Source organism: Actibacterium pelagium (assembly GCF_002285415.1).
Classification (GTDB): domain Bacteria; phylum Pseudomonadota; class Alphaproteobacteria; order Rhodobacterales; family Rhodobacteraceae; genus Actibacterium_B; species Actibacterium_B pelagium.
The window spans coordinates 340104-395123 of sequence record NZ_NSBU01000004.1 but is presented as its reverse complement, the minus strand read 5'-3'; the positions used below and the strand labels follow the sequence as shown (position 1 = coordinate 395123).

Below are 55020 nucleotides of genomic sequence, written 5' to 3'. Positions count from 1 at the left end.
TATTCCGCACCGACAATCGCCATTGCAAAGCTTTTGGGGTTGCGGTTGATGGTTGAACAGATCAGCAACCCGCCCGGTTTCATCAACTGTTGGCTACAGGTCATGAAGGCCTGCGGGTCGGCCACATGTTCGACCACTTCCATGTTCAGCACGACGTCGAACTGCTCACCGGCTTCGGCCAATGCTTCGGCGGTGGTGTGGCGATAGTCGATCTGCAGCCCCGATTGTTCAGCGTGCACCTGCGCGACCGGAATGTTGCGCTCGGCCGCATCCGCCCCGACAACTGTCGCACCAAGGCGGGCCATGGGTTCCGACAGCAACCCGCCACCGCAACCGATATCCAGCAAACGAAGGCCCTCAAAAGGATTCGGCTGCGTCAGATCCCGATCAAACTCGGCCGCGATTTGCTGAGTGATATAGTCCAACCGGCAAGGATTTAGCATGTGCAAAGGCTTGAACTTGCCATTCGGGTCCCACCACTCGGCAGCCATCGCCTGAAACTTTGCGACCTCGGCTTCATCAACGGTGTTCATGACTGGCATTTTCCGCGCCTTTCTGTTTTCCTAGTTAAACGCCTGAAATTGGGCGCCTACACGCTATATAGTGCGATAATGGATAAATCCTCTGGCCAAAAGCGCGCTGCGCAACTGCTTTACCCTTCTCTGGCACCCTTTGACCAGCGCATGCTGGATGTGGGTGACGGACACAAGGTCTATGTCGAGCAATGCGGCAATCCGAACGGTATCCCGGTCGTTGTTTTGCACGGGGGGCCCGGTGGTGGCTGTAGCCCGGCCATGCGCCGGTATTTCGACCCAAAAGCCTATCGCATTGTGCTGTTCGACCAACGCGGATGCGGGCGGTCTCGGCCTCATGCCTCTGTCACGAACAACACGACATGGGATCTGGTCAGCGATATCGAGCTGATCCGCGACACCCTGAAAATCGACCGCTGGGCCGTGTTCGGCGGCAGTTGGGGGGCCACCTTGGCCCTTTTATATGCGCAGGCGCATCCCGACCGCGCAGCTTATCTGATGCTGCGCGGGGTGTTCCTGATGACCCGGGCAGAGCTTAACTGGTTCTATGGCGGTGGTGCCGGACGGTTCTGGCCCGATCTGTGGGACAATTTCGTCGACCCAATCCCAGAGAAAGAGCGCGACGACCTGATCGCTGCCTACAACAGGCGTCTGTTTTCGGGGGACCTGATGACGGAAACCAGCTTTGCCCGATCCTGGGCCAAGTGGGAAAACGCGCTGGCCTCTGTCAGCAGCAATGGCAACGTGGGCGATGCCCCGGCGGATTACGCTCGTGCCTTTTCACGGCTTGAGAACCATTATTTCTTCAACGGTGGTTGGCTAGAGCGGGACAACCAGATCCTTGAGGACCTGCACAAGATCGCGCACATCCCGGCCAGCATCGTTCAGGGCCGCTATGATATGATCTGCCCGCCTTCGGCAGCCTATGCGCTGGCCAAGGACTGGCATCGGGCCGAGTTACGGATGGTGCCCATCGCAGGCCACGCCCTGTCAGAACCCGGCATCAGCGCAGAGCTGGTCCGGGTCACTGACACTGTCGCCCGCCGCGCCGGGGCGCTGGGATTGTAAGGATTAACCCCCTTCGCCCCGGGCTTTTTGCACAGCGTCCAAAGCAATTTTGTGCTGCACCGTATAGAACTTCAAAGAGTCTTTGGCCTCTCCATAAGAGGTCTGCATCGCTTTAATTGCCTTGGTACTGTCAGTCATTTCCTTCTTGTTCCAGCTTTCCGGCTTGAACTGTTTGAAGTTGGTAATGACGTCTTTTTGCAGCTTCACCATGGCGCCGCCAACGGATTTCCCATGAGCGGCGATATTCTGCTTTTTGGCGATCGACATAATTTGCTTTTGGGCCGTCGCCTCCAACACCATTTGATCCACGCCTTCTTTGCCGCTCTTTGATTTGAAATCTGCGGTGACGGCTTCCAGAAGTTTCACGCCGTTATCAACGTCTTTGACCACTTTCTTGCAGGCCTCTTCGATCTTCTTCGCACGAACGGCGACGGCGACAATCTCTTTGAGGAACAGCTTGCGGTTGCCCTCCTGATCCTCCTTCATCTTCGCCATTATCTTGTCCGACTTTTCGTTTTGCTGTCGGATCTTCTCATCCTGCGCCGCCCGGGCGGCTTTGATCTTTACGGCGTTCTGGGCAAGCTTTGTGGCATTCGCCTCAAGCTTTTTAATGACATCCCGGTATTCTTTGCAGAGCATCTCGCTGTGCTTTTGGGCCTTGCCGCATTTGCCTCCGGCTTTCAGCATAGCATTCGACAAAAAGCTAAAACCCTGAACGATATTTCCCATTTGGTCCAAGTCCGCCTTTGCAGGATCGCCAGACGGTGGCAAGCCCCAGGCCTCTAGCTGATCCAAATATTTGGCCACGCCGCTGCCCTTACATGCGCGAGAACGATGCTCGCGCCAGAACTTGGTGCGAAATCCTTTTTTTGGAATGTCTGCTAAAACAGATTTAATGTTTTTATCATTTAGAGTCGTAGCCAAAGCACTTTTCCTTCCCAAACTAGTGTCGAACTTTAATTTAAACCCAAATTCAGTCGAAGCTTGCGAAGAAACCTTGGCCAAATCAACTCTATTCGCGGTGGTAGGGTGCTCCGGACAATATAGACGCCGCCCGATACAGTTGTTCGGTCAGCATCACCCGGGCCAGCATGTGGGGCCAGACCATCTTGCCGAAGGACAAGCTATCATCGGCTTTGGCGCGCAGTTCCGGATCAATCCCGTCGGCGCCCCCGATCACAAAGGCCACGTCGCTGCGGCCGGTGTCGCGCCAGCGGGCCATAAGCTTGGCAAAGTCGGGCGAGCTCATTAATTTGCCGCGTTCATCCAGCGTGCAGATCAGCGCACCGTTCGGGATGGCGCGCTCTAACAGAGAGGCCTCGGCACCCATGCCGCCCCCCTTGCGATCTTCCACTTCGGTGATTTTCAGCGGACCCAGTCCCAACCCACGCCCGGTTCGGTCGAACCGGGTCTGGTAGTCGTCGATCAGCGTGCGTTCCGGGCCCGCCCGAAGGCGGCCCACCGCACAGATTGTTACGCGCATCAGGCCTCGGCCGGTTTGGCCCCTGCCGGAAGCCACATCTTTTCGAGCTGATAGAACTCTCGCACCTCGGGGCGGAAGACATGGACGATCACATCGCCCGTGTCGATCAGAACCCAGTCACCCTGATCCTTGCCTTCGACCTTGGAGTTCCGGTTGAAGCTTTCCTTGACCTTCTGGGTCAGCTTCTCGGACAACGCGGCCACCTGGCGCGACGAACGACCCGAACAGATCACCATGTAATCGGCCATGGCGGTCTTTCCGCGCAGGTCGATCGAGATGATATCCTCGGCTTTTTCGTCGGTAAGGGTAGAGGTAATCAGTTCCAACAGCGCTTCGGCTGTGGTGGCTTGGGAAAGCTCAGTCATCGGCAATCCCGCTGCGGGTGTAGCATGCACCGCATCTGCATGTTGAGACAGGACATGGTCCTCCTACGTGACGCGCCGACCAATCCCCGGCGCTGGGATGTGTTAAAGGTAACGCGTGACATACAACTTTTCAATGAAACCACAAGTAAACGCGTACAAGTGTTGCAACAGATCTATGTTTGCGATCCAGTTTCCAGCCTTGAACCGTCCAGAAGTTTGACTTCTCGCTGCGGGAACGGGATCGAAATGTTGTGTTCTTTGAACGTGTCCCAAAGCGCCAAATAGACCTGCCCGCGGATATTGGTCAGGCCCGAGGACGGGTCCTCAATCCAGAAGCGCAGGACAAAATCGACGGAACTGTCGCCAAAGCCGGTGACGTGGCACACCGGGGCGCGGTCGCCAAGCACCCGATCAACCGAAAGCGCAGCATCCACCGCCAGTTGGCGCACCAGATGCGGATCATCGCCATAGCTTGTCCCGAACGGGATATCGAGCCGGACAAACTCGTCTGAATGGGACCAGTTGACCACTTGGCCGGTGATCAGATCTTCGTTGGGGATCAGGTATTCCCGCCCGTCCCGCGTCACCACAGAGACATAGCGTGCGCCAAGGGAATTGATCCAGCCGAAGGTGTCGCCAAGGCTGATGACATCGCCGGGCTTGATCGACTTGTCCAGCAGGATGATGACGCCCGACACAAGGTTCGACACAACTTTTTGCAGGCCAAAACCAAGGCCGACACCAATCGCGCCCGATAGAACGGCAAGCCCGGTCAGGTCGATGCCGATGACCTTCAACCCGATAAAGAACGCGGCGCCATAGAAGATAATTTGGGCGAATTTGACGCCCAGAACCTGCATGGACGGCGAAATCTCGGGATTCTTCTTGATCCGAGTTGTGGTGGATGACGACAGGAACCGGGCGATAGCCAGCAGAACACCCAGAATGAAAATGGCCTGCAGGATCAGAAGCAGCGAGATGCGGGTCTCGCCAAGCGTCAGCGCAATCGCGTCCAGAAGCCCCTCTGTTTCTTCGGTGATGTCGAGAATGCGCAGGGTGATCCAGAACCAAGCACCGTATTTGATCAGGCTGCGCAGCAAGGTGTTGGCAACCAGACGCGACGCTAGTGCAACGATCAGCCATGCCAGCGCAAGGTTGCCGATGACCGACAAAAGATAGCTGCGGCTGGGCCATGTGACCTCTCTCATCACAAGGATCGCGACCCAGATCAGCACGATGAACATGATGGAGCGAACACGTTTGTGCAGGGTCAGGCCAAGCTTGATCCGCCATAGCGGCCAGCCTTCGCGGGTGCGCAGCCATTCGCGGAAACGGTTGCCGATGGGCTTGGCCAGAATGGTTGCGAGAATGAACAGCCCAAGCGCGATTGCCAGTTGATAGGCATTCCACGGGCGCAGCGCATTTTCCGCTGCCGTGGCAGCGATTTCGGCCAAGCGCTGACCAAAGGCCAGGGCCTCTTGCGCGTTGTCCGTCAGGGCCGCGCTGCTGTCTGGGGTTTCCTGCTCCATGCCGGTCCTTGTTTTTCTGGCAGTTTGCCGCCCCTGCGGACCTCAATCAACCCTCTAACTCTTGATAGAGAAAGGGTGAACGTGTATCTGCACGGCGATGACTCGGATTTTTGACATGGACGACCGCGCGCGCCTGCCTTGGCGGTTCTTCGGCGCAACGCTGACCATTTTGGCGTGCCTATAAGGCCGGCGCCCCATCCGACGTACCAAAATTTCTGACAATCCACGGGAGAGGACCAATGACCGCCCCGAAGACAATTTACGATAAAATCTGGGATGCTCACGTAGCCCACGAAGCCGAAGACGGCACCTGCCTGCTGTATATCGACCGTCACCTTGTGCACGAAGTGACCAGCCCGCAGGCGTTTGAAGGCCTGCGCATGGCCGGCCGCACCGTTCGTGCGCCGGAAAAGACCATTGCTGTGCCGGACCACAACGTTCCGACCACCGCAGGTCGCGAAAACCCCGAGGCGATGACCGAAGACAGCCGCATTCAGGTGGCTGCTCTGGACAGCAACGCCAAGGAATTCGGCATCCATTACTACCCGGTGACCGATATCCGTCAGGGCATCGTGCACATCGTTGGTCCCGAACAGGGTTGGACCCTGCCGGGCATGACCGTTGTTTGCGGCGACAGCCACACCGCGACCCACGGCGCCTTTGGCGCGCTGGCGCACGGCATCGGTACTTCGGAAGTTGAACACGTTCTGGCCACCCAGACGCTGGTTCAGAAGAAGTCCAAGAACATGAAGGTGGAAATCACCGGCAAGCTGAAGCCGGGCGTGACCGCCAAGGACATCACTCTGGCCGTGATCGGCGAGACCGGCACCGGCGGCGGTACTGGCTATGTCATCGAATACTGCGGTGAAGCGATCCGCGATCTGTCGATGGAAGGCCGTATGACCGTCTGTAACATGGCCATCGAAGGCGGAGCCCGCGCTGGCCTGATCGCCCCGGACGAGACCACCTTTGAATATGTCAAAGGCCGCCCGCACGCGCCCAAAGGCGCCGAGTGGGAAGCCGCGCTGGCCTATTGGAAGACCCTGTTCACCGACGAAGGTGCGCATTTCGACAAGGTCGTCACCCTGAAAGGTGAAGAGATCGAGCCCGTCGTCACTTGGGGTACCTCACCCGAGGACGTACTGCCGATCTCTGGCGTTGTTCCGGCACCGGAAGATTTCACCGGCGGTAAGATCGAAGCGGCCCGCCGCTCGATCGAGTACATGGGCCTGAAGCCCGGTCAGAAACTGTCCGAGATCGAGATCGACACCGTCTTCATCGGTTCGTGCACCAACGGTCGGATCGAAGACCTGCGTGCTGCGGCTGAGATCCTGAAAGGCAAGAAGATCAAAGACGGTCTGCGTGCCATGGTCGTGCCGGGCTCTGGTCTGGTTCGTGCCCAAGCCGAAGAAGAGGGTCTTGCCGACATCTTCAAGGAAGCCGGTTTTGAATGGCGTCTGGCGGGTTGTTCCATGTGCCTTGCCATGAACCCCGACCAGCTGGGTGAGGAAGAGCGCTGTGCCTCGACCTCGAACCGTAACTTCGAAGGTCGTCAGGGCTTCAAAGGCCGCACCCACCTGGTGTCGCCCGCCATGGCCGCCGCTGCAGCGATCACCGGTCACCTGACCGATGTTCGTGAGATGATGTAAGGAGCCGATCAGATGGAAAAGTTCAAAACAGTCACTGGCGTCGCGGCCCCCATGCCGCTGGTCAACATCGACACCGACATGATCATCCCCAAGCGGTTCCTGAAATCGATCAAGCGCACCGGCTTTGGTGTCAGCCTGTTCGACGAGATGCGCTATAACCGCGACGGCACCGAAATCGAAGATTTCGTGCTGAACAAGCCGGCTTATCGCAACGCGGAAATCCTGATCGCGGGCGATAACTTTGGCTGCGGCTCGTCGCGTGAGCACGCGCCTTGGGCGATTGCGGATTTCGGTATCAAGTCGATCGTCTCGACCAGCTTTGCCGACATCTTCTACAACAACTGCTTCAAGAACGGCATTCTGCCGATCATCCTGCCGCAAGAGCAGGTAGATGTGTTGATGAAAGACGCGGAAAAAGGCGAAAACGCCCGCCAAACCGTGGATCTGGAAGCCCAGACCATCACCACCTCTGACGGCGAGGTCTTCTCGTTCGAAGTTGACCCGTTCCGCAAGCACTGCCTGCTGGAAGGTCTGGACGATATCGGCCTGTCACTTGAGAAAGTGGATTCGATCGAAGCGTTCGAAACCAAAGCCAACGCCGAGCGTCCCTGGGTCTGATCTTGGACAAGTTGTAGGATAATATTTTCCCGGGCGCGTGGACAATACCTGCCCGGGAACGCAAAAAGGTGACGGTTTTAAGCCTTTTTGACCCTAGGTAACAATTTCCATTCTTTTTCATAAGTTCTAAGTTAACCTCTCCCCGAAGAGTAGATTCTTTTAGGGCGAGTTGTAAGGTGCGTATATCTCCCTGCGGCAAGTGTAAGCCGCGCAATATGAACCGACGACGGAACAAAGAATGAAGCGGATATTCGGGGCACTTCTTAGAGCAGCAGTTGTTGTTCTGATGGTGGCATTGCCGACATTACTGCTGCCGCAGACTTCTACCGAAGCCGCGCAGGTGATTGCCTTGGTTGCAATCTTTGCCGCCGCGCTGACCTTCACCGAATATAACGCCACCTACCCCGGTATCATCGAATTTCGCGACGCCCCGCCGTTTAATCGCATTCGTTTCCTCTCAATGATGGTGACCGTGACGTTGCTGTCGCTGATCTTTCGCAACCTGACCGACCCGACGCCGCTGACGCAGCTGGTTGCGATCGTTGGTGATGTCATTGGTCGCGTCATCGATATTCCTTATAGCCCTGTGCATCTGGTCGTGGGGCTTCTGCCCGAAGATTCCAGCGAAGGGGGCCGCATCCTGTTGCGCGCGGCTGCGGGCATTGCATATCTCATTTCGATCGTGTCGCTTGCGCTGTTCCTTCTGATCATGCGCTACCTGAACTGGCCGATCAAAAACGGGTCGTTCAATGTCTGGGTGAACCTACCCACGTTCGATCCGACAGCGGGTGGCGACGTTGCCGACCGGCTAAGCCGCGACGCGCGGTTCAATGTCGCCCTTGGGTTCCTGCTGCCCTTCCTGATCCCTATTGCCATGCGACTTACGGTCGATGTGTTTGACCCTGTTCGCATGCACAACCCGCAGACCCTGCTTTGGATCCTCACCGCCTGGACAGTTTTGCCCACCAGCCTGTTCATGCGTGGGATCGCCATTGGTCGCATTGCGCAGATGATCCGCGAGCAGCGCCGCAACACGCGGGCCATGGCGGAAAAAGACGGCACGCTTCTGGCGGTTTAGCCCCACACACCCCCTGTTCTGACAAACTGACCCCTGCCTGACTTGACCCTCTGGCCCGCAGGGAATAAGCCCATTGCGACTGTTAAAAACAAGGACGTGGCACCCATGACGAACCCTTCGCTTCTTATCCTTGCCGGCGACGGCATCGGCCCCGAAGTCATGACCGAGGTCCGCAAGATCATCGACTGGTTCGGTGCCAAGCGCGACATCACCTTTGACGTCAGCGAAGACCTTGTTGGCGGCGCGGCCTATGACGTGCACGGCACCCCGCTGCACGACGACACCATGGCCAAAGCGCAGGAAGTCGACGCAGTTCTTCTGGGCGCTGTTGGCGGCCCACAATACGACGATCTGGATTTCAGCGTAAAGCCCGAGCGTGGCCTGCTGCGCCTGCGCAAGGAAATGGACCTGTATTCCAACCTGCGCCCTGCTCAGTGCTTTGACGCGCTGGCCGACTTCTCGTCGCTGAAAACCGACATCGTGTCCGGTCTGGACATCATGATCGTGCGCGAGCTGACCTCGGGCGTCTACTTCGGCGAGCCGCGCGGCATTTTCGAAGAAGGCAACGAGCGCGTTGGCATCAACACGCAGCGCTACACCGAGTCCGAAATCGAACGTGGTGCACGCTCTGCCTTTGAACTGGCCATGCGTCGCAACAAGAAACTGTGCTCGATGGAAAAGGCCAACGTGATGGAGTCGGGCATCCTATGGCGCGAAGTCGTCACCGAGGTGTCCAAGGACTACCCCGAGGTGGAACTGTCGCACATGTATGCTGACAACGGCGCGATGCAGCTGGTCCGTGCGCCCAAGCAGTTCGACGTCATCTACACCGACAACCTGTTCGGTGACATCCTGTCCGACTGTGCCGCGATGCTGACCGGCTCGCTAGGCATGCTGCCGTCGGCCTCTCTGGGTGCACCGATGGCCAATGGCCGTCCGAAAGCCATGTACGAACCGGTTCACGGTTCTGCCCCGGACATCGCGGGTCAGGGCAAAGCCAACCCCACCGCCTGTATCCTTAGCTTCGCTATGGCGCTACGCTACAGCTTCGATCTGGGCGAAGAGGCCGACCGTCTCGAAGCCGCGATCGAGAAAGTGCTGGCCGATGGTGTCCGCACTGCCGACCTGCTGCAAGCCGATGGCGAAGTGCCGGTCTCGACCAGCGAAATGGGCGACGCAATCGTCGCCGCACTGGACGCCAGCCTGTAAGGACTACAACTGCTAGAATTAGAAACGCCCGGCCATCGCGCCGGGCGTTTTTTGTTTAAATCGCTGCGTCTAAAGTCTGCTAGGCCGGCCGAAACGGGCGTTCGGTAATTACAGGCCTCTTTCGACAACCAAACTCTGGTAAGTTGTCTTGTAGGAGATACATTTGGGGGGCGCTGTGAGCATTGTTATCCTAGCCGGTTTTGTTACAGGCTTGAGCCTGACTTTGGTTTTGAATTGGATTGCTGGGAAGCTTCCCATATTCAGGTGGATAAACCCCTATCGCGCAGGATACTTAGCCACATTTCTTTCGGGAATTCCATTTTTTGTATTAGTGGGGTTCATTTGCGGCTCAAGCTGCGCTGAGTTTGGTATTGGCTTGTATGTCGTTTTGATTGGTACCGTTGCCGGTTTTGGTGGTGCCTCCGCTGGTGTGATGATAGCATTGTACCGAGCGCGGAAATAGCGGTCTTTGCCGCAGGGCCTGAAAGAAACGACCTCTTAGGGCAGTGATCCGCCCTCCTAAAATTTGGTCTTCATAAAAATCCGCTCTGGCAGGTGGGTAATCACCCCCATCACGGCGCGCCATTTGATGTCGTAGTAGACTTGGCTTTTCCGCTTCAGCGCTTTCATGACCTTCTTGGCAAAGGCCTCTGGCTCGTCCGTCAACGGGCCCAGCAAATCCATATCCGCCGTGGCCGAGGTGCGTACAAAACCCGGTTTGACGGTCATGATATGCAGCTGGCTATCCACATATTTCTGGCGCATCCCCGATAGCCATGTCGCAAACCCCGCCTTGGCCGCACCGTAAACATAGTTTTTGGCCCGTCCGCGGTCCCCGGCGACCGATCCGATGCCGATGATCGCTGTCGGACGTTTCAGCTCTGCCAGACGACCGGCGCACAGCTCCAGCATCAGGCAGGGCGCGGTGAAGTTGGTGTCGATCACCTTGCGTGCGGCATCGGGGTTGATGGCGCTCTCGTCCTGATCGCCCATGAAGCCGACGACGCTGACGACTACGGCGGGCACCTCGGGCAGGTTGCCCAGAAACGCGGCGTGGCCGTCGACATCCAGAATGTCGAAGTCATGGGCAGTCACCTTGGCCTGAAAACGGACCTCTAGGTCGGTCATGTCCTCGGACAGGGTGTCGGCATTCCGGGCGGCCAGCATCAGCGGGTGGCCCTCTTTGGCAAACTCATGCGCCAGCGCGCGGGCCATGTCGGACCGGGCACCAAGGATCAGGACGGGGCTATCAGCTGGGATCACAGGTTCAACCTTCTCGATTGCAGGGATTGGAACGCGTCATAGGCGCCGGTCTGGCGGCGCAGGGCGCGGAATTGGGTCAGGGCGTCGCCATAAGACGCCTCGAACGTGGCTTGGGTCATGCGGCTGTCCTTGGCAAGGTACAGGCGGCCGCCATGCGCGATGGTGATTTCGTCTAGCAGGTCCATCAGGGTCAGCGCCTGTGGGGTCAGCGGGAAGTCCAGCGCCAGCGTGTAGCCTTCGATCGGGAAGGACAGGGGGCGGTTGGGCGCGCCGGGGCCAAGCCGTTTCAGCACGGCAAGGAAAGAGCCCAGCCCCGCCTTGGAAATCGCATCCAGCTGTTCCAGCAATGCCTCTTTCGCGGATGCCAGCGGCAGCGCGCATTGGTACTGCGCGAACCCGCGTTTTCCATACAGCCGGTTCCACTGGTGAATCGCATCCAGCGGATAGAAATAACGGTCATAGTCCACCAGCTCGACCGGCGGAGCCTTGGTGCCTTTGCGGTAATACAGATAGTTGAACGCCTTCAGGCTGAACCGGTTCAACGCCCAATTTGGCGCGTCGATCGGCATGGATTTCGGCTTGGGCGCAGGATAGTCGAACGGCTTCGATCGCTGCTCTGCCGGTAGCTGCGCGACCGAGGCATGTTCGCCCAGATAAATCAGCGACCGTCCCCGGGCATCGCCCTTGGCCAGACAATCCAGCCACGCGACGGAATAGGTGGCGTCCTGATGGTCCTCGAACAGCTGCATCGCCTGTTCAAGGTTGGCCGCTGGCAGGGTTTTCTGCTGAATCCACGCGGTTTCGATCCGGCGCAGTTTGATCGAAACGGTCAGGATGTGCCCGGTCAGCCCCATCCCACCGATGGTGGCGTTGAACAGGTGCACGCTGTCTTTGGGCGAACAGCGCTTTATCTGACCATCGGCCTGCATCAGGTCGAACCAGTTCACGTGATCGCCGAAAGACCCCTCTGCATGGTGGTTCTTGCCATGGGCGTCGACGGCAAGGACACCCGCGATGGTGGCGAATTTCGTGCCCGGGGTTACGGGCAGGAACCAGCCACGCGGAACAAAGGCCTCTAGCACCTCTGACAACTTGGCACCGGCTTGCAGAACAAGGTCTCCGGCCTCGGGATCAAAGCTGATAAAGCGGTTTCGCAAGGGTCCCAGAAAGGTCATGTCGGGGTTCATCGCCGCATCGCCATAAGACCGCCCGGCCCCGCGCGTGATGGTCGAATGGTTGAACCGGTCCGGCGTGTCGGTCGCCGGATCAAAATCGTCCACGACACAGTCGCGTTTGGGCCAGCGGCCCCAACCAGAAAGCGTCTCTACCCGGCTCATGCGACCCCCTTGGCCAAGGCGCTGTCAGTGAAGACATAGCGCTTGTCCAGCTGGTACTTGGTGACATAGCCGATGGCGAGACCGATGATGGCGCCCAGCTCTCGCATCGGGTCGGTCTGCCATATGGCCCAGAAGCCATATTCCATCCCCCAGAAGATCGCCGTCGTGGCGACGCCCATCAGGGTATAAAGGCCAAACTGTTTGCCGTGGGTTGCTGCCCCGCCGCGCAGGTCGGCAAAAATGAAGTACTTATCCAGCAGGTATTTCACCACCAGTCCGACGCCTGTGCCAAAGAAGATCGCAACCGCCAGCGCGAAAGCACCATCGTAAGTGGCAAGGCTAATGCGCTGCGTCCCAAGGTTCATCACCGTGGCCACCATTGCGAAGACAGAGTAGCGCAGGACCAGTTGTCCAAGGCTCATACCACGGCCCCCAGAACGAACAGAAGCGCTGACGAGGCGAAGATGATCAGGCTGACCCGGTCTTTGACAGCAAACAGGATCGGGTCGTCGTCCATTTTTCCGCGCCAGCTGATCATGATGGCGCGGCTGATCCAATACAGAAGTAGCGGACAGACCAGCCACAACAGGCCGGGGGTTTCATAAAGACCCATGACCTGAGCGTTCGAGATGTAAAGCGCTAGAACCAGGACCGAGCAGTAACCAGACGCCAGCGCCGCGCCCAGAACAACAGGCAGGTCGTCCACGTGATAGGCACGGCCATCGGTTTCAACCAGTCCGCGTTTCTTAAGGTCGGCCAGTTCAGACTGTCGTTTGACGGCTGCCAAAGACAGGAACAGGAACATTGAGAAGGCCAATAGCCAACCCGACAACAACAGGCCCGCAGCAACCGCCCCGGCGACGATCCGCAGGGTGTAAAGCGCAGCCAGCGCCCAGATATCCACCATCAGCCGCCGCTTCAGAACCAGTGAATAAAGCGTGGTCAGAACGACATAGCCCAGCATCACAAGGAAGAAGAGCGGATCAAGGATTAGGGCCGTTATCGCAGCGACGGACAACAGCCCGATCGCGACCAAGGCCCCCTCGGCCACCGGGATCGTACCAGCTGCGAAGGGGCGTTTGCACTTGCGCGGATGGCGGCGGTCCACATCCAAATCCAGCATGTCGTTGATCAGGTAGATCGACGAGGCCGTCAGGCAGAAGACGAAAAAGGCCAGCAGTGACGGCCCAAACGCACCCAGCTCATGCCCGGCCAGCGCCGGGACAAAGACCAAAAGGTTCTTCAGCCATTGATGCGGGCGCAGCGCCTTCAGGTGCACCCGGGCCCGTTCGGCCTTTGGCATGGGCGGAGAGATATGGATCGCCTCGGCCTCTAGCCCCTCTACCGCGCTGCGCAGCTTGCCGTCGGCACCTACGGTGATCGCGCGCCGGGCTTTCGCCCAGACGGCCATATCCACCGAATTGTCACCGACATAGTCAAACCCACCTGCGCCAAAGGTCTCTACCAGGAAATCGGCCTTTGCCTGCCCTGACAGGTTCCGCAACCGGTCAGAGCCCATGGCACTGTCAAACAGTCCGAGGTGATCGGCAACCGCCTCGACCTGTCGATGGTCAGAGGCCGAGACCAGATGAACCTCTCGTCCCTCGTTCTTGGCGGTTTGGATCAGGGCCAGAACGTCCTTGTTCAGGGGCAGTGTGTCGGGCTGGGTCATGACCTCGGACGCCAGCCGGTCCTTGAACTGCGCTTTGCCCTGCTTCAGCCAGCGCACCAGATCAAACAGCCGCATCGGGTGTTCGGCGGCAAAGCCAAGCATCGCCTCATGCAACGTGTCGGTGCGCGCCAGCGTCCCGTCCAGATCAACGATCAGTGGCGGCTGGCCCGAGGCAGGCTGTGTGGCGATTTGCGCGTCAGACGACAAAAGCGTCCCCTTGTTCATTCCGTCACCTGAATTGGTGCATGATTTCAGCCTAGGCCGCAATCAAGGAAAGCCTATGACGCAAAGCTGCTGAAAACATGGGGAAATTGGATCACGCCTTGGGCGCGCGTTTACGGGCAATGACGTAAACAGGCTGATAGGTCAGCGTGACACCGTGATCGGTGCTGTATTCAGCGATATATCGGGCCTCAAAGTCACGCAGCCGGGACTTGGTCCATTGCGCCCCCACGGCCCCATTCACCCCGGTTTGACGCAGGTGCATCAGAACCGAATGGGGCGAGCTTAGCTGCAAGACATGCGATTCCATCTGAACCGTAACGGGCTGCAACCCGTCTGGCAGGATCCCCTTCCACGCATTCGGGTCGCGGAAACTGTCGTTGAACTTGGTCAGGCCAAGGCTTTGCAGTTCGGTGAAATGGCCGGGACCAAAGCCGCTTAGCAGCAACCAGCCGCCGGGCGCGAGGGCCTCGGACAGTTTTTGCAGCAGGCTTTGCTGGTCTTCGATCCACTGCACGGTCGCGGCAGAGGCGATCAGGTCCAGCGAAGCGGGCAAGGCCAGCTCTTCGATCGGACCGGGCAAAGCCGTTGTCTTATCTGTCAGGCTGTCTTGGGTGCGCTCGACCGCTTCGGGTAGAAGGTCGTTCAGGGTCAGCTCGCCGATCTCGAACCGCGACAGCAAAGCACGGGTCAGAAACCCGGTGCCGCAGCCGAACTCCAACGCCTGGGCAAACCGGGTCTGGGTCGAGACCAGCGCAAAGAGGTCCAGCAGGCGGGAGGTCCCGTCCTTCTGGACTTGCGCCGCGCGACCATAACTGGCCAGCCCGCGGCGGAAACTTTGCGCAACACGATCCTGATTCATAGCCGCCCTTCAAACAGATCGCGCCAGGTTTGAAAACCAGAGAAGGCCACATGCGGTGCGTCCAGATGAACCATGTTATGGCCATCCCACGCGCGGGTCAGGTTCGCTTTGGGCCAAATCCGGTCCTTGTCGGCGATCAGGACATGATCAAAAGGCGTCACAGGCGCAGGCCCACGGTCTGCAATGGCGGCCAGTTCGGCCTGTCGTGCAGGGATATCGACCGTTTGTGGTTCGACATTGTGTCCGTGGCAAAGCGCAAGGAAACCCTGATAACTGTCTTCAGTCAGACCGTCCTGCGTCGCCTGATAGACCTGCGCAGGAATGCCCAGACGGCGGTCCACTGGGGTCAAGCAGCCGCAAGCCGCTACTGTCCGATCAAACCTGCGCCCTTGTGCCCAATGACCAAAGCTTGCCACGCCAAGCGAATAGGCCAAAAGCCAGCGCTGGGCATAACCGCCAAGGTCTGGCAGGTCGTGGTTCAGATCGCGGTAATCTTCGACGAACAACACATCTTCTGGCCCCTCCAGATGCGCGAAGGGCGCCCAGCCCACGGCCCAGCCACCAAAGACGATCACGACCGTCTTGGTCCCTTCGGTCCGGCGTATCCAGCGGTGGTTCATGTGTCGTTCACCCTTGTCAGCGGTGGCTTCTACAGGACCTTGGCCAACTGCACCATGGCATGGGTAATCTTCGACAGATCCTCGGGCGAGGTCACGAAGGGCGGCATGCAATAGATGTTCCGCCCGAAGGGCCGCAGCCAGACACCCAGCTCTTTGCTGATCGGATGAGCTTGATCGGCGCTGACAATGTGGTCCATCTCGATCACGCCAATTGCGCCAAGGGTCCGAACCTCGGCCACGCCGGGCAGGTCCTTTGCAGGTGCCAGCTCGCTGCGCATCTGCATCTCGATATCATAGACCCGTTTACGCCACTTCCCGTCTTGCAGCAGCGATAAAGAGGCGCTTGCCGCTGCGCAGGCCAGCGGGTTCCCCATAAAGGTGGGCCCATGCATGAAAACGCCCGGTTCGCCGTTGCCGATGCCGTCGGTCACGCGGTCGTTGGCCATTGTCACGGCGAAGGACATGGTGCCGCCCGTCACGGCCTTGCCCAGACACAGGATGTCGGGTTGGATTGCCGTGTGACCGGTGGCAAACAGCATGGCGCTGCGGCCAAAGCCGGTGGCGATCTCGTCAAAGATCAACAGAACCCCGGCCTCATCACACAAGCGGCGCGCTTGGTTGAGGTATTCGGGGTGGTAGAAATACATGCCACCCGCGCCTTGAACGATGGGCTCAAGGATCAGGGCAGCGATTGTTTTCTGGGTCTCAAGCACGCGGGCCAATTCAGCCAGCCCGTTCTTGGCGGGGTCTACCTCCCACGGTTCACCGAATTTCACCGACGGGGTCGGGACGAAGAACTGCGGACTTAACGCTCCTTGGAACAGGTGGTGCATGCCGGTGACCGGGTCGCAGACGCTCATCGCTTTCCACGTATCACCGTGATAGCCCGAGCGGATCGTGGCGAACTGGGTCCGTTCCGGATGACCGGTCGAGAACTGGTACTGCACCGCCATTTTCATAGCGACCTCGACCGAGACAGACCCGCTGTCGCAATAGAAGATGCGGGTCAGATCTGACGGGGTCATGTCCAGCAACTGCTGACCAAGCCGCGCTGCCGGTTCGTGAGTCAGACCGCCGAACATGACATGCGGCAGGGTTTCCAACTGGTCTTTGACCGCCTTTTCGATCACCGGGTGGCGATAGCCGTGGATCGTCGACCACCAGGACGACATGCCGTCGATCATCTGGGTCCCGTCATCCAATGTCAGGCGCACGCCCTCGGCGCTGCGCACCAGATGGGTGGGCCCGGGTTTGACGACATTTGTATAGGGGTGCCACAGGTGGGCGGCGTCGAATTCAGCCGGTGTCATATGTTGCCTCCGAAATCCGAAAGCTCGAAGTTTTCGGCAAAGGCAGCCTGCAGGGCCTCTGGCGTGAGGTCGTCCAGCATCGGCAGCCGGCCAAGGCGTCTGGTGTGGCCCATCTGCGCAATGGTCTCTTCGACCTCGGGCTCGGGCTCGCCGATAAAGGCAACGCCCAGCACATCGCAGCCGACATTTCGCAGCGCCTGCAGCGACAGCAAGGAGTGGTTAATCGTACCAAGCGCGGTCCGGGCACACAGCACCACCGGCAGGCCCCATCCCGCCATCACATCCAGATACAACACGCGACGGTTCAGCGGCACCATCAGCCCGCCCGCGCCTTCAATCACAAGCGAGCCGTCGACCTGAGGCATCAGCAGTGAGATCGGCGAGATCTCGACCCCTTCGGCCTCGGCCGCAAGATGGGGCGAGGCGGGCATTTTCAGGCGATAGGCTTCGGGAAGCGCAGGTTGCCCGGACAGACGCGCGACAAGCTCGCTGTCGGTTTCTTCTACCAGACCCGCCTGAACGGGCTTCCAGTACGAGGCCTTCAACGCCCCGGTCAGCGCCGCAGAGAAGATGGTTTTCCCGATGCCGGTGTCGGTGCCGGTGACAACTATTCGGGTCATTTGGCCATCTCCTTCGCCAGAGTTTCGAACATTTCGGTGATCACCTCGGCGGGCGTGTTCAATGTGATCGGAATACGCAGTCGCGAGGTGCCCTTTGGTACCGTCGGCGGCCGGATCGCGCGGATATCATAGCCATGCGCCTGCATGCGGGCCGCAAGGTCCAGCGCGGGGCGGTCCTCGCCCACGATGACCGGCATGATCTGGCTGTCGAAGCCGGTCAGGCCAAGGCAGCGTTCGGCCTCGGCATGGGCGTGCGCGACCAAGGCTTGATGTGCTTTGGGCAGGGTGTCGCTTTGCGACAACTCTGCCAAAGCGGCCCGGACCAAGGCTGCGTTCAGCGGACTGGGGGCAGTGGCATAGATAAAGCTGCGGGCTTTGGCGATCAGCGTGTCGATCAACACGCGGTCTGCCGTGATCAGCGCGCCATGAACGCCCAATCCTTTGCCGCAGGTGTGAAGACCGACGATGTCGCCGGGCAAGCCGTGCGCCAGCCCTGCGCCGAAAGCGCCAGTGGCGTGGGCCTCGTCGACGACCAGAACGGCGTCGTGCTTCACAGCCAGCTCAGCCAGGGCTTTCAAGGGGGCGATATCGCCGTCCATGCTGTAGACGCTTTCGACAGCAATCCAGACGCGCCCACCCTGCCATGCTTCCAGCTTGGCAGCGGCATCCGAGACATCGTTATGCGCAAAGGCCTGCGTGTCGGCACGACCCAGTTTCATGCCCTCATGGGCGCTGGCGTGGACCCATTCGTCGAACAGAACCAGATCGCCCTGCATCGGTAGGGTGCTGAAGATCGCCGTATTGGCGACAAACCCACCCCCCATGAACAGGGCTGCTTCGGAGCTAAAGAACGCGGCGGCCTCTGCCTCTAGCAGTTCATGTTCTTCCGCATTGCCCCGCAAAAGACGCGACCCGCCAGATCCAACCGGAACCCCGCGCTGGATCGCGGCCATCGCCGCATTGCGCAACAAATCGGAATCTGCCAGCCCAAGATAGTCGTTAGAGGCAAAATCATACCCGCCCCGACCTGACAAAACCCGCAGTCTCCCGCGGGTTTTCAGGGCCTCAAGCGCCGAGGCGTGCCGGGCGAAGCCGCTCATTTGGTGCCGTGGCACCCCACGGCCATGGCCGACAGGCCCAGCTTGGCAAAGAGCTTGTTGTCTTTGTCTTCTTCCGGGTTGCCTGCGGTCAGCAGCTTTTCCCCGGTGAAGATAGAGTTCGCGCCAGCGAAGAAGCACATCGCCTGCATCTCGTCGCTCATGTCTTCGCGGCCTGCGGACAGGCGCACATGGGCGCGTGGCATCAGGATACGTGCCAGTGCGATGGTGCGAACGAATTCGATCGGGTCCAGCTTTTCGACATCGGCCAGCGGCGTGTCGGCCTGTGGCATCAGCATGTTGACCGGGACGCTGTCGGGATGCTCTTCCAGCGTGGCCAAGGTCAGCAGCATGTCGATCCGGTCCATCTGCTGTTCGCCCATGCCGACGATGCCGCCTGCGCAGACTTTGATACCGGCATCACGAACACGGGCAAGCGTGTCCAGACGTTCGGCAAAGGTGCGGGTGGTGATGATTTCAGAGTAATAACGCTCGGACGTGTCGATGTTGTGGTTGTAGTAATCCAGACCCGCGCCCTTCAGGCGGATGACCTGATTGTCATCCAGCATGCCAAGGGTCATGCAGGTCTCCATCCCCATCGCCTTGACGCCGGCAACCATGGCTTCCAGCTGTTCCATGTCGCGGTCCTTGGGCGAACGCCACGCCGCACCCATGCAATAGCGGGTCGCGCCGGATTCCTTGGCTTTGCGGGCCTCTGCCAGAACACGCTCTACCTCGATCAGCTTGGACGCCGAGAGTTTAGAGCCGTTGCGCGCCGACTGGCTGCAATAGGCACAGTCTTCGGCGCAGCCGCCGGTCTTGATCGAAATCAGCTCTGATTTCTGGATCTGGTTGGGGTCAAAATGTTCCCGATGCACCGTCTGGGCCTGAAACAGCAGGTCCATGAACGGTTGGTTGTAGATGGCTTCGGCTTCTTCCCGAGTCCAATCGGTACGCAGTTTGACATTGTCCAGCATGAGTGTCTCCGTCAGATATCCGCGGATATATAGCCTATTTTTCCGCAAGTGCGAGAGGATTTCTTGAACGAAGGTCGCAGGGCGAAATGTCACACAGTGCGTGACATATTCTCTTCATGCTGGGCGATGGCCTGTTCAAGATCGTTGAAAAAATTCAGCTTTCCACCTTCCAGCACAGCGCCGCAGTCGCAAAGTTCGCGCAGTTGACCCATCGCATGGCTGACGACGACCGCACCTGATTGCGTCAGTCGATCCCTGAAAACACGGCTGCTTTTGGCGCGGAATGCTGCATCGCCAACAGCGGTGATTTCATCGACAAGGTAGGTGTCGAATCGAATGCCCATGGACACACCGAAGGCCAGCCGCGATTTCATCCCATGCGAATAACTGCGAAATGGCAGGTGAAAGTGGTCCCCAAGCTGCGCAAATTCGGCGACATAATCCACCAGTGCATCGGAATCGACGCCGTAGATACGCGCCACGAACCGTGTGTTCTGTACGCCGGTCAGATCACCGTGGAACGAACCGCCGAACCCAACCGGCCAAGACATCGTGCCGCCTGTGACCACGCGGCCAGAGGTTGGGTCCAGCGTCCCCGCGATCATCCGCAAAAGCGAGGATTTACCTGCCCCGTTCCGCCCCAGTAGTGCGACGGACCGGCCCGTTGGGAAGGTCGCGTTGATCCGGTCCGCAATTACCTTGCGCCGTCCCCTCAGTACGAACCGCTTGGTCAGGTTTTCCAGACGGATCATCGCCGATCCCGCAGGGCGTAGCCGATCAGCACAAGCGTTGCCCAACTAAGAAACAGAAACAGCGTGCCGGTGATCATCAGCATCCACCGCTGTGGGTATTCGGCACGTTCGGCCATCGTGGGCAGGATATGGGCCGCCAGATACCGGCTTTGGCGCCGGGCCTCTGCCTGTGCTGCGTCATATGCGGCAAGCGCTGCGGTATAGGACTGTTCGGCGAACTCGCGATCCACGACGAGGGTCTCGTATTCCCCAACCAGTGTCGCGAAGGCCTGCCCGTTTTCCCCTTCGCCCAAGCCAAGCTTGGCGCGTTCGTCGGTGATGCGGTCCTCGATCACGTCAATCCGACGGCGGACCTGCGCTATTCGAGGATCGTTTTCGCGCGTCGTTCCATACAGCAGGTCCAATTCGATCAGCGATTCCGCCAGTTGAGATTGCAGCGTCGCCAACAGGCCTGTCTGGGTTTGCAAATCGGCCTCTGGGTTGACCAACTGGTTCTGGTTGCGAAAACGGGTCAACTTGGCCCGCGCGGCTTTCAGGCGAGTGACCGCCAGATCCAGCTCTGCCCGGGCATGGCGAATGGCGTCTTCACGCGCCGCCTCGGACAGTTTGTTGATCATCGCGGTGCTGTCGGCCAGAACGGCCTGTGCAATGGCGGTTGCGTCTTCTGGCGTGAAGGCAAGCACCTGAAGCTCTATCAGACCTGTGGTCGTGTCATAGGCGATGCGCAGTTTGCGTTTCCAATGCGACTGAAGATCTTCGATCGTTCCTGAGGGATCAAAAGCAAAGACCGGATCGCCCTTTGTTTGCGACCAGATTTTCCGCAGGTTCAGTCGCTGATCGACCTGCGCTACCAAAGCCTGACTTTGTATGAATTCATAAAGGATATCGGCGTCCGAGGCCGACGTGCCCGAAAGGTCGGTTATCCCCCCCAAGACCTCTATCGCGGAACTAAGCTTTTCCTGCCGGACAGAGAATGCCACGGTCGAGGCATATTGATCCGCCGCGCGCGTCCACAAGTACCAGGCGGATGCCGCCACTGGCGCGGCGACCAGTAAAAGGAAGCTGAGCACCACCAGAACGTGACGGTTTCGAAAGGTGGCAGGGGCAACCGGTGGTGCAATTTCTGCGGTCATGGGGGCTCGCGTTATGAGTTCATTCACCCTGTTGCTACAGGCTGGCCCTTAACAGCAGGTATCTGCGCTTTGGATTTTGCCGCCATGTCCAGCATTGCCCCACCACAAAGGCCCGCAGCCCACCCCGGACGCTGGTCCAGTTTTCGGGCGGTCATGGCCTTGTCCCTGCGCGAGATGTCGACAACCTATGGCGCGTCACCCGGCGGATATCTTTGGGCCGTGCTTGAACCCGCAGCCGGGATAACTTTGCTGACAATGGTGTTCTCTTTGGGGTTTCAGGCGCCATCGCTTGGGACAAACTTCCCGATTTTCTATGCAACCGGCATGATCCCCTTCCTGATGTTTACCGAGGCATCCGGCAAGACGGCATTGTCATTGCTGTTTTCACGGCCTCTTTTGGCCTATCCCCGCGTGACATTTCTGGACGCCATCCTCGCACGATTTTTTGTGGCTACGATGACCCAGCTTCTGGTGGCCTATTTGTTGCTGACGGGCATCTGGCTGGTTTTTGATACGCGGACGCTGCCCCAGCTTCCTGTTATCGCGCTGGCGTTTTTGCTGGTGGCGTGTCTGTCACTTGGGGTGGGTGTGATGAACGCATTTCTGTTTACCGCAGTTCCCCTGTGGCAGCGGGCCTGGTCCATCGCGACGCGGCCGCTATTCATCATCTCGGGCGTTTTCTTCACCTTTGAATCCGTCCCGCAACCGTATCGAGACTTGCTTTGGTTCAACCCGATCAGCCACTTGATTGGCCTGCTGCGACGCGGATTCTATCCGGGTTATGACGCAAACTTTGTTTCGATCCCCTATGTCTGCGGAACCAGCCTAGGGCTTTTGGTTTTGGGGCTGGTGTTCCTAAGGCGACATCACCGAACCATGCTGGATGGCTGACCTCAGGCCACTTTCGAAAGCTCCATCCGGTCCATGAAGGCCTCATCCAAGGTGGCGAAGGATTTGATCCTGCGGCGCGCACGGTCGGTTTCGAAGTGATCCAGCAGCATTGTCCAGCGGGATTTCGACTGCGGAAGGCGACCCGCGTTGTGGTAATTGCCCACCAGTTTGGTGTCGATGTCGAACAACGAAGACAGGTCATGCTCTAACGGGGACAGATCGGACAGGTGGTACACCTTGTCCAGCCGCGAACATCCGGCCTCTGCCTGCCTCAAAAGCTGGGTGGCGGACAAGTTCATTGTCGGCCCGTATCCACGCAATTTTCCAGAGGCAAAATACCGACAATAGACATTGTCATAGTGGTCGCGAATGAACAGTTGCCACATCTTCGACCCGCCAAAGAAATAGTCATCCGCAGAATGCGTCAGCACCATACGTTTCCCGGTGTGTTGCGGTTTGGCAAGCTCTGATCCGGGCAGTTTCTCTGCTTCCTTCAGCAGGTAGAAATAGAAAGAGGCGATCCGCTCTCTGGGGTCGCGCAAAATGGTGAACATAAAGGCCTTTTCGTCGAACCGCGCGGGTTCGGGCCAGTCCAGGTGTCCGGAATAGAAAGAAAAGCCTTCGGGGTACTGAAGCCCCTCGACTGATTGGGTGTGGACCCGAACCGGTGACACCGCACCTGCAGGCAATTGTTGTGCGATCTCATTGTGGACCGTTTGGCCCGCGGTTTTCGGGATGTGAAGAAAGACAATCGGGGTCATGACGCACCTTCCTGCAGGTCGACGATGGTTGGGGCAAAGGGCGGCGTTTCGGTCATCTCGAAGACACCCGCAACGAAGTGTTCAAGGTGGCCGGGATCCAGATGTGCAAGTTGCCAGGGGGCATACTTCCACCATTTGCAGCGCAAAAGTGGTGAGATCAGCAAAGAGGGCACACGCATCTTCTTGATCGTCGCAGGGTTGCCCGCAACGACGGCGTAGGGCGGGACATCCTTGGCGACCACGGCGCCTGCGGCCACTATGGCGCCGTCGCCGATGGTGACGCCCGCCATGATCTGCGCGCCATGGCCGACCCAGACATCATTCCCGATGCGGGTGATCTTTACGGCAGTCGGTCGGCTTTCGCTTTCGAATTGATAGCGGGCGAAATCCTCTGCCCCCTCAAACCCATTATCGAGATCGAAAAGCCCAGAGTTCAGGTAAAAGGCCGGGCTGGTCGAGGCCCAGTCCAACGGGTGGTTCTGCCGCCCGATCTGAACCTCTTCCCCGAAAGAGCAATACCGCCCAATCCGGGCAGCAAAGCAATAGCCCGAGACCTGATAGGAAAACGCGCCAAGCTCCAGCGAGTGTTGATAGCTGGTCCATTTCAGGCTGGCTGGCGCCTCTATCCTAGACTGAACCGGCAAGGTGACAGAGTTGCTGACACCGCGCCGCAGGACCTCTACCCCTTGGTTGCGCAGTGATTTGATGGAAAGGGTTCGTGTGCTCATGCGGCTTCGGTCCTTGAACCATCAGAAATCGCTGCAAGAATTTGCGACGCCGGATCCTTGTCGCCATCCAGCTCAATGACGCCGCCGCCGTTTTCGGCAGCGCGCACGGCATCTGCTTGCGCGCCAAGGTCGAAGGTCCAGACCGGCAAGCCCGTGGCCAGCGCCTCGTGCGTCGTGAAGGAAAAGGTTTCTGGCCAGATCGACGGGATCAGCCAATCCGTGATGCCATAGTCGCGGGTCAGGTTGGGGATGTCCTTGCGATCATAGCTGCCGTGGATCTGCGCGGAGGGATGCAACGGAAACGACGGGTCCAGATTGCCAATGATGACCAGCCCCGCCGTTTCTTCGCGGGCAAGGTCGACGCTAAGCTGCGAAAGAACCTCTGCGCCCTTTTGGAAGCCGATGTTGCCGAGGACACCAATCACGCGAGGGCCGTCTTTCGGGGGCACCTTCCCGACCGGTGAAATCAGCTTATGCGGACGCAAGCTGACCTTTTCGGCGCAGTCCGGATAGGCTCGACTGATGATCTGGGCACTGCTTTCGGAGAACACTTCAATCTCGGTGCAGGCAGACAGGAACGGATGCCATGCCGCCTGCCATTCGGCCAAAGAGGTCGGTCCCCAGCTGTGGGCGCGGTTCGGGTATTCGGTATTCGGGACGCCAGAGAAGGATCCATCGCTGTTCAGCAGCGTGTAAGAGGGGCTGACCATGAAATAGTCATGGACCAGCGTCACTGCGGTGCCGCCCGCCGCGAGTTGCTTTAGTTGTCCGGGAATTTGCAACGGGTGCGACCCCCCGACCGCGCAGGAATAAACAACCTTCCTGTCAGTCACGGGTTGCAGCACCTGACGAACGTCTTCGAAATCTGAGAACTGGGCCTGCGTCACGCCCCACGGACCATGCAGATCGACGCGCCATGGGTGCTCGCCGCCAACGCGCAGTACAATCGCCGCGTGGTCCCGTTTCAGATCGGCATCGATGCGGCGTAGCAGATCATCTTCGGCCCCGCCGCCCATGACATGGCCAAGATAGATGGGCATCGGTCCCTTCTGTCGGGCAGCAGACAGCGCAACCCCCAGAACCATCCTTGCAGGGGCAATCGGGTCGATCTTGATGAACTCCTGCACCTCTGCATCATAGGTTGGGTATCGCTTGCTGATGTGGGCGTTGTTCTTCGCGATCAGTTTTTGTTTGGCCTCGGACCCGAAAGACGCACCGCCGCGATGTTCGACAAACAGGGTCGGAGTGACCAGATGCGCTCCGCCAAGCGCGCGCGCTTTCTGGCACCAGTCGACCTCTTCCCCGTAGCCGCGGCCAAAGACCGTATCCAGCCGGGGCAGGCGTTTCAGGTAAGAGCGGTTCATCGACATGCAGAACCCAACACCGGTAGGGGCGCCTGACAGCGTGGCCTGTGGATGCAGCCGCTGCGCGGCCTTGTCGATCACATCCGCCTCTCCGGGGGTCAGGTCGATGCGATTGCAGATGGCCGGGGCGGTGAAGATCTCGGCGTCGTTGGACATGGGGGTAACTGTCGCCACTTGGCCGTCGTCCAGCATCGGACGCAAAAGGCGGCTGGCCCAACCTTCGGGCACCAAAGCGTCAGAGTTCAGAAGCACCACGTGGTTGCGATGCTTCATGGCCAGTTTCAGTGCTTTGTTCACCGACCGGATAAACCCAAGGTTTTCGGGGTTCTCGACCAAGGTGATTTTAGATGACAGAAACCTTGGCAGCCCTTTCAACCAACTGCGCAGATAGGGCCGGACCGCCTGATCACTGGAGCAATCTTCAACGATGATCATCTTCCAGTTCAGATCGGTGTGGTCGATGACACGCTGTAAAACCTCGGGCAGAAGGTCAAAGGCGTTGTAAACGGGCAGAACAATCGTGATCTCTGCCGCGGGCGGCGCGGTTGGCTGGGCCTCTGCAAACAGGGTCGGGCAAACGGTAGAGGTTGCGGGCCGCGCCTCTAGCCCCAGTTTGCGTTTGAGTGTCGCCCTGTGGCGCGGCGCGCGGGTCAAGAGCCACAGCGCGCCAACAGGTGAAGCGCTGGCGAGGCGTCGCAGGAACGCAGGCCGCAAAGACTTGCGATGAGACATGATGTCTGCCTCAGAAAGCTCCAGCAAAGGTGCGGAATAGGTGGCGTCACCGCGTCGCGCGGTCAGCCAGATTTCCCCCGGCATCATCGGAAGAGAGGCCCCATAGCCAAGTGTCATCGAGGGGTCGCAATCCAACGCGGCGTTGACGTCAGAGCGGTGAATGGAGGGGGCGACACAGTCGCTGTGCTCTCCCATCGAAAGGGTGATGTCATCGACCTGAGCCCATCCCGTGACCGTGACGCGAGAGCCCTGCAGTCGAACCGCCTCGGCATAGCCCAGAACCTGTCCACCCGGTGCCAGAATGGGCTGCCCGGGCAGGGTCACATCAAGATGTTGTTGGACATATCGGTCGAACAGCCGCGAAATATCGGGCATCGGTGTCTCGCTTCCTAAGGTTTCTGCCAGGGGCCAATTGTCCTCACCCTAGTTTGGGTTTGGTGAATCAAAGGTTGATCGAGACGCGGAATTTTCGGGTTTAGAAGATGATGATGTCATCTTCCAGCGCGGCGATATCCGTCACGTTTAACAGGGTAAGCGTATTACCTGACCCAAAGTCGAACACGGCCCCGTTTGGGCCAAGCGACGCATAGTCCAGCACCTCTGCCGCGGTTTTGGGTGCCTGTCCCCAAAGCAAATCGTCGATGTACAGAAAGTCGTCATGCGCCTCGGTAAAATCTTCGACTATGTCTGCACCCGCTGAATAGACGAACCAGTCTGAATTTTGCCCGCCGCGCAAAGTGTCATTGCCTGCCCCGCCTTCCAGCCGGTCGCTATGCGCGCCACCGTTCAAATAGTCGTTCCCCTGCCGGCCATACAAAAGGTCGTTGCCTTCCCTTCCGAACAATCTGTTGTCTTGGGCATCCCCGCGCAGGCTGTCACCGTAGAAACCGCCCGCCAGATCCTCGATACTGTCATAGGTGTCGCCTGCAGCCTCGCCCGTGTTCAGCTCTGGCATTTCCAGATCGACCAGCACGGATGATTGCGCCTCGGAGTATTGGGCGCGATCGCGGTTTTCGCCGCCGACAAGGTGGTCCGCGTCCACGCCACCAAGCAAAACGTCGTCGCCCTTGCCGCCGACCAGAGTGTCAGACCCGCGGCGGCCAAAGATGTAGTCGACATTCGGCCCGCCAAATAGCTGATCATCCCCGAACGTGCCGCGCATGTTGTCGGGGCCGTTGCCGCCGATGACATATTCAATGCTGATGTAGGTATCCCCGGCGGCGTCATTGGTGTTGAATTGCGGGAAAAGAAGGTCAATCAGCTGACTGCCATAGCTGGTAGAGTAATCGGCGGTATCAAACCCGTCTCCACCATCCAGAGTGTCGCCGTTTGGCCCACCCAGCAAGACATCGTTGCCCGATCCACCCACCAACCAGTCCTGCCCCGAAGTACCCTTTAGTCGTTTCCCGGTCTCGGTGCTGCTGCTGATCGAATGGGTCAGGCCGAACAGGTCTTCGGTGGTGAATTCCGCTGGGTCGATGGGCTGGCCGTCATGGGCGATCAGGGTGATGAATTCGCCATCAAAGGCAATGGTCGCCCCGTTGGCGGTGGGCAGGATTGTCAAGTCCTCGGCCCGGTAGACGAAACCAAGGCGCGACAGGTCAAGTCGGTCTTCGCCGATGTCGAAATCGGTGACCGTGTCTGCGCCCCCGTCGGCGGAAAACACAAAAGTATCCGCCCCTGACCCGCCGGTCAGAGTGTCGCTTCCCTCGCCCCCGATCAGGATGTCGTCCCCCATCCCGCCCGAGATCACATCGTCGCCCGCATCCCCCCAGATCAGATCGTTGCCGGTTCCGCCGGTCAGGGTGTCGCCGCCCGTCCCTCCGGTTTGGATCGGCTCCAGCGTGCCGGGCGTGAAGGTGAACTCTGTAATCCCGGCCTCGCTTTCGGAACTGGCATAGATCCGCAGGTTGGCCCCATCCTGAACCGCCTCTACCGCGCTGACATTCGCAAGGCTGGTCGCGGTCGTGTCCGCGAAACTATCAACGGCAAGCAAGGTTCCGTCGGGCAGCAACTGCATCAGTGACAGCCCGTCATCCGAGCCACCGGCTACGACGAAAACTCTGTCATCGAATGTCGTGACGCCAAGGTCCTGCAAGTCGCTGAACCGTGTCCTGAGATTGTCGATGACATGGTCCGTCAGGGTCATCGAGCCATCGGTGCCCAAGGCAATCACACTGATCGACGAACTGCCCGACCCGGCAACAAGCACATAGTCCTGACCCTGCATCTGCACGATCTCCAGCGCCGAGGCCCCCGACATGCCCAACCCGTCACTAACCCCGACGGTGGCTGTCTGCGTCAGCGTGCCATCGTTGGCGACGCGATAGCTGGACAGGCGGGTATCGGTCTCGGACAGGACCAAAAGATGCGGAACGTCGCCCAAGGTGACTGTACCCAAATCCGCCAGAGTGACCCCTTGCGTGTCATCCCCCATCCACAGGTTTCGAACATAAGAAACCGTCGTGCTGTTCTGTACCTGGTAAGTGCTCAGACTGCCCAGGCCCAGATGGCTGGCATAAAGATAGGTGCCGCCCGTTGTCTGAACCTCGACCAGATCAACGATCTGATCGCCATCCAAGCCAGACAGAAAACGAGCACCCCCGATTGTGCCAGCGGTATCGAAATCAAAGCCACTGATGCCGATTTCTTGTCGCCCGGTCGTTGCCAATACCGCGACCCCGTCGACCGTGATCGTGGTCAGCTGCATCGGGGCCGTCAGGGCCGAACCGCTGATCACCACCTCTTGATCAACATCGGACAGGGTGGCCCCGATCCCGAAGCTGGCAAGATGCGTGCCATCTGCGGTGATTGAAAACAGATAGGCCGCCCCGTCGCGCCAGATGACCTCTAGGTCCGCAACCGTTGTAACAAAGCTGCTGTTCGACCCGGTGAACACTTGTTGAAACTGAAGCACGCTAAACCCCCAACTAGGTAAATCTGACGCTCATCATGAAGGCGGGGGCTTAAGATTCGCCTACGACGAAAAAAGCCCCGCCAATTCAGGCGGGGCAAAGGTAGGTGCCCATTGGTATGGTCACAGGCACCGGCGGTACATTCTTGAAACTTAGTTAGGGCGTTCTTCCATCTCGGCACGGATTTGTTGGCGCAAGATGTCGATCGGAACGGTTTTTCCGTCTTTCTTGAGATGCCAGTAGGTCCAGCCGTTGCAGCTTGGCGCGCCTTCCAGCGCCGCGCCGACCTGATGGATCGAGCCCTTCACGTCATGCGACACCAGTGTGCCGTCGGCACGGATCTTGGCGATCTTGCCACGTGGCGAGGTCAGGGTTTCACCCGGGCGTAACATGCCACGCTCGACCAACTGGCCAAAGGGTACGCGTGGCTGGGCGCGTTTCGAGGTGCTGACGGACAGCGCCTCTTTATCGAATTTGCGAACCTTGGCGATGCGCTTCTCGGCGACCTTGCGATAGGCCTCTTCGCGCTCGATGCCGATGAACTCGCGACCCAGCATCTTGGCAACAGCGCCGGTGGTGCCGGTGCCGAAGAACGGGTCCAGAATGACGTCACCGGGGTTGGTGGTCGCGACAAGAACGCGGTGCAGCAGGCTTTCCGGCTTTTGCGTCGGATGTGCTTTCTCGCCGTTGTCGTCTTTCAGGCGCTCATGGCCGGTACAGATCGGCAGAACCCAGTCGCTGCGCATCTGCACGCCTTCGTTCAGCGCCTTCAGCGCTTCATAGTTGAAGGTGTATTTGCTGGCTTCCTCTTTCGAGGCCCAGATCAGGGTCTCATGCGCGTTGGTGAAACGCTTGCCGCGGAAGTTCGGCATCGGGTTCGACTTGCGCCAGACCACGTCGTTCAGGATCCAATAACCCTGGTTCTGCAGCTCTGCCCCCATGCGGAAGACGTTGTGATAGCTGCCAATCACCCAGATCGCGCCGTTGGGCTTCAGGATCCGGCGGGCCGCGGCTAGCCAGTCGCGTGTAAAGTTGTCATAGACACGGAAGCTGTCGAACTGGTCCCAATCATTGTCGACCGCATCGACCTTAGAGTTATCGGGCCGATGAAGATCGCCCTTCAACTGAAGGTTATACGGAGGATCCGCGAAGATCAGGTCGATGGAATTCGCAGGAAGCGCGTTCATGCGCTCGATGCAGTCGCCATCCAATATCTGGTTGAGCGGAAGCGTCGCCGCCCCGGCTTTTTTGGTCTTTGTAGTCATTTTCTGCCTCATCCCGCGCCTTTTTTGGCGTCGTGGTTGTTAACCCCAAGATGAGTCAAAGGTGATTCTTCGTCAATTTCTTTTTTGAATCAGTCACTTACAGAATGTTCTTGATACAAGATATTGTGTATCGGTTTGAACGAACGCCTATGGTGTGGGGTTACACCAAATTCACGCAGCCCGTTCTGATGCATTTTTGTCCCATATCCGGCGTTGCTCTCCCATCCATAGCCGGGGTGTTCGGCGGCAAGTTCGGCCATGATCCGGTCTCGGGTCACCTTGGCAACGATCGAGGCGGCGGCGATGGACAGCGAACGCGCGTCGCCTTTCACCACAGTTTCCGCAGAGCACGGCAGATCGGCCGGCAGCCGGTTGCCATCAATCAGCGCGTGGTCGGGGGATTGGGTAAGCCCGGCGATGGCGCGGCGCATGGCCAGATAGGTGGCCTGCAGGATGTTCAGCTCGTCGATTTCCTGAACCGAGGCATGGGCGATACTGACTTCGGCCTTGTCCATGATCGCATCAAACAGGGCCTCGCGCCGTTTCGCGGTCAGCTTCTTTGAATCATTCATCCCATCGGGCAGATCATTCGGGTTCAGCCAGACGGCGGCTGCGGTCACGGGACCAGCCCAGGGGCCGCGCCCCACTTCATCAACGCCGACAACACGGCATTTCCCGTTTTGGGCGGCGGCGGCTTCAAAGGACAGGTCGGGCGTTTCTTTAGTCATGCCTTGGTGATGACCCGCTGGCGCGGGGCCCGCAAGCAAAAAGGGCGGAAGGTTTTCACCTTCCGCCCGTCTGAGGCGCGGTCCAGTTGGGGATAGGGAACGGACCCGCGACTGCTCTCGCGCCTTAGCGACGCGCCTCAAACCGGTTGTTGTCAAAACGGTAGCCTTGTTTGCGCAGGCAACGCACGCCATAGGCATTCGGGCGTCCGTCACGACCTTCGGACACGGCACAGGCCTGCGGCAGGCGACGGTCATAGTCGGCACGTTTCAGGCAGCGCTTTTCGACATAGCGAAAGTTCGTGCGGCCAGTGTCGATGGTCTTAATGCAGCGCGACGGCAGCGCATGGCGGTTCGACCGGTTCGGACGGTCCCATTGCGGACGGTCGTTGTGGCGATGGCTGCTGTGACGCTCTTCGTCCCGATGATGCCAGTGGGTAGAGCCGCCATGGGTGTGGCGATAGACATCGCGGTTGGAATGCGAGCTGCTGGATTTGCGTTCTTTGTTCTTGTTGCTTTGCGACAGGGCGATGATAGCGGCCCCACCCAGAAGGAAGGCGGCCAGCGCGCCATTGTTATTGCGGCGCTCGTCAGATTGCGCTGCGGCCGGGACCACGGCGATCATCGTCGACAGGACAGCGGCGGTCAGGATCTTGATCATTTCTTTGCTCCGTATTTTGGATGCGGCGCAGGACCGCGTTTCGAACATGGGTCAAAGATGGGTCGAGGGGGGAAAGACAGGCAATAACGGCACAATGTCATCGGATAACACGGCGAATTTGAAGGTTGTTATTGAATAGCAGGGCCAAGTTTCCCAATGTTGGGGTCATGAAAAAGGTCCTTCCATACCTTGTCCTTGGCTTGTCCCTTGGTATCGCTTCGCCCGCCGCGGCAGAGTGCTATGCCGACTATAAAGCCAAGAAAGACAACCCGCTGCGCTTGCACTATGGTGTTGTGAAGCTGCCCGATAACGCGTGTTCAAGCCGCCGAGATGCTGCCGATGCAGTGTCCAGCCGGATTGGCGGCGACGGGTGGATATTGCTGAACGTGCTTTCGGTCTTTGATCAAAGCGGTTTGCCGGAAAGGAAGGAAAGTGCCGGACAATACTATCTCCGCTACTGACCTGCGTCGTGCAGGCACGCGGATTGTGCCCATCGGGATCGCTGCAATTGTTCTGATCCTGCTGGTCGCAGCCGTTCTTCTGTTCCTGAACCTTCCTGATGCCAACGCGTTCAACGCGCGCGTCGAGCGTATTTTTGTTGAAAACGACAACCTGACCTCGGCCGCCGAGGTCACTTTATTGGAAATCCTGGCCCAATCAGGCACGGCGTTTTCGGATGTTCTGGCGTCTTATCGGCTGGTGATCTTCGTGTTGCTGGTCTTTGCGACTGCGTTGTTGGTCGCGGCTCTGGTTTTTCTGACCACCATCATCGCGCTTAACCGCCGGATGGGAGAGATAGAGCGCTCTGGCATTCAAGTGTCGTCGCTTGTGATCAGCCGCGACGAGAACATGGTTCTTCTGAACAATATGGAGTTCAAGCTCACCCCCGCTGCGATCGAGACTCTGTCGGTTCTGGCCGAGGCCCGGATGGACGGAGACATGCTGTCAGGCTCACAGATCGAAGCCGTGATTTCAGGCAGATCCGAAGCCGACTGCGACGAAGCCGCCGGGGCAACCCGTATCAAACGCCTGCGCGACAGTTTGGGCAATCAGATGGTCAGCGAGCTTCTGGTCCGCAACGTGGCCCGAAAGGGCTATATGCTGGCGATCGACAGCGACGTGATCAAGATGGTCTGAATTGATCAGCGGCTAGTGTGGTTAGATCACTAGAGTGTCAATAAGCGTACCGTTGATAAATACGTCAATCATTGTGTAACTGGAGAACAGTTTCTCTACGTATGTCGCTCGTGCGGTAACCCGCTCGCCACGATAAGATCCTTCGAAGGTTTGGGAAGAACCTCCAAAAGGTTTGGATCGCTGGTTCACTGCTACAACTCCGTTAATTTCAACTATGAACTGGGAGTCGATTAGTCCAGGGTTGGCTTTGGCGATGATCTGGAGCCTTTCGCCCCCATAATTTGCGTACTCTGGGGCGGATTCTTGTGTGCAGGCGGCGACTAAAGCAAACGAAGCAACAAATAAAAACTGACGCATAATTCCTCACAATATTCTTCTATGAATTGTCTAGGCGAAAATGATTTCAATTAAAAGCAGATTGGCGACCCCGGCAGGATTCGAACCTGCAACCTGCCCCTTAGGAGGGGGCTGCTCTATCCAGTTGAGCCACGGGGCCGCGTGTCTTTCTTTTCGCGGGTCGAGGCGCGGTTTTCAACCGGTAAAGCAAAAGCAACCTTTCGCCGCTTACACTTGTATATGTCGAAGAATTAGCGCTAACTGAAAGCCTCAGAACTCGATTTAGGTGTACCCGTGTCCGAACCTTCCCCCTCTCGTGCTGCTCGTCCATTGACCCTTCGAGATGTGTCCGAAGCATCGGGCGTCAGTGAGATGACCGTCAGCCGGGTTCTTCGGAACCGGGGCGACGTGAGTGAGGCAACCCGGCAGAAGGTTCTGGAGGCCGCCAAAAGGCTTGGTTACGTGCCAAACAAGATTGCGGGCGCCTTGGCCTCGCAGCGGGTGAACCTTGTTGGTGTGATCATCCCGTCGATGTCCAACATGGTTTTTCCGGAGGTCATGACCGGCATCTCCAGTGTTTTGGAAGATTCTCCGCTACAGCCGGTGGTGGGCATTACCCATTATCGCCCGGAACGCGAAGAGGCTGTGCTGTACGAAATGCTGTCCTGGCGTCCGTCAGGTGTGATCATCGCGGGCATCGAACACAGCGACGCTGCCGCCGCCATGTTGCGCAACGCCGGCATTCCGATTGTCGAGATCATGGATGTCGACGGCGAACCCATCGACGCAGTGGTTGGTATTTCGCACCGGCGGGCTGGTCTGATCATGGCAGAGCGCATCGCAAAGGCCGGGTATAAGAAAATCGGTTTCCTTGGCACCAAGATGCCGTTGGACCACCGCGCACGGAAACGGTTTGAAGGGTTCACCGAAGGGCTGGCCAAGCGGGGCCTTGAGATTGTCGATCAAGAGTTCTACTCGGGCGGCTCTGGTCTGGCCAAGGGGCGCGAAATGACAGCCGAGATGCTGGAGCGCACCCCGGAACTTGATTTCCTGTATTACTCCAACGACATGATCGCCGCTGGTGGCCTGATGCACTGCCTGACCGCCGGGATCGACGTGCCCGGGCAGCTTGGGATCGCGGGCTTCAACCAGATTGAGCTTCTAGAAGGTCTGCCGAAGCGTATCGCGACCATGGATGCCTGCCGCCGTGAAATTGGTGAGGCTGCCGCGAAAATCATTCTGGAATGTTCTGAGGCTGACCAAACCAGTTCCGGCAAACGGATCGAGTTGGAGCCCAAGTTGGAAACCGGCGATACCCTGCTGCGCCGCTGAGGCGCGTGGGCCGCAGTAGACAGGCTTTTGCAGAGATGCTAACCCGCCGTTCAATTGCCCATTCGGGCGGCCAATGCAGGGGTCAAAGATGACATCCGTTTCGATCGTTATCCCGATGAAGAACGAAGCGGAGAATGTCGAGGACCTGATCCGCGGCATCGCCGAAGCCTGTTCCAGTGTCGACAGTTTTGAAATCCTTCCGGTAGACGATGGGTCGACCGACGATACGGCTGACCGCATCCGGGCGCTTCAGGCCGATTTGCCCATGGTGCGCCTGATCCAACATCCCAATTCAGCCGGTCAAAGCGCGGGAGTTCACAGCGGCGTTCTGGCCGCAAAGGGCCGCGTGATTTGCACACTGGATGGTGATGGCCAGAACCCACCCTCAGAGCTGCCGAAACTGTTTGAACCGCTTCTAGCGGATGAAACCGGCCGTCTGGGCCTTGTCGCCGGGCAACGCGTGAACCGGCAGGACACGGCCTCGAAACGTTATGCGTCGAAATTCGCCAATGCGCTGCGGTCGCGCATCCTGAAAGACGGCACCCGTGATACTGGGTGCGGGCTGAAGGGTTTCCGCCGTGACGCTTTCCTGCGGCTTCCCTATTTTGACCATATGCACCGGTATCTGCCCGCGCTTTTCAAGCGTGACGGATGGGAAATCGCCTTGGTCGATGTCGCCCACAAGGAACGTCAGGCTGGCAGTTCGAAATACAACAACCTGAACCGCGCTCTGGTCGGAATCTATGACCTGATCGGGGTCGCCTGGCTGATCCGTCGCCGCAAGAAGGCGCAGCCGACCGAGGCGGAGTGACATGGCCGAAACCGTCTTCAAGTTTCTCAATGTCCAGAGCTGGGTAGAGTTCTGGTGGGTGGCTTTTGGCCTTTTCGGCCAGCTGCTGTTCACGGGCCGATTTCTGGTCCAATGGATCGCGTCGGAAAAGGCGAAACGGTCGGTCGTGCCTCTGGCCTTCTGGTATTTCTCTGTCGGCGGTGGGGTGATCCTGTTCACCTATGCAGTCTATCGACAGGACCCCGTCTTCATTCTGGGCCAGTCCATGGGTCTGTTCATCTACCTGCGCAATCTTTGGCTGATCTATGCAGAACGCCGCAACACGCCCGTCTAGCCCCCCTAACTGGCTGATGCTGACCCTTGCCGTCGTGCTGGGTCTGACCGTCTATCGCCTTGGGTTCCTGTGGTTCAGCCGCATGGATCTGTTCGTGGACGAGGCGCAGTACTGGCTTTGGGGGCAAGAGCTTGCTTTCGGGTACTACTCCAAACCACCATTGATCGGCTGGACCATCCGCGCTGTGACGGAATTGGCGGGCAGCGACGCGCCCTTCTGGGTCCGCTTCCCGGTCCCTATCCTGCATGGTGTCACGGCGCTGATACTTGGGCGGGTGGCCAAGGGATTGTGGGATGCCCGCGCGGGTTTCTTGGTCGCCGTCGGCTATCTGACCTTGCCTGTTGTGGCGGTTGGCTCTGTGCAGATGTCGACCGACACCGTGTTGTTCCCATTCATGGCGCTGGCGCTGGCAGGCTATCTGCGGCTGCTGCAGACAGGCGGCAAGGCTTATGCGGTTCTGGCCGGGTTTGCGCTTGGGATCGGGTTCCTCGCGAAATATGCGGCCTTCTACTTTCTGATCTGTGCAGGGCTGGCGGCGCTGTTCATCCCGCAGGCCCGCCTCGGTTGGCGGTCGGCGGGATTGGTCCTGCTGGCCTTCTTCGTTGCGATCTCGCCCAATGTTGTCTGGAACCTGCTGAATGGCCTGACCACTGTCGAGCACACGATGGACAACGCCGACTGGGTCCGCGATCCGGGTGCGCGTGCGGGCCTGAACTATGACAACCTGCTGACCTTCTTCGCCTCACAATTTGCCGTGTTTGGTCCCGTCCTGATGGCAGCCCTACTTTGGCAGCCTCTTCGAGATCGACGCTGGCCCTTTGGCTTCTTTCAGCTTTTCACGCTGCCGATCATTGCGCTGGTCTGCGTGCAGGCACTGCTGTCGAACGCCTATGCCAACTGGGCGGCCTCGGCGTATCTGGCGGGGACACTGGCGGTACTGCCATGGCTGTCGCGCCGTTGGTTGATCGGATCGTTCGTGATCAACGCGGGCTTCTGCCTGATCATCCCGATTACGACGCTTTTTGCCGACGATGTGAAGTTTCTGGAACGCTACACCGGATTGGACGAGATGAGCGACGCCCTGATCGACACGGCGCGGGCCGAGGGTCTGAACACGATCGTCGCATCCGAGCGCAATATCCTGTCGGATCTGTATTACACCGGGCGCGACAGCGGGCTGACCTTCTATTCAACCCCGCCAGAGGGTCGGGCGATGAACCATTATGCGCAAAGCTATCCGCTGCCCGGGGATCTGAACAAAGAGGTTCTGTTGGTCAGTCGCTCTAACGAGCAGCCGGATTGCGATGGCCCGGTCGCCGCGGTCGCCACACTGGCCCCGGATACGGGCGCCTTCCGTAAGAGATCAGTCTACCTTTACCGTCTGCCTGCCAGCTGCGCCGTGGTGGCTCGCTAAGGCCCCTCGGGCCGCTTCACGCCCAAAATCCGCTCGAATCCAACTTTTAGAGGCCGAATTCAATGTTTTCTTTTTGAGAATCATTCTTAACTGATTGACTTGTTGAGAATGACTCTCATATGCGTTGAGAAGAGATTACAAAAGGTGCCGAATGACCCTACGCGGTTTCACCATTGCGATTGCCTGTTGTTTCGCTGCTGTCCCCGTCCTTGCGGCGGACAAATTCAAAGCTGTCACTACGTTCACCGTGATCGCGGATATGGCGCAGAATGTCGCTGGTGACGCGGCAGAGGTTGTCTCGATCACCAAACCGGGGGCCGAGATCCACGGCTATCAACCGACCCCCCGCGACATCATCCGCGCGCAAGACGCCGATCTGATCCTTTGGAACGGAATGAACCTAGAGCTTTGGTTCGAGCAGTTCTTCTCCAATCTCAAGGATGTGCCACAGGCGATCCTGACCGATGGGATCACGCCGATCAGCATTGCCGAGGGTTCTTATACCGGCAAGCCGAACCCACACGCCTGGATGTCGCTGAACAACGCAATGGTCTACATCGACAACATTCGAGATGCCTTTGCCCAGCATGACCCGGAAAATGCCGAAACCTATGCTGCCAACGCCGAGGCCTATAAGGCCGAACTCAGGTCGACTATCGACCCGCTGCGTGAAATGATTCAGCAGGTGCCAGAGGCCGAACGCTGGCTGGTCAGCTGTGAAGGGGCGTTCAGCTATCTGGCCAAGGACTTTGGCCTGCAAGAACTGTACCTTTGGCCGATGAACGCCGATCAGACCGGAACGCCGCAGCAGGTGCGCAAGGTCATTGATGGCGTGAAGGACAACAATATTCCTGCCGTCTTCTGCGAAAGCACTGTTAGCGACCGCCCGGCCAAACAGGTCGCGCGGGAAACCGGTGCGCGTTACGGCGGTGTCCTCTATGTCGACAGCCTGACCGAGGCCGATGGCCCCGTGCCCACCTATCTGGACCTGTTGCGCGTCACGACAGAAACCCTAGCGAAAGGCCTGACTGGTGCCGAAGGATAACTCCACCATTGGCCTCTCGGCCCAAGGGGTAACGGTCACCTATCGCAATGGGCTGACCGCGCTGAAGGACGCCAGCTTCAGCCTTCCAACAGGGACGATCACGGCGCTGGTGGGCGTGAACGGGGCGGGGAAATCCACGCTGTTCAAGGCAATCATGGGGTTTGTGCCGGTCGCCGCCGGGGATATCTCGGTCATGGGGCAGACCGTCAAACAGGCCCTTCGCAAGAACACCGTTGCCTATGTTCCGCAGGCCGAAGAGGTCGATTGGTCCTTCCCGGTCTTGGTCGAGGACGTGGTGATGATGGGCCGCTATGGCCACATGGGTTTCCTGCGCCGCCCGGGCGCGGCGGATCGCAAGGCGGTGGATGAAGCCCTGTCGCGTGTTGGCATGTCCGATTATCGTCACCGCCAAATCGGAGAGCTGTCGGGCGGCCAACGCAAACGCGTCTTCCTGGCCCGTGCATTGGCGCAAGAGGGACAGGTAATCCTGCTGGACGAACCCTTCACCGGCGTCGACGTGAAAACCGAAGAGGCGATCATCGCCCTTTTGCGCGATCTTCGGGAAGAAGGCCGCGTGATGCTGGTGTCGACCCATAACCTTGGATCGGTGCCGGAATTCTGCGACCGGACCGTGCTGGTCAAACGCACCATTCTGGCCGAAGGCCCGACCGAGACCACCTTTACCCCCGAAAACCTGCAACTGGCGTTTGGCGGGGTGCTGCGCCACTTCGTTCTTGAAGGCCACGAGATCCACGATGACGAAGACACGCGCGCCGTCACTATCCTGACCGATGATGAGCGCCCCGTCGTGGTTTACGATGACAAAACCCGCACATTGGGGGATGGATGATCCTGCTAGAGCCCTTCACCTATGGCTATATGACCAACGCCATGTGGGTCTCGGCACTGGTGGGGGCGGTTTGTGCGTTTCTCTCTGCTTATCTGATGCTGAAGGGCTGGTCGCTGATCGGTGATGCGCTGTCGCATTCCATCGTGCCGGGGGTGGCTGGGGCCTATATGCTTGGCCTGCCCTTTGCCCTTGGTGCTTTCCTCTCTGGAGGGCTGGCCGCCGCGGCCATGTTGTTCCTGAACCAGCGGACCGGGCTGAAAGAGGACGCAATCATCGGCCTGATTTTCACCAGCTTCTTTGGGTTAGGGCTGTTCATGGTGTCGATCTCGCCCACTTCGGTGGATATTCAGACGATCACACTTGGTAATATTCTGGCGGTAACCCCCGGCGATACGCTGCAACTGGCGATCATTGGGTTCGTGACGCTCGCTATTCTGCTGGCGAAATGGAAAGACCTGATGGTCGTCTTCTTCGACGAAAGCCACGCGCGGTCCATTGGCCTGCGGCCTGAGCGCCTGAAGGTCCTGTTCTTCGCCCTGCTTTCGGCCTGCTGTGTTGCGGCCCTGCAAACGGTCGGCGCTTTTCTGGTCATCGCAATGGTGGTGACCCCCGGCGCGACCGCCTATCTGCTGTGCGACCGCTTCCCGCGCCTGTTGATGGTCAGCGTCGCCATCGGGGCCGGATGCAGCTTTTTCGGGGCCTACATCAGCTATTTTCTGGATGGGGCCACCGGAGGCGTCATTGTCGTCCTGATGACCTTGGTCTTCCTGACCGCCTTTGTCTTTGCCCCGAAACATGGGCTTCTTGCTGCCCGCCGACGGGCGGCCAAAGCGTTGAGGGCATGATGGACACCCTGCTGATGCCCTTCCAGTTTGGCTTTATGGTCAACGCCTTCTGGGTTTCGGTGATCATCGCAGTGCCGACGGCGATCTTGTCGTGCTTTCTTGTGCTAAAAGGCTGGTCCCTGATGGGTGACGCAATCAGCCACGCGATCCTGCCAGGCGTTGTTCTGGCGTATCTCTTGAACATCCCCCTGCTGATCGGAGCTTTCTTTGCCGGTATGACCTGCGCGCTGGCGACCGGGTACCTGTCTGGCAACAGCCGCGTGAAGCAGGATACGGTGATGGGCGTTGTCTTCTCGGGCATGTTTGGTCTTGGGATCGTGATGTACACTAAGACACAACCGGACGTTCATCTGGATCATATCCTATTCGGCAACATGCTGGGCGTTGGGGCCGCGGACCTGTGGACTGCCGGGCTGATCGCCGTTCCTGTGACTCTGATCCTTATCGTGAAATGGAAGGACCTGTTGTTGCACGCCTTTGATCCGGCGCAGGCGCAGACGTCTGGCCTGCCCGTGAGGGTCTTGCACTATGGCCTGCTGGCGATCCTGTCGCTGACCATCGTAGCCACACTGAAAGCGGTGGGGATCATCCTTGCCATCGGCCTGCTGATCGCGCCCGGCGCCATCGCGTTCCTGCTGACGCGGCAGTTTTCGACCATGCTGATCGTCGCTGTGGGTATCACCGTCTTGTCCTGCCTTGGTGGTGTCTATGCCAGTTTCTGGTTGGACAGCGCCCCCGCGCCGACCATCATTTTGATCCTGACAACCGTGTTTATCGGGGCTTTCATCTGGCGCAGTCTGCGCACACGCCGCAGCGTTCGCACAGTCTAATCTGCACTGACGCACAATCGCTTGGTAACCAAAGTCACAGAAACCTGTGTGACCTCTCCTTAGGTTCATTCTCAGAATTTTGAACGGATGAACGAAGAAAAGGAGACCTGCCATGTCTGGTTCGACCCAATCCGTCGCAGAGCAACGTTATTCCCCGCTGTATTTTCTGGCCTCGCTTGGGGCAGGTGGCCTTGTGGTCACATTTTTCATGTACCTGATGTTTTGGGTGCCGCATCCGGGCCAACCCGTCCCGGTGTTCGAGGACATCCTGAAATATGCCACCTCGCAGGACATTATTGGGCAGGCCATGGTGGCCGTCGCGATGCTTGGCATCGCTTTCTTTGCGGTGCTCCACTACAAATCGCTGATCTGGAACTTGCGCCAGCTAAGCGCGTTCAAGAAGTCCGGAGCCTATGACAACATCCACGGCACCAATGCGGAATCGCAGATGAAAGCCTTGCCGCTGGCTCTGGCCATGGCTGTGAACGTGGGCTTTATCCTTGGCCTTGTGTTCGTTCCGGGTCTGTGGAGCGTTGTCGAATACCTGTTCCCCTTGGCCATCATCGCATTCGTTGCCATCGGGGTCTTCGCCTTCCGCCTTCTGGGCCAGTTCTTTGGCAGAGTTCTTGGCGACGGTGGGTTTGACCTGAAAGCCAACAACTCTTTCGCGCAGCTTCTGCCGGCCTTTGCGCTGGCGATGGTGGGTGTCGGTCTGGCCGCCCCGTCCGCGATGTCGGGAACGTCTTGGATTGTTGGCACATCGGTTGTGCTGTCGACCATCTTTATCACTGCCGCCGTCATCATCACCATTGTCGCAATGGTTCTGGCGGTGATCTCGATGGTTCAGCACGGCACCAATCCCGAAGCCGCCCCGACCCTGATGATTGTGATCCCGATCGTCACTGTCATCGGCATCGCCATGATGCGCATGAACCACGGGTTGCACACCACTTTTGACGTCCATGGCGGCGCGGGTGAGACCTTTACCCTGCTGACCAAGTTCCTGTCGGTTCAGGTTCTGTTTGCGCTGCTTGGCGTGGCCATCCTGCGTCGTCAGAAATATGTGCAGACCTTCCTGTCCGAGGACGGCAAGCGCTCTGCCGGGTCCTATGCGCTGGTTTGCCCGGGTGTGGCCCTGTCCGTCATGCTGCACTTCTGGGTCAACAAAGGTCTGGTTGCGACCGGTCTGATCGCCAAGTTCGGAGTGGCCTATTGGGTCGCAACCGCCCCGGCGCTGATCCTTCAGTTTGCGATGATCCTGCTGGTTTTGAAATTGAACCACATGCATTTCGGCCGGTCGTCGACACCCGCAGCCACAGTCCCGGCCGAATAGGCCAGCAACCTTAAAGCCTGAACCGGGCCGCCTTGGTAAAAGCGATCAGCGCTTGGCCGAGGTGGCCCTTTTCTTTTGGTAAACACCTCTCGCGCGGCCCAACAGACAGGAGGCCGCACGTTCCGAACAGGTTTCCTTGGTGAAAGCGACCAGTTGTGCAGTATTTGGGTCATGCGGGAAAAGACTCCCAAGCAGAGCCAAAGGACGGACCATGCCAGAGTTCATACATGATCAGACCCATCAGGATTGGCTTCGATCGCAAGCGCGGGCCCAGTTTGAATTCTTTGCCGCCAGCATCAACCCAGATGGTGGGTTTTATGTCCTGGATGCAAAGGGCGCGCCCTTGGCGTTCACGACGCAAGAGCTGCACACGACAACTCGATTGGTCCACAGCTACTCCTTGGGCAAACAGGCCGGGTTTGCGGGCAGTGATGCGATCATTGATCAAGGTGTACGCTACCTTTGGGACGGCCATCGGGACGCTGATCATGGCGGATACGCCTGGGGTGTAGGGCCTGACGGGATTCAAGATGGGCGCAAGCTGGCCTATGGGCATGTCTTCGTGCTTTTGGCGGCGGCTGCGGCAACCCATGTGGGCCACCCCGATGCGGCCAAATTGTTGGACGATATCGACGGTATTCTTGATCAACACTTTTGGGATGAAGATGCCGAGCTGTTCGTGGATGAATATTCTCAAGACTGGTCGCAGCTTCTGCCCTATCGCGGCATGAACGCGAACATGCACGGGGTCGAGGCGCTGTTGACCGCCTATGAGGTTACCGGCAATGACAAATACCTGACTCGGGCGGGCCGTATCTTGGCATTCTTTTTTGATCACATGGCACCCACATATGGTTGGCGCCTGCCAGAGCATTACTCGGCCAACTGGACGGTAGACGTCGAATATGCAGGCGACCCCATGTTCAAACCCGCGGGTACCACGCCGGGTCATTCGTTTGAGCTGGGCAGGCTCCTTTTACAATATTGGGACCTGAGCGGGCGAACCGACGCCACCGCGATCCGCAAGGCGCGGTGCGTGATCTATCGGGCGCTGGAAGATGCGTGGAACAAGACCGACGGTGGTTTTGCCTACACCCTGCGGTTCGACGGGACCGTTGATGTCAGTAACCGCTACTGGTGGCCATTGACCGAGGCGATCGGGGCTTTGGCCGCGCTGATGAAGGTCGACCCCCAGCCCGTGGATCAGAAATGGTACAACGATTGTTGGACCTTCGCGCAGAAACATTTCATCGACGAGACCGGCGGCTGGATTCCGGAAATTGATGCCGACGGAAAGCCCGATGCGACCCAGTTTGCAGGCAAGCCTGACATCTATCACGCGATTCAGGGCACGCTGTTGCCTTTGGTTCCGGGCGTGTCACGCCTGTATGAAGAGGTCGAAGGCGCGATCACCTAGAAAAGCGCGCCCTGATGGCTGGCTAGCGCAACAAGATCAACCTATTTCGAAAGCAGGGTTGCGGCAGCGAAAAGGGTAGGGATGGCTCGGTTCATTGCGTCCTGCTTGAGTCGCTCAGGCCTATATTGCGGCCCCAAGAAGGCGTGATTTGAGGCGGATCAAGCTTTGGTTCTGGCCGCTTCATTCTTTGGTCTTAGATTTTGCGGATAAACCGGAAATAGGCTCTGAAATCAGAACAAGGGGGCGTATTTCCAGTTGTCCGCGTCAGGCGTAACTTCGTCCAGATCATAGTCAGCGCCTTGCAAGCGTTTGGCAATCTGAAGACCCTCGCGGGCGGCCTCATCGACCAGTGCCCGCCCGGCAGCTTCGTCGCGCTTAACACCATGTCCGCGCATCAGGTTGATGCCATAGTTGAACTTGCCCACCGGGTCGCCAGCATCTGCCGCGCGCTTGTCCCAACGGGCGGCGGCATCGGGGTTGTATTCGCCACCTAACCCATTGTTATCCAACTGGGACATCCACGTCATTGCGCCCGTATACCCAGCCTCGGCGCAGGTCCTAAACAGCGCGCGGGCTTTATCGTGGTCACCCTTCTTGGTGATGAAATAGCCCGAGGCGCAGGTGGTCATGTCCGTTTGCCCGCGTTTGATATTCTCCATCACGCGGTTTAGCGAAAGCTCGTCTGGGTTCAGGTCACCCAACTCGTCGCTCTCGGCGAAGGTCGGGGCGCTGAAGAGGCAGGTCAAGATGATCGCGAGGTGTTTCATGGCACATCCTTTCGCGGTGAAGATTAGCAAAACAGGGGGCCGCATTCACGCGCCTTAGGGTCGTAGAAAAGGTCAGCCCTTGCGACGTACAAGCCCTCGTGCCGGGTCGTAGCCCCAAAGCGCCAGCGCCAAAAGGATCACACCCGCAAGGCACGTCCACACCAGTGCCATTGCGTTGAACTGGGCGTAAAGAGCGAAGCGGATCAGCTCTACCGCATGGGTGAATGGGTTTACGGCGCAAATGTCGTGTAACAGCTCGGAGCTTTCGGCCATTTTCCAAAGTGGGTAAAGCGCCGAAGACAGGAAAAACATCGGGAAGATGACGAAGTTCATAACGCCCGCGAAGTTTTCCAACTGCTTGATTAGTGATGACAGGGCAAGCCCAAGCGCACCCAGCATCACCCCGGCGATGGCCAGCGCGGGCAGGACGTACAGATACCCCTGCCACGGTAAGGTGATCCCGTAAATCGCGGCGATGGCAAGGAAGCTGTAGACCTGCAGTATCGAGATCGACGTCGAAGCGATCAGGCGGCACACCAGCAGCCACCAGCGCGGCAGGGGGCTGGTCAGCAGCAGGCGCATGGAGCCCATTTCCCGGTCATAGACCAGCGACAGAGAGCTTTGCATTCCGTTGAACAGCACGATCATCCCGCACAAGCCGGGGACAATGTAGGTCTCGTAGGTTGTGTAGGTCTGATAGGGCGGTGTGATCGACAGGCCAAGCGCGGCGCGGAAACCAGCTGCGAAGACGATCAGCCAGACCAAGGGGCGTACAAGGGCCGCGATGAAACGACCGCGTTGGCGAACGAACCGCAGGGCCTCGCGCAGTACGATGGCGCGCAGTGCGATCAGGGCGGGGGTCATGCCTCTGCCCCTGTCAGATCTAGGAAAAAATCGGCTAACGCTTGGTTACCGCGAAGTGCTGCGCAGCTGTTGTTGGCCAGAATCTCCCCATGATGCAGGACGACAAGCTGGTCGGTGTCGCGGACCTCGTCGGCCAGATGAGTGGCCCACAGGACAGTCAGGCCGTCGTTTTCCGACAGGTCGTGGACGTGGTCGGTGATCGCGCGACGGGTGGCGGCATCCAGCCCCACGGTGGGCTCGTCAAGTAGAAGCACGGCAGGGTCGTGGATTAGGCAGCGGGCGATCTCTGTCCGGCGGCGGTGGCCGCCGTTCAGGTCCCGCGCCCGTTCATGGCGGCGTTCGGACATGTTCAGTCGATCAAGCGCCGCGTCGATACGCTTGGCAGCTTCGCGCCCTGAAAGCCCATGGAGTGCGGCGAAGTAAGTCAGGTTGCGATGGACGGTCAGGTCAAGGTCCAGTGTGGACTGCTGGAAGACGACCCCAATCTTTGCCAGCGCCTTGCGAGGCTCGCGCCGCAGGTCATGCCCCGCGATGGTGATCTGACCATCTGGAGTGGTGAACAACCGGGTTAACAAGCTGAAAAGAGTGGATTTTCCTGCCCCATTGGGGCCAAGAAGCGCGCAGAATTGTCCGGGGGACACGCCGAAGCTGACCTGTTTCAGCGCCTGTTTGGCGCCATAGCGATAACTCAGCTTCTCGACGTGTAATCCTGTCACTTGATGGTGATCTCCAGTCGCTGGGTTTCACCGGTGGAACCGGGAACCTTCAGGTAGTAGCTGCCGGGTTTGATGGCGACAAAGCCGATCTCCATCTCGCCTGCCTCGTCGAATTCGACCGAATCCAGCCCAAGCGGGCGGATTTCAAGGCCCTCGACCACGATCTCGTCCACCCAGATGGCGCGGAAGAATTCTGGCCCAACCAGTGCCAGTTCTTGGCTGCCATCGCCCTCGATTTCGAACTCGTAATAGGTGCCGGATTTCAGCTCCCACGGGGCGTCGGCAAGGGGTATGCCAGCTGACAGGATGATCGGCGGCAGGTCTTCCTTGTTCGAGGCCGACAGGATGCCGGCCAGCCCGAAACCGTCGTCATCATCATCGTCATCGGCTAGCGCCGGGGTCGTTACGGACAGCGCCATGGACAGGATCAGGGGAAGGGTGCGGATCATGATTTTCTCCGGTTTTGAGTGTATGACCTGCATATGACCTACATATGAGGAGCATATGAGTTTTTAGGGGCGCAGAGCCGCGCCCCATGGGAAGCGGCCCACTTTGATGGATTTGAGCGGCTCGCGCTTGGCGACGTCGATCACGGTCACGTCACCGGACACACCGTTCGTGGTGAACAGAAGCGACTTGTCGGTGTTGAAATCCATGTGCCAAACGCGACGTCCGACGAGGATGTATTTTTCGACTTCCAGCGTTTCGGCATTCACTACGGCGACGTGGTTCGAGGGTCCAAGGGCGATGAAGACAGTTTTCTCATCCTCGGTGAACTCGAACCCGACGGGCTGAACGCGGTCCGGGTGGACGCCCTTGACCTCGAACCGGATCTTGCCTTTCTCGGCTTGGGTTTCGACATCAAACACTGTGACCGTGCCACCAATTTCAGAGCTGACCCACAGCTCGGACCCGCCTGCCGCGAATTCGGCATGGCGCGGGCGGGAATCGACAAGTGTATTGGCGAACAGCTCGCGCGTTTCGGTGTCGATCCAGTGGGCCATATTGGTGGTCTCGGATGTGGTGATGGCGATCTTGCCATCAGGAGAGACCGCCATGCCCTCGGGCTCGATGCCGACGTTGATTTGGGCGATCACTTTTCGGGTTTCGGTGTCGACCACGGTGGTCACCGCGTCATCTTCGTTGGCGATATAGAGGTGGCGGTCGTTGGGATGCAGGACGAACTGCTCTGGGTCTTCGCCCGAGGGCAGGTCGTGCAGGATCTTCCCGGTTTCGGGGTCCATGACCTGCACCGTGTCGCTGTCAGAAGCGCAGATGTAAACGCGGGAATAGTCCTTGGAGAAGGTGATCCCGCGCGGGCGTTCGCCGGTGGGGATGGTACGGGTGACTTCCAATGTTGCGACGTCGATCACGCTAATCGTGTCGTCCTTTTCGTTGGTGACCCAGATTTCCTCGGACAAAGCTGGCAGGGCCAGTATGCTGATGGCCGTGGCGCTTAGGATCGGGCGGAGGCATGTCTTAAAGGTCATTGGAAGGCCTTACAGGTCGATTCGGGTTGATCGGTGCCAAGCGTGTCTAGCTCGGTTCGTTGGTGCAGGTAGCCGGGCAAGGGGGCCTGAGCCACAAGCGCGGTTTGGGTTACCAGCGGGATCGGCTGGCGCATCTGGCCGTTCCAAGTGCGGAAGGACAGCGGGCGGCCCTTGAAAGCGGCCAGTTCGAAATTCTCGGACAGGATGTAATCGCGCAGCGCTTTGGGGTCGTTGCCACCGGTCCGGGTTACGGCCTCGCCCACGGTACGGATGGCGGCCCATGCGGCATAATCCTGCGGGCGCATGTCGCGGGCTGCGTGTTCGTGGAATCGCGATTGCAGCTGGGCCGCGCCCCATTGTTCGACCACGCGGGACCACGTGGTGGGGACCAACCCTTCGGACCCGGCGACGGGGCGGGGCAGCCAGGTGTTCATCGGGATGTAGCGCGCGAAGTCGTTCAATTCGTCAGCCACCAACAGCAAGTCGTAGTCACCCAGCTCTTGGGTGAACAGGGGCACTTCCTGCGCTGCATTCCGACGCATGTCAGCGTCAAAGGCCCATGTCTTGGATTTGCGAATCTTCAGGCCGAATTTGGTGGCGCTGTCGGTCATGGCCTTGGACCAGGCGAGGTCACCGGCGTGGGTGCCTTCGATCAGGGCCAGCTTGTCCCATTTCTTAAAGCGGATGAACTGCATCAGCGCATCGGCCCGCATAGTCAGAGAGGGCAGGGTATGAAACACGTTGGTGCGGCAGTCTTCGCCTCGCAACGCAGGCGAGGGGTCGGCGGCGTTGAACAGCAGCGCAGATTGGGCAGCGGGCAGGTCGGCGATGGCGGTGACGTCCGCGCCCTGAACGTCGAGAATCAGGAAGGGTGACCGGGCCAGCGCCTCTTCGGCGGCTTTCGCAATGTCGTCGCCAACAGGGACCACGGCCATTTCCAGCGTGTAATTGTGACCCATGAAGCCGCCGGTGGTCTTGTTGTCGGCCAGCCCGACCTCGGCCCCAGCAAGGCCCAAGTCTTCCGGAAGCGGATCGAGGTTCGACAGGACGGGGGGCGCATCCCGCACTTGCTTCAAATAGACAACGGGAATGTCGATCGCCAATGCCGGTGTGGCAGCAATCATCAGCGCGGTCAGCGCTCGGGCCCAAAGACGCCTGCGGATCGACATAGTTTTCCTCCCGCTTCAAACGTAAAGCGGGCAGCTTGTCTGCTGCCATTAGACCAAAGTTGCAATTTGCCCAAACCTTAAACGAAGGTCGAATAGATGGATGCTGCAAGGGCGAGGTAAACAGCCTCAATCACTCGCGTCTTGTGGAGGAAGACATGACCATCAAATCGATTCTGACCGCGCTGGGCCTTTCCGCTGCAGCCACCATGGTGGTGGCACACGGTGACGTGGCCCCGCAGCCCATGAACACCGACGCCCTGCCCGACGTAGGCGAGGAATGGCTGACCGAAAACCCCTATCGCAGCCAGGGCGGAGAGGTTCTGGCAACCGCGAATGAGATCGGTGCCAGCGGTTATAACCAGAACTGCGCGCGCTGCCATGGTCTGGGTGCCGTGTCGGGCGGGTTGGCGCCTGACCTGCGCTATCTCGAGGCCGAAGAGTTCGGCGATGAATGGTACGTCGAGCGTTTTCAGTACGGCTATACCCAGAACGGGATCACCAAAATGCCGGCCTTTGGCGAGCTTCTGGGCCAGAAAGCCGCATGGGCTATCCGCACCTATATCGAACTTCGTCCTGACGACGGGGCCTTGGACGAACACGTTGATCGCCTGAAGGAAATCCGGGATGAACTGGCCTCCATGGCGGATGGATCAAGCGGCGATACAGCGGCCTTGCTGACGGAACTGCGCGGGATTGCGGAAGGCGTTGAAACCGGTTCAGGCGCGCCCGTTGCCGACAGCGTTGCCTACGAAGCCGCGAACCTGATCGACAACGACAGCCCGAACTTCAAGGCAGCGTCCGAGGCGCTGACCCTTGGCTTGTCGGCCGCTCAATAAGGGGTTTTCTTCGGGCACATGACCAGACTGACCCGATTTCTGACACTCGCAGCGGCGCTTTGCCTGATGGGCCAAGGCGCCGTTGCCCGTTGCGAGGATCATATCCCGCAGCCCAAGCCCCAGAACGCCAGCCGCGACATCGTCGGGCAAGATCTTGACCAGATACAAGAACGTGGCTTCATGACCTTCGCGGCCTATGAAGACTTCCCGCCGTGGTCCTATGAAGAGAATGGCAAGCCGGTTGGCGTCGACATCGAGATCGGCAAACTGATTGCCGAGGATCTGGGGGTCGAGGCGCGGTTCAAGCTGGTGTCTCCAAGCGAAAATCTTGATGGCGACCTGCGCAACTGGATCTGGAAAGGTCCGATCGTCGGCGGCTCTGTCGTGAACGTCATGCTGCATGTGCCCTATGACAGCAACTATGCTTGCCGGGTCGAGCAGGTGGTCTTCACCGGCACCTATCATGTCGAGGAGATCGGGATCGCCTATCGCAAGGACGCCTATCCCGAAGACCCGCCCATCCCGGCCTATTTCCGGTTCGATACAGTGGCGGTCGAGAATGACTCGATTGCCGATTTCTACCTGACGGCCTTCCCCGGCGGGCAGCTGTCGAAGAACATGCGTCGCTATCCCACGATGGCTGGTGCGATGGCCGGTCTGACCGCGGGTGAGACCATGGCTGCCATGGGTCCGCTGGCTCAGCTAGAGGCCGGTCTGACTGAAGGCCTTGCGGTTCACACGCCACCCCTGCCCGGTTTTGCTGTCGGTAAATGGACTGTCGGGACGGCGGTGCACTTTTCCTATCGGGGGCTGAGCTATTCGGTCGAAGACGCGATCTATGCCGGGATTCAGGATGGCCGGATCGAGAAGATCTTTGCCGATTACGGCTTAAGCTTTCAGCCGCCAGAGCTGCGGTGAACCCGGATCAAGTGCCCGTCATGGGTCACAAGGCTGGCGCGGGGCGTGCCGTCCAGTTTGCCAAGGGCAATCCCAATCTCTTCCTCTGACATCAGGCAGAACGCTGTCGAGGCCGCATCTGCTAGCGCAGCGCTATCGCAGGTCACGCTGACGGTGGACCAGAGGGGTGATTTTTTTTGAGCCTTTGGGTGCAGGATATGGGCGCTTTTGCCGATCTTCTGCGCGTTCGGGCTAGAGGTCGCCACAGCGCGATCGGTCAGGTGCAACACCGACATCAACCCATGTTCCGGGTCGGCCATGCCAAGGCGGAAGGGGCCGCCGATGGCTGCGAACTCTCCGACATTGATCAGCGCGTGGGTCAGACCCGCACGGGTCAGGTGGTCGCGCACCAGATCGGTGGCAAAGCCCTGAGCAATCCCGTTGAAGGTCAGGGCCTGACCGGGGTCCAGGACGATCTCAGAGGGCGATAGGCGCAGCCGGTCCCAGCCTAGATGCGCGCGCGCGGCTTCAGGGTTTTCCCCACGGGCCAGCGCCCCCCACAAGGGTTGTACCGTTGGGTCGAACAGGCCGCCCGTGGCGTGGTGGGCCTGATCGGCCAGTGCCATCAGCCGCAGAAACCGCCCCGATGGGGTCAGCCGCCCGGTCCGGTTCAACCGCGACAGTGCGCTTTGGGGGTCGAACAGGCTGAATTCGGTTTCGACCTGAAGCAGAAGGGTTTTGACCTCTTCCAGCAACGCGTTGCCTTGCCGGTCAGGGGCGTAGAGGGTCAGCGACACCTCGGCCCCAAGGGCGCGGCCCTGCCAGCGCACCGGGGTCGCGGACAGCGAGGGCGTGGCCACGGCGGCGGCTGTGATCGACAAGAAGCGGCGGCGGTTCATCATTCAGCGGCCTCCATGCGTTTGGCCTGTTTGGCGGCAAGGATCAGCGGGACGCACTGGTCTTTGTCATTGTGGATGGTGATGCAGTCGAGGCATTGGAAGCATTCGGAATAGATGATCTTCCCGGTTGGGCGAATGGCGCCGTAGTTGCATTTCACCCGGCACAGCTGACACGGAGACCCACAGTCCGCGCGCCGGTGGATCCAGTCGCGGCCCCGCAGGAATCCCCCGATCGCCATGAAGGCCCCAAGCGGGCAGACATATCGGCAGAACCCTTTGAACAGGAACATGCCGGCGATCAGCCAGAAGGCGGCGTAGACGACATAATACCATTCCCGCACAAATAAGGTGGTGATGGCGGTCTTGAAAGGTTCGACCTCGGCCGCTTTGTCGGCACTGTCTGGCGAGATGAAGACTGTGGCGATCAGTCCGGCCAGCAGCAGATATTTCACGGCTTTCAGGCGACGGTCCCATAGCCCGCGGATTTTGAACTCGGGCAAGCGCAGCAGGCGGCCCAGGTGATGGGCGAATTCCTGAAGCGCGCCGAAGGGGCATAGCCAGCCGCAGAAGAGCCCCCGGCCCCACAGGAGAAAACCAAGGATCGTGACCGCCCAGATCAGCAGCGAGAACGGGTCGTAAAGGAGGAAGGCGAAACTGCCACCCTCCATTATCGTGCGCAAAGCCGCCAATGGGGTGACAATCGACAGTTGCCCCTGTCCCCACCAGCCGATGAACCCGGTTACGACGGCCAGAATGGTAAGCCGCACAGGGGTGAACTGTGCCAGATCGGCCAGCGGGTTCATGCGGAACAAGAGAAGCGCGGTCAGCCCGCTTAGGAAGGCTGCCAGCAGGATCATGTCGCTCATCCGGTTGCGCAGCGCCTCCAGCCACGGCGGTGCGGGTTTCGGGACCTCTGGCCGGACAAAGAAACGGTCGGGTGTGGTATGGGCGATCTCGATCACTTGCGTGCCGATTTCGGGATGGAACATGCCATGTTCGCGCACGGCCGAGACTTTCAGCAGCCATTCGCGCGCCGGATCAAACCCAAGGCGGCGGTCGGTGCGCAAGATCAGGGCGGTGCCATCGGGCACGCCGCGGGCGAGGTCGATGAACAGATCACTGTCACGCAGGGCTACGGGCAGCCCGTCCTGCTCTGCCGCGATCCAGTCGGGGGCCGTGTTGCGCACGAAATCAGTCGAGACAAGCCCGTGCCGCGCTGTTTCGATCACGAGGATGGGTTCGTCCTCGGTCGAGATCGACAGGAAGTTCTGAAGCTCCTCGTAACCATTGTCGGACAGAACGGCCCTCGCGACCGAAGGTGGGCCAAGGTCGACCACCCAAAGGTCCAAATAGGTCTCTTCCGGGTAATCCGTGGCTTCGGGGTCGTCATCTGCCCAGATGGTGCCTGCGAACATCTCGTCGATCTGAGCATTGGTCACCACGGTCCGCGAGGCGATTCCCTGCGCAACCAAATCGTCCCACGTCAGGGATTCTTCATGGGAAAGATCGGGGCGCGCTGGGGCTTTGGTCGAAATCCCCTGCATCTTTTCGCGGGCAACGGCCAGTGCTGCGCCCATGACCGATTCATGGGCGATGCGGACAGAGGCCGTCGCCTTGGTCACCCCATCAAGATAGACAAGCGAACTGCCCTCTCCCGCATCCCCATAGGGGGTGCCGACAACGATCGAGGAGGATATCGACAACCCCGGATACTGCTCGAAAAACTTGTGGAACGGGGCTTCGCCAAGGCCCGAGACGAAGATCGGTTCGTTATGTTCGATCAGGCGGGCGTCCAGAAATTTTCCCTCCAGATCAAGGGTTACCAGCACATTGATCGACGCGCCCGAAAAGCCGGGCAAGGGGGCAAGGGGTTCGGTTTCAAACACATACCCGGCCTCGGCCCCGCCAGAGTTCAACAGCTGATAAACGCCCTTGTCATTCAGCGGCTCGCCCAGAGCGAAGGGGGGAACGATCAGCTCTGCTAGCGCGTCACGGTCCATAGGGGCAGCCCACGCAGAAAGGCCCAGCAAAAGCCAGGCGCAGATGGTCCAAAGCAGTGATGTCCTCCCAAACATTGGCGCTACAAGACCACTGCGGAAGCGCGTGCGAAATACGACCTTTGTTCGAGGAGTGGGGACGAACTACGACCAATGGGTAATAGTCCGACTCATGCCGCCGTTGGTAATGTGTTGGGGAGCCAAGCTATTGGGAGGAACAATTATGGCGTGGACTGCACCGAAACTGAAAGAAGTTAACTGCGGCATGGAAATCAACATGTATTCGCCTGCCGAAGGCGAAGGCCGTGAATACGAACAGGATCTGTTCTAAGACCCTCGTTTAAAAGACAACCATCATGAAATTTCTGGTTCTGGGCGCGGCAGCCGGAGGCGGCCTGCCGCAGTGGAACTGCGGTTGTGCGAATTGCAATCTGGCCCGCGCCGGTGACATACCGGCTGCGGGTCAGTCGTCTTTGGCGGTATCGCTGGATGGGCAACGGTGGAGCATCCTGAATGCATCGCCCGATGTGCGCCAGCAGATGCAGGACCGCGCGTCCTTTCATCCACGGTCGCTGCGGGACACGCCGATGCAGTCGATGCTGCTGACCAATGGCGATATCGACCATATCGCCGGGCTGCTGTCACTGCGGGAACAGACGCCCTTTGCGCTTTATGCCACAAGCGAAATCCTTGGCGTTTTGGCCGAGAACCGGATTTTCGATGCGGTTTCACGAGAAAAAGTCTCGCGCAATGCGATCACCTTGGATGCTGAATTCGGCTTGCAAGACGGCCTGACCGCCCGTGTCTTCCCCGTGCCCGGCAAGGTGCCGTTGTTCATGGAGGGCGTGACGGTTCAGACCGATCTGGTCGGCGAACAGACCGTGGGCGTGCGGCTGTCGGGGGGCGGCAAGGTCGCCTATTACATCCCCGGCTGCGCCGAGGTGACGCCCGACCTTCTGACCCAGATTTCGGATGCGGATATCCTGTTCTTTGACGGGACGCTTTGGGACGACGAGGAAATGATCCGCGAAGGCACCGGTGTCAAGACAGGCCGCCGGATGGGCCATATCTCGATCTCTGGATCGGATGGGTCGATTGCCAAGCTGGAGGCGGTGAAGGCCCAGAAGGTCTTTATCCATATCAACAACACCAACCCCATCTGGCGGCCCGACAGCGAAGAACGCGCCTTCGTTTTGGCCAGTGGATGGGGCATCTCCCACGATGGGATGGAGATCAGCCTATGAGCCGGGAAAGCCTAGAAGAACGACTGCGCGCGATCGGGGCAGAGCGTTACCACGACAAACACCCATTTCACCACAAGCTGCACGGGGGCGATTGCACACCTGATCAGGTGCGGGCCTGGGTGATCAACCGCTGGGCCTATCAGGCGGCGATCCCGATGAAAGACGCGGCCTTCATGTCGCGCTGCACGGACCCTGCGATGCGCCGCGAATGGCGTTCTCGGATCGAGGATCACGATGGGGGCGTGGACGAGGGCGGCGGCATCCGGCGCTGGCTGAAATTGGCAGAGGCGGTGGGGCTGGACCCCGACTATGTCGCTTCGGGCCGTGGGATCCTGCCAGCGACGCAATTCGCCGTGGATGCCTATGTGCATTATGTGCGTGAGAAGCCGTTGTTGCAGGCGGTGGCCTCGTCACTGACCGAACTTTTCGCGCCGAAGATCCACGAGCGCCGGATCGAAGGCCTGCTGGAACATTACGATTTCGCCAACCCCGACAGCCTGTCCTACTTCCGTAAGCGTTTGACCGAAGCCCCCAAGGATGTGGCCTTTGGCCTGAAATGGGTCCTGGACCATGCCGATACGCCTGAAAAGGAAGACATGGCCTGCGAGGCGTTGATTTTTAAGACCAACGTACTTTGGGCGCAGTTGGACGCGCTGTGGGGAGCCTATGTCGAGGCAGATCGTATCCCGCCCGGCGCATGGCAACCCGGCGAAGGCATGGCTTGATGCTGGAGATCGGCCATAGTGACCGTCCCTATCTGCCACGTGGGGTACGCATCGTCGAAGACCGGGTGCGCGGGGGGCGCATCCTGTTGGCGCCAGAGAAGGCCGTGGCTTTGGATGCGATTGGCGAAGCCATTCTGGACCGCGTGAATGGAGAGGCCACTTTTGGAGCGATCGTGAAAGATCTGGCAGACACTTATGAGGCCCCTCAGGGCCAAATCGCTGCTGACGTGCAGCGGTTCATGATGGGCCTGCGGTCCCGAATTTTCCTGAGGGTGAAGACATGAGTGTACGCCCGCCCATTGCCATGCTGGCCG

General features: G+C 59.1%; 60 protein-coding genes and 1 tRNA gene (2 of these 61 running past the window's edge). 26 read left to right on the top strand and 35 right to left on the bottom strand.

Going from position 1 to position 55020, the window contains the following annotated elements:
* On the bottom strand, positions 1 to 542 hold the 5' portion of the coding sequence (gene ubiG, locus CLM58_RS02155; protein ID WP_095594259.1) for a bifunctional 2-polyprenyl-6-hydroxyphenol methylase/3-demethylubiquinol 3-O-methyltransferase UbiG. The gene continues 202 nt to the left of window position 1, outside the view; 542 of the gene's 744 nt are visible here — the first part of the coding sequence; the start codon lies at positions 540 to 542; its stop codon lies beyond the left edge, outside the window.
* A 69-nt stretch (positions 543 to 611) separates the two neighbouring features.
* On the opposite strand from ubiG, the gene pip reads away from it, so the two are divergent.
* Positions 612 to 1601, top strand: coding sequence for a prolyl aminopeptidase (pip, locus tag CLM58_RS02150; RefSeq protein WP_095594258.1), 990 nt, complete (start codon positions 612 to 614; stop codon positions 1599 to 1601).
* A 3-nt stretch (positions 1602 to 1604) separates the two neighbouring features.
* Here the strand turns inward: pip and CLM58_RS02145 are convergent, their stop codons facing one another.
* The 4 genes from CLM58_RS02145 to CLM58_RS02130 form a co-directional block, all read right to left on the bottom strand.
* Complete coding sequence (locus tag CLM58_RS02145; RefSeq protein WP_143226499.1) at positions 1605 to 2525, bottom strand: hypothetical protein; 921 nt, start codon at positions 2523 to 2525, stop codon at positions 1605 to 1607.
* 88 nt (positions 2526 to 2613) lie between these two features.
* Positions 2614 to 3084 carry a 23S rRNA (pseudouridine(1915)-N(3))-methyltransferase RlmH gene (gene rlmH / locus CLM58_RS02140; RefSeq protein WP_095594256.1) on the bottom strand — a complete coding sequence of 157 codons (471 nt, stop codon included), beginning with the start codon at positions 3082 to 3084 and terminating at the stop codon, positions 2614 to 2616.
* Positions 3084 to 3449 (bottom strand): ribosome silencing factor, encoded by a 366-nt coding sequence (rsfS, locus tag CLM58_RS02135; RefSeq protein ID WP_095594255.1) that lies wholly within the window; start codon positions 3447 to 3449, stop codon positions 3084 to 3086. The genes rlmH and rsfS overlap by 1 nt, the downstream gene beginning before the upstream one ends.
* Before the next feature lie 173 nt (positions 3450 to 3622).
* A complete protein-coding gene (locus CLM58_RS02130; protein WP_095594254.1) occupies positions 3623 to 4978 on the bottom strand; it encodes a mechanosensitive ion channel family protein in 1356 nt (451 codons plus the stop codon).
* Between the two features lie 239 nt (positions 4979 to 5217).
* Between CLM58_RS02130 and leuC the strand changes: the two genes are divergently transcribed.
* The 5 genes from leuC to CLM58_RS16975 all read left to right on the top strand — a co-directional run bounded on the left by leuC (position 5218) and on the right by CLM58_RS16975 (position 9995).
* Positions 5218 to 6627: a 3-isopropylmalate dehydratase large subunit gene (gene leuC, locus CLM58_RS02120; RefSeq protein WP_095594252.1), complete on the top strand. Its 1410-nt coding sequence runs from the start codon at positions 5218 to 5220 to the stop codon at positions 6625 to 6627.
* 12 nt (positions 6628 to 6639) lie between these two features.
* Entirely contained in the window at positions 6640 to 7245 is a 606-nt protein-coding gene (gene leuD / locus CLM58_RS02115) for a 3-isopropylmalate dehydratase small subunit (protein ID WP_095594251.1), read from the top strand.
* 238 nt (positions 7246 to 7483) lie between these two features.
* Positions 7484 to 8323, top strand: coding sequence for a hypothetical protein (locus CLM58_RS02110; RefSeq protein WP_095594250.1), 840 nt, complete (start codon positions 7484 to 7486; stop codon positions 8321 to 8323).
* 105 nt (positions 8324 to 8428) lie between these two features.
* Positions 8429 to 9532 (top strand): 3-isopropylmalate dehydrogenase, encoded by a 1104-nt coding sequence (leuB, locus tag CLM58_RS02105; RefSeq protein ID WP_095594249.1) that lies wholly within the window; start codon positions 8429 to 8431, stop codon positions 9530 to 9532.
* Between the two features lie 175 nt (positions 9533 to 9707).
* A complete protein-coding gene (locus CLM58_RS16975) occupies positions 9708 to 9995 on the top strand; it encodes a hypothetical protein (protein WP_143226498.1) in 288 nt (95 codons plus the stop codon).
* Positions 9996 to 10051: 56 nt separating this feature from the next.
* Here CLM58_RS16975 and CLM58_RS02100 read toward each other — a convergent pair whose 3' ends face one another.
* From CLM58_RS02100 to CLM58_RS17395, 13 genes are all read right to left on the bottom strand, one after another.
* Complete coding sequence (locus CLM58_RS02100) at positions 10052 to 10795, bottom strand: SDR family oxidoreductase (protein WP_198950942.1); 744 nt, start codon at positions 10793 to 10795, stop codon at positions 10052 to 10054.
* Complete coding sequence (locus tag CLM58_RS02095) at positions 10792 to 12132, bottom strand: FAD-binding oxidoreductase (protein ID WP_095594248.1); 1341 nt, start codon at positions 12130 to 12132, stop codon at positions 10792 to 10794. Before CLM58_RS02095 ends, CLM58_RS02100 begins: the two co-directional genes overlap by 4 nt.
* Positions 12129 to 12554 (bottom strand): GtrA family protein, encoded by a 426-nt coding sequence (locus CLM58_RS02090; RefSeq protein WP_095594247.1) that lies wholly within the window; start codon positions 12552 to 12554, stop codon positions 12129 to 12131. Before CLM58_RS02090 ends, CLM58_RS02095 begins: the two co-directional genes overlap by 4 nt.
* Entirely contained in the window at positions 12551 to 14029 is a 1479-nt protein-coding gene (locus CLM58_RS02085; protein ID WP_095594246.1) for a UbiA family prenyltransferase, read from the bottom strand. Before CLM58_RS02085 ends, CLM58_RS02090 begins: the two co-directional genes overlap by 4 nt.
* Positions 14030 to 14120: 91 nt before the next feature.
* The gene (locus CLM58_RS02080) at positions 14121 to 14888 is read right to left on the bottom strand and encodes a methyltransferase domain-containing protein (RefSeq protein WP_095594245.1); all 768 of its coding nucleotides are present in this window, start codon (positions 14886 to 14888) and stop codon (positions 14121 to 14123) included.
* Complete coding sequence (locus tag CLM58_RS02075; protein ID WP_095594244.1) at positions 14885 to 15508, bottom strand: pimeloyl-ACP methyl esterase BioG family protein; 624 nt, start codon at positions 15506 to 15508, stop codon at positions 14885 to 14887. Before CLM58_RS02075 ends, CLM58_RS02080 begins: the two co-directional genes overlap by 4 nt.
* A 29-nt stretch (positions 15509 to 15537) precedes the next feature.
* Positions 15538 to 16818: an adenosylmethionine--8-amino-7-oxononanoate transaminase gene (gene bioA / locus CLM58_RS02070; protein ID WP_095594243.1), complete on the bottom strand. Its 1281-nt coding sequence runs from the start codon at positions 16816 to 16818 to the stop codon at positions 15538 to 15540.
* Entirely contained in the window at positions 16815 to 17438 is a 624-nt protein-coding gene (gene bioD, locus CLM58_RS02065; protein ID WP_095594242.1) for a dethiobiotin synthase, read from the bottom strand. Before bioD ends, bioA begins: the two co-directional genes overlap by 4 nt.
* Positions 17435 to 18538 carry an 8-amino-7-oxononanoate synthase gene (locus CLM58_RS02060; RefSeq protein ID WP_095594241.1) on the bottom strand — a complete coding sequence of 368 codons (1104 nt, stop codon included), beginning with the start codon at positions 18536 to 18538 and terminating at the stop codon, positions 17435 to 17437. The genes bioD and CLM58_RS02060 overlap by 4 nt, the downstream gene beginning before the upstream one ends.
* Complete coding sequence (gene bioB, locus CLM58_RS02055; RefSeq protein WP_095594240.1) at positions 18535 to 19512, bottom strand: biotin synthase BioB; 978 nt, start codon at positions 19510 to 19512, stop codon at positions 18535 to 18537. The genes CLM58_RS02060 and bioB overlap by 4 nt, the downstream gene beginning before the upstream one ends.
* A gap of 89 nt (positions 19513 to 19601) precedes the next feature.
* Positions 19602 to 20264 (bottom strand): ABC transporter ATP-binding protein, encoded by a 663-nt coding sequence (locus CLM58_RS02050; RefSeq protein WP_095594239.1) that lies wholly within the window; start codon positions 20262 to 20264, stop codon positions 19602 to 19604.
* Entirely contained in the window at positions 20261 to 21397 is a 1137-nt protein-coding gene (locus CLM58_RS02045; protein WP_095594238.1) for a capsule biosynthesis protein, read from the bottom strand. Before CLM58_RS02045 ends, CLM58_RS02050 begins: the two co-directional genes overlap by 4 nt.
* 23 nt (positions 21398 to 21420) lie before the next feature.
* On the bottom strand, positions 21421 to 21552 hold the full coding sequence (locus tag CLM58_RS17395) for a hypothetical protein (RefSeq protein ID WP_268236429.1): 132 nt from the start codon (positions 21550 to 21552) through the stop codon (positions 21421 to 21423).
* Here CLM58_RS17395 and CLM58_RS02040 point away from each other — a divergent pair.
* Complete coding sequence (locus tag CLM58_RS02040; protein ID WP_095594237.1) at positions 21551 to 22288, top strand: ABC transporter permease; 738 nt, start codon at positions 21551 to 21553, stop codon at positions 22286 to 22288. The two genes, CLM58_RS17395 and CLM58_RS02040, sit on opposite strands and share 2 nt — an antisense overlap.
* A gap of 2 nt (positions 22289 to 22290) precedes the next feature.
* On the opposite strand, the gene CLM58_RS02035 is transcribed toward CLM58_RS02040, so the two are convergent.
* The 7 genes from CLM58_RS02035 to CLM58_RS02005 all read right to left on the bottom strand — a co-directional run bounded on the left by CLM58_RS02035 (position 22291) and on the right by CLM58_RS02005 (position 31439).
* Positions 22291 to 23049, bottom strand: a complete 759-nt coding sequence (locus CLM58_RS02035) for a sulfotransferase family 2 domain-containing protein (RefSeq protein WP_095594236.1) — start codon at positions 23047 to 23049, stop codon at positions 22291 to 22293.
* Positions 23046 to 23777, bottom strand: a complete 732-nt coding sequence (locus CLM58_RS02030; RefSeq protein WP_095594235.1) for a CatB-related O-acetyltransferase — start codon at positions 23775 to 23777, stop codon at positions 23046 to 23048. The genes CLM58_RS02035 and CLM58_RS02030 overlap by 4 nt, the downstream gene beginning before the upstream one ends.
* Complete coding sequence (locus CLM58_RS02025; protein ID WP_095594234.1) at positions 23774 to 26248, bottom strand: glycosyltransferase; 2475 nt, start codon at positions 26246 to 26248, stop codon at positions 23774 to 23776. Before CLM58_RS02025 ends, CLM58_RS02030 begins: the two co-directional genes overlap by 4 nt.
* 100 nt (positions 26249 to 26348) lie before the next feature.
* Positions 26349 to 28790 (bottom strand): calcium-binding protein, encoded by a 2442-nt coding sequence (locus CLM58_RS02020; protein WP_095594233.1) that lies wholly within the window; start codon positions 28788 to 28790, stop codon positions 26349 to 26351.
* 150 nt (positions 28791 to 28940) lie between these two features.
* Positions 28941 to 30053: a site-specific DNA-methyltransferase gene (locus CLM58_RS02015; protein ID WP_095594793.1), complete on the bottom strand. Its 1113-nt coding sequence runs from the start codon at positions 30051 to 30053 to the stop codon at positions 28941 to 28943.
* A gap of 89 nt (positions 30054 to 30142) precedes the next feature.
* Positions 30143 to 30781, bottom strand: a complete 639-nt coding sequence (locus CLM58_RS02010) for a ribonuclease HII (protein ID WP_095594232.1) — start codon at positions 30779 to 30781, stop codon at positions 30143 to 30145.
* Between the two features lie 124 nt (positions 30782 to 30905).
* Positions 30906 to 31439 carry a hypothetical protein gene (locus CLM58_RS02005; protein WP_143226497.1) on the bottom strand — a complete coding sequence of 178 codons (534 nt, stop codon included), beginning with the start codon at positions 31437 to 31439 and terminating at the stop codon, positions 30906 to 30908.
* A gap of 167 nt (positions 31440 to 31606) precedes the next feature.
* Here CLM58_RS02005 and CLM58_RS02000 point away from each other — a divergent pair, with 167 nt between their 5' ends.
* Both CLM58_RS02000 and CLM58_RS01995 read left to right on the top strand, forming a co-directional pair.
* A complete protein-coding gene (locus tag CLM58_RS02000; protein WP_095594230.1) occupies positions 31607 to 31900 on the top strand; it encodes a hypothetical protein in 294 nt (97 codons plus the stop codon).
* Positions 31872 to 32576 (top strand): winged helix-turn-helix domain-containing protein, encoded by a 705-nt coding sequence (locus tag CLM58_RS01995; protein ID WP_095594229.1) that lies wholly within the window; start codon positions 31872 to 31874, stop codon positions 32574 to 32576. The genes CLM58_RS02000 and CLM58_RS01995 overlap by 29 nt, the downstream gene beginning before the upstream one ends.
* Positions 32577 to 32597: 21 nt before the next feature.
* Here CLM58_RS01995 and CLM58_RS01990 read toward each other — a convergent pair whose 3' ends face one another.
* Together CLM58_RS01990 and CLM58_RS01985 are read right to left on the bottom strand one after the other, a co-directional pair.
* Positions 32598 to 32933, bottom strand: coding sequence for a hypothetical protein (locus tag CLM58_RS01990; RefSeq protein WP_095594228.1), 336 nt, complete (start codon positions 32931 to 32933; stop codon positions 32598 to 32600).
* Between the two features lie 62 nt (positions 32934 to 32995).
* Positions 32996 to 33072: transfer RNA gene (locus tag CLM58_RS01985), tRNA-Arg, on the bottom strand.
* A gap of 134 nt (positions 33073 to 33206) precedes the next feature.
* Here CLM58_RS01985 and CLM58_RS01980 point away from each other — a divergent pair.
* The 10 genes from CLM58_RS01980 to CLM58_RS01935 all read left to right on the top strand — a co-directional run bounded on the left by CLM58_RS01980 (position 33207) and on the right by CLM58_RS01935 (position 43102).
* The gene (locus tag CLM58_RS01980) at positions 33207 to 34244 is read left to right on the top strand and encodes a LacI family DNA-binding transcriptional regulator (protein WP_095594227.1); all 1038 of its coding nucleotides are present in this window, start codon (positions 33207 to 33209) and stop codon (positions 34242 to 34244) included.
* A gap of 88 nt (positions 34245 to 34332) precedes the next feature.
* Entirely contained in the window at positions 34333 to 35055 is a 723-nt protein-coding gene (locus CLM58_RS01975; protein ID WP_095594792.1) for a glycosyltransferase family 2 protein, read from the top strand.
* 1 nt (position 35056) lies between these two features.
* Positions 35057 to 35368 carry a lipid-A-disaccharide synthase N-terminal domain-containing protein gene (locus CLM58_RS01970; protein WP_095594226.1) on the top strand — a complete coding sequence of 104 codons (312 nt, stop codon included), beginning with the start codon at positions 35057 to 35059 and terminating at the stop codon, positions 35366 to 35368.
* Positions 35369 to 35384: 16 nt separating this feature from the next.
* On the top strand, positions 35385 to 36782 hold the full coding sequence (locus CLM58_RS01965; RefSeq protein ID WP_158221833.1) for an ArnT family glycosyltransferase: 1398 nt from the start codon (positions 35385 to 35387) through the stop codon (positions 36780 to 36782).
* 151 nt (positions 36783 to 36933) lie between these two features.
* A complete protein-coding gene (locus tag CLM58_RS01960) occupies positions 36934 to 37827 on the top strand; it encodes a metal ABC transporter substrate-binding protein (protein WP_095594224.1) in 894 nt (297 codons plus the stop codon).
* Positions 37814 to 38677: a manganese/iron ABC transporter ATP-binding protein gene (locus tag CLM58_RS01955; protein WP_269843629.1), complete on the top strand. Its 864-nt coding sequence runs from the start codon at positions 37814 to 37816 to the stop codon at positions 38675 to 38677. The genes CLM58_RS01960 and CLM58_RS01955 overlap by 14 nt, the downstream gene beginning before the upstream one ends.
* Positions 38674 to 39522, top strand: coding sequence for a metal ABC transporter permease (locus tag CLM58_RS01950; protein ID WP_095594222.1), 849 nt, complete (start codon positions 38674 to 38676; stop codon positions 39520 to 39522). Before CLM58_RS01955 ends, CLM58_RS01950 begins: the two co-directional genes overlap by 4 nt.
* Positions 39519 to 40352 (top strand): metal ABC transporter permease, encoded by an 834-nt coding sequence (locus CLM58_RS01945; RefSeq protein ID WP_095594221.1) that lies wholly within the window; start codon positions 39519 to 39521, stop codon positions 40350 to 40352. Before CLM58_RS01950 ends, CLM58_RS01945 begins: the two co-directional genes overlap by 4 nt.
* Positions 40353 to 40464: 112 nt before the next feature.
* On the top strand, positions 40465 to 41685 hold the full coding sequence (locus CLM58_RS01940; protein ID WP_095594220.1) for a TsoY family (seleno)protein: 1221 nt from the start codon (positions 40465 to 40467) through the stop codon (positions 41683 to 41685).
* 211 nt (positions 41686 to 41896) lie between these two features.
* Positions 41897 to 43102 (top strand): AGE family epimerase/isomerase, encoded by a 1206-nt coding sequence (locus tag CLM58_RS01935; RefSeq protein ID WP_095594219.1) that lies wholly within the window; start codon positions 41897 to 41899, stop codon positions 43100 to 43102.
* A gap of 230 nt (positions 43103 to 43332) precedes the next feature.
* Here CLM58_RS01935 and CLM58_RS01930 read toward each other — a convergent pair whose 3' ends face one another.
* From CLM58_RS01930 to CLM58_RS01905, 6 genes are all read right to left on the bottom strand, one after another.
* Positions 43333 to 43869 carry a tetratricopeptide repeat protein gene (locus tag CLM58_RS01930; protein WP_095594791.1) on the bottom strand — a complete coding sequence of 179 codons (537 nt, stop codon included), beginning with the start codon at positions 43867 to 43869 and terminating at the stop codon, positions 43333 to 43335.
* Between the two features lie 72 nt (positions 43870 to 43941).
* Entirely contained in the window at positions 43942 to 44733 is a 792-nt protein-coding gene (locus CLM58_RS01925) for an ABC transporter permease (RefSeq protein ID WP_095594218.1), read from the bottom strand.
* Positions 44730 to 45449, bottom strand: coding sequence for an ABC transporter ATP-binding protein (locus tag CLM58_RS01920; protein WP_095594217.1), 720 nt, complete (start codon positions 45447 to 45449; stop codon positions 44730 to 44732). Before CLM58_RS01920 ends, CLM58_RS01925 begins: the two co-directional genes overlap by 4 nt.
* Positions 45446 to 45898: a cupredoxin domain-containing protein gene (locus tag CLM58_RS01915; RefSeq protein WP_095594790.1), complete on the bottom strand. Its 453-nt coding sequence runs from the start codon at positions 45896 to 45898 to the stop codon at positions 45446 to 45448. The genes CLM58_RS01920 and CLM58_RS01915 overlap by 4 nt, the downstream gene beginning before the upstream one ends.
* A gap of 63 nt (positions 45899 to 45961) precedes the next feature.
* Positions 45962 to 46939 (bottom strand): YVTN family beta-propeller repeat protein, encoded by a 978-nt coding sequence (locus CLM58_RS01910; RefSeq protein WP_095594216.1) that lies wholly within the window; start codon positions 46937 to 46939, stop codon positions 45962 to 45964.
* Positions 46936 to 48108, bottom strand: coding sequence for an ABC transporter substrate-binding protein (locus tag CLM58_RS01905; RefSeq protein ID WP_095594215.1), 1173 nt, complete (start codon positions 48106 to 48108; stop codon positions 46936 to 46938). Before CLM58_RS01905 ends, CLM58_RS01910 begins: the two co-directional genes overlap by 4 nt.
* A 155-nt stretch (positions 48109 to 48263) precedes the next feature.
* Here CLM58_RS01905 and pedF point away from each other — a divergent pair, with 155 nt between their 5' ends.
* Both pedF and CLM58_RS01895 read left to right on the top strand, forming a co-directional pair.
* Positions 48264 to 48944 carry a cytochrome c-550 PedF gene (pedF, locus tag CLM58_RS01900; protein ID WP_095594214.1) on the top strand — a complete coding sequence of 227 codons (681 nt, stop codon included), beginning with the start codon at positions 48264 to 48266 and terminating at the stop codon, positions 48942 to 48944.
* Between the two features lie 18 nt (positions 48945 to 48962).
* Positions 48963 to 49862: a substrate-binding periplasmic protein gene (locus CLM58_RS01895; RefSeq protein WP_095594213.1), complete on the top strand. Its 900-nt coding sequence runs from the start codon at positions 48963 to 48965 to the stop codon at positions 49860 to 49862.
* Here CLM58_RS01895 and CLM58_RS01890 read toward each other — a convergent pair.
* Positions 49841 to 50743, bottom strand: coding sequence for an FAD:protein FMN transferase (locus CLM58_RS01890; RefSeq protein ID WP_229666176.1), 903 nt, complete (start codon positions 50741 to 50743; stop codon positions 49841 to 49843). The two genes, CLM58_RS01895 and CLM58_RS01890, sit on opposite strands and share 22 nt — an antisense overlap.
* Positions 50740 to 52815, bottom strand: coding sequence for a 4Fe-4S binding protein (locus CLM58_RS01885; protein WP_095594212.1), 2076 nt, complete (start codon positions 52813 to 52815; stop codon positions 50740 to 50742). Before CLM58_RS01885 ends, CLM58_RS01890 begins: the two co-directional genes overlap by 4 nt.
* 145 nt (positions 52816 to 52960) lie before the next feature.
* On the opposite strand from CLM58_RS01885, the gene pqqA reads away from it, so the two are divergent.
* The 5 genes in view from pqqA to pqqE are tightly spaced (at most 25 nt apart) and all read left to right on the top strand, a layout consistent with a single transcriptional unit that may run on beyond the window.
* Positions 52961 to 53068: a pyrroloquinoline quinone precursor peptide PqqA gene (gene pqqA / locus CLM58_RS01880; protein WP_095594211.1), complete on the top strand. Its 108-nt coding sequence runs from the start codon at positions 52961 to 52963 to the stop codon at positions 53066 to 53068.
* 25 nt (positions 53069 to 53093) lie between these two features.
* The gene (pqqB, locus tag CLM58_RS01875) at positions 53094 to 53981 is read left to right on the top strand and encodes a pyrroloquinoline quinone biosynthesis protein PqqB (protein WP_095594210.1); all 888 of its coding nucleotides are present in this window, start codon (positions 53094 to 53096) and stop codon (positions 53979 to 53981) included.
* The gene (gene pqqC, locus CLM58_RS01870) at positions 53978 to 54706 is read left to right on the top strand and encodes a pyrroloquinoline-quinone synthase PqqC (protein WP_095594209.1); all 729 of its coding nucleotides are present in this window, start codon (positions 53978 to 53980) and stop codon (positions 54704 to 54706) included. Before pqqB ends, pqqC begins: the two co-directional genes overlap by 4 nt.
* The gene (gene pqqD, locus CLM58_RS01865; RefSeq protein WP_095594208.1) at positions 54706 to 54990 is read left to right on the top strand and encodes a pyrroloquinoline quinone biosynthesis peptide chaperone PqqD; all 285 of its coding nucleotides are present in this window, start codon (positions 54706 to 54708) and stop codon (positions 54988 to 54990) included. Before pqqC ends, pqqD begins: the two co-directional genes overlap by 1 nt.
* A protein-coding gene (gene pqqE, locus CLM58_RS01860; RefSeq protein ID WP_095594207.1) for a pyrroloquinoline quinone biosynthesis protein PqqE crosses the window boundary here: on the top strand, positions 54987 to 55020 show its 5' end (the start). It continues 1058 nt past the right edge of the window; 34 of the gene's 1092 nt are visible here — the first part of the coding sequence; the start codon lies at positions 54987 to 54989; its stop codon lies beyond the right edge, outside the window. The genes pqqD and pqqE overlap by 4 nt, the downstream gene beginning before the upstream one ends.

Bases quoted from the DNA above. Each gene is read 5' to 3' on its own strand.
- CLM58_RS02090 (WP_095594247.1), bottom strand. From the start codon at position 12,554: ATGAGCCTTGGACAACTGGTCCTGCGCTACTCTGTCTTCGCAATGGTG.
- CLM58_RS02005 (WP_143226497.1), bottom strand. From the start codon at position 31,439: ATGATCAAGATCCTGACCGCCGCTGTCCTGTCGACGATGATCGCCGTG.
- CLM58_RS01950 (WP_095594222.1), top strand. From the start codon at position 38,674: ATGATCCTGCTAGAGCCCTTCACCTATGGCTATATGACCAACGCCATG.
- CLM58_RS01925 (WP_095594218.1), bottom strand. From the start codon at position 44,733: ATGACCCCCGCCCTGATCGCACTGCGCGCCATCGTACTGCGCGAGGCC.
- pqqB (WP_095594210.1), top strand. From the start codon at position 53,094: ATGAAATTTCTGGTTCTGGGCGCGGCAGCCGGAGGCGGCCTGCCGCAG.
- CLM58_RS02035 (WP_095594236.1), bottom strand. From the start codon at position 23,049: ATGACCCCGATTGTCTTTCTTCACATCCCGAAAACCGCGGGCCAAACG.
- pqqC (WP_095594209.1), top strand. From the start codon at position 53,978: ATGAGCCGGGAAAGCCTAGAAGAACGACTGCGCGCGATCGGGGCAGAG.
- CLM58_RS01895 (WP_095594213.1), top strand. From the start codon at position 48,963: ATGACCAGACTGACCCGATTTCTGACACTCGCAGCGGCGCTTTGCCTG.
- CLM58_RS02060 (WP_095594241.1), bottom strand. From the start codon at position 18,538: ATGAGCGGCTTCGCCCGGCACGCCTCGGCGCTTGAGGCCCTGAAAACC.
- CLM58_RS02085 (WP_095594246.1), bottom strand. From the start codon at position 14,029: ATGAACAAGGGGACGCTTTTGTCGTCTGACGCGCAAATCGCCACACAG.
- CLM58_RS01885 (WP_095594212.1), bottom strand. From the start codon at position 52,815: ATGTTTGGGAGGACATCACTGCTTTGGACCATCTGCGCCTGGCTTTTG.
- CLM58_RS02110 (WP_095594250.1), top strand. From the start codon at position 7,484: ATGAAGCGGATATTCGGGGCACTTCTTAGAGCAGCAGTTGTTGTTCTG.
- CLM58_RS01975 (WP_095594792.1), top strand. From the start codon at position 34,333: ATGACATCCGTTTCGATCGTTATCCCGATGAAGAACGAAGCGGAGAAT.
- CLM58_RS01940 (WP_095594220.1), top strand. From the start codon at position 40,465: ATGTCTGGTTCGACCCAATCCGTCGCAGAGCAACGTTATTCCCCGCTG.
- pedF (WP_095594214.1), top strand. From the start codon at position 48,264: ATGACCATCAAATCGATTCTGACCGCGCTGGGCCTTTCCGCTGCAGCC.
- CLM58_RS02025 (WP_095594234.1), bottom strand. From the start codon at position 26,248: ATGCCCGATATTTCGCGGCTGTTCGACCGATATGTCCAACAACATCTT.
- CLM58_RS02030 (WP_095594235.1), bottom strand. From the start codon at position 23,777: ATGAGCACACGAACCCTTTCCATCAAATCACTGCGCAACCAAGGGGTA.
- CLM58_RS02015 (WP_095594793.1), bottom strand. From the start codon at position 30,053: ATGACTACAAAGACCAAAAAAGCCGGGGCGGCGACGCTTCCGCTCAAC.
- leuD (WP_095594251.1), top strand. From the start codon at position 6,640: ATGGAAAAGTTCAAAACAGTCACTGGCGTCGCGGCCCCCATGCCGCTG.
- CLM58_RS02045 (WP_095594238.1), bottom strand. From the start codon at position 21,397: ATGACCGCAGAAATTGCACCACCGGTTGCCCCTGCCACCTTTCGAAAC.
- CLM58_RS02075 (WP_095594244.1), bottom strand. From the start codon at position 15,508: ATGAACCACCGCTGGATACGCCGGACCGAAGGGACCAAGACGGTCGTG.
- leuC (WP_095594252.1), top strand. From the start codon at position 5,218: ATGACCGCCCCGAAGACAATTTACGATAAAATCTGGGATGCTCACGTA.
- leuB (WP_095594249.1), top strand. From the start codon at position 8,429: ATGACGAACCCTTCGCTTCTTATCCTTGCCGGCGACGGCATCGGCCCC.
- CLM58_RS01915 (WP_095594790.1), bottom strand. From the start codon at position 45,898: ATGATCCGCACCCTTCCCCTGATCCTGTCCATGGCGCTGTCCGTAACG.
- CLM58_RS01990 (WP_095594228.1), bottom strand. From the start codon at position 32,933: ATGCGTCAGTTTTTATTTGTTGCTTCGTTTGCTTTAGTCGCCGCCTGC.
- CLM58_RS02040 (WP_095594237.1), top strand. From the start codon at position 21,551: ATGGCCTTGTCCCTGCGCGAGATGTCGACAACCTATGGCGCGTCACCC.
- CLM58_RS01930 (WP_095594791.1), bottom strand. From the start codon at position 43,869: ATGAAACACCTCGCGATCATCTTGACCTGCCTCTTCAGCGCCCCGACC.
- pqqD (WP_095594208.1), top strand. From the start codon at position 54,706: ATGCTGGAGATCGGCCATAGTGACCGTCCCTATCTGCCACGTGGGGTA.
- CLM58_RS01965 (WP_158221833.1), top strand. From the start codon at position 35,385: ATGCTGACCCTTGCCGTCGTGCTGGGTCTGACCGTCTATCGCCTTGGG.
- CLM58_RS01945 (WP_095594221.1), top strand. From the start codon at position 39,519: ATGATGGACACCCTGCTGATGCCCTTCCAGTTTGGCTTTATGGTCAAC.
- pqqA (WP_095594211.1), top strand. From the start codon at position 52,961: ATGGCGTGGACTGCACCGAAACTGAAAGAAGTTAACTGCGGCATGGAA.
- CLM58_RS02095 (WP_095594248.1), bottom strand. From the start codon at position 12,132: ATGAGCCGGGTAGAGACGCTTTCTGGTTGGGGCCGCTGGCCCAAACGC.
- CLM58_RS01960 (WP_095594224.1), top strand. From the start codon at position 36,934: ATGACCCTACGCGGTTTCACCATTGCGATTGCCTGTTGTTTCGCTGCT.
- CLM58_RS01905 (WP_095594215.1), bottom strand. From the start codon at position 48,108: ATGTCGATCCGCAGGCGTCTTTGGGCCCGAGCGCTGACCGCGCTGATG.
- rlmH (WP_095594256.1), bottom strand. From the start codon at position 3,084: ATGCGCGTAACAATCTGTGCGGTGGGCCGCCTTCGGGCGGGCCCGGAA.
- CLM58_RS01970 (WP_095594226.1), top strand. From the start codon at position 35,057: ATGGCCGAAACCGTCTTCAAGTTTCTCAATGTCCAGAGCTGGGTAGAG.
- bioD (WP_095594242.1), bottom strand. From the start codon at position 17,438: ATGACCCGAATAGTTGTCACCGGCACCGACACCGGCATCGGGAAAACC.
- rsfS (WP_095594255.1), bottom strand. From the start codon at position 3,449: ATGACTGAGCTTTCCCAAGCCACCACAGCCGAAGCGCTGTTGGAACTG.
- CLM58_RS01935 (WP_095594219.1), top strand. From the start codon at position 41,897: ATGCCAGAGTTCATACATGATCAGACCCATCAGGATTGGCTTCGATCG.
- CLM58_RS02130 (WP_095594254.1), bottom strand. From the start codon at position 4,978: ATGGAGCAGGAAACCCCAGACAGCAGCGCGGCCCTGACGGACAACGCG.
- CLM58_RS02010 (WP_095594232.1), bottom strand. From the start codon at position 30,781: ATGACTAAAGAAACGCCCGACCTGTCCTTTGAAGCCGCCGCCGCCCAA.
- CLM58_RS02050 (WP_095594239.1), bottom strand. From the start codon at position 20,264: ATGATCCGTCTGGAAAACCTGACCAAGCGGTTCGTACTGAGGGGACGG.
- bioA (WP_095594243.1), bottom strand. From the start codon at position 16,818: ATGACACCGGCTGAATTCGACGCCGCCCACCTGTGGCACCCCTATACA.
- CLM58_RS01890 (WP_229666176.1), bottom strand. From the start codon at position 50,743: ATGATGAACCGCCGCCGCTTCTTGTCGATCACAGCCGCCGCCGTGGCC.
- bioB (WP_095594240.1), bottom strand. From the start codon at position 19,512: ATGCTGGACAATGTCAAACTGCGTACCGATTGGACTCGGGAAGAAGCC.
- CLM58_RS01910 (WP_095594216.1), bottom strand. From the start codon at position 46,939: ATGACCTTTAAGACATGCCTCCGCCCGATCCTAAGCGCCACGGCCATC.
- pip (WP_095594258.1), top strand. From the start codon at position 612: ATGGATAAATCCTCTGGCCAAAAGCGCGCTGCGCAACTGCTTTACCCT.
- CLM58_RS02000 (WP_095594230.1), top strand. From the start codon at position 31,607: ATGAAAAAGGTCCTTCCATACCTTGTCCTTGGCTTGTCCCTTGGTATC.
- CLM58_RS17395 (WP_268236429.1), bottom strand. From the start codon at position 21,552: ATGACCGCCCGAAAACTGGACCAGCGTCCGGGGTGGGCTGCGGGCCTT.
- CLM58_RS02080 (WP_095594245.1), bottom strand. From the start codon at position 14,888: ATGAATCAGGATCGTGTTGCGCAAAGTTTCCGCCGCGGGCTGGCCAGT.